Here is a 57,671-nt window from a genome sequence, read left to right as displayed (position 1 = left end):
AGGGACGAAGCACACCCAAGCTGGCTTAACATCACAGGCTATCGCAACCATCTCGTCAGTGACTGCCATTTCAAGGTTCATACGAGTGGTTATGACTTTGGCAAGTCGATAAACATCATCATCTTGAATGTGACGACGATCTTCACGCAAATGCAGCGTGATACCATCCGCCCCTGCCTGCTCACAAATTAATGCCCCTGCCACAGGATCGGGATACGCCACGCCGCGCGCTTGACGCAGGGTTGCAATATGGTCGATATTGACACCGAGTAAGGGTTGATTGCTGGTCATGACGTTCCCTATTTTGTCTATTATTGATACTGAGTAAGCTTATTGATATTGGGTAAGCTGCTGCCAAAGTTCTCGGCTTTGCAGGGTTTGATAATTGAGTAAATTATCTATCAAATGGCGGTGCATGGCACTGATGCTATTGACCAATTGTTTGGCTAAATCAAAATCTTGCTGCATCATTTGGTTAAAGCGCGTTTCATCTTGTAAACATTGATACCAAGTTAGCAGCTGCTCACCTGTTAATGATATGTCGGGTTTATCCAAGGGTAAAACTGGCATAAATCCTTGCTGTAGTTGGTATTGATAACGCTGCGATGAGACTATTAAATCCCCTAACGCATCTTTAGCAAAATCGAACCCATAGCCTAATTGTTCAAACAATACATTTTCAAAGCGTCTTAAATACCACTTTAAAAAGGTCATGTCATGTGGCGATTGCGCTGGCTCAACAAACAGCGTTGCCATGTTTGCAACACACTGCTGATATGCTTGCCATATCTCAGCAAACGGCTCTTCAACAGGCAATAGTTTTTGCAAAATCTCGTTAAGATACATGCCTGCATACAGGCTTTGTCCTGTGAGGGTAATGTGATTTTGCAAAATTTGGCTTTGACTAAAGGTTTTTAGGCTGTTTTTACCATTGCCAAAAAATTGTATGGGGACAAATAGCGGTAAGTTTTTTTTACCGATACCATGTACTACCCCCCATTCCTCACTAAACAGGTAAATTAAACTACGGCTTTCACCATACGGCTTCTGGTGCAGAATATAACCTGTTAGCAGTTGATTGCGCATAGTAGCCTTTAGCCTATAACCTAGTAGCCCAAGCTCGTTAGCGCACGCTCATCATCTGACCAGCCTTTTTTGACTTTGACCCACAGCGTTAGCATCACTTTTTTATCAAACATTTTTTCCATGTCTTGGCGCGCTTCGATGCCGATTTGTTTGATTTTTTCGCCTTTATCACCGATGACAATCACCTTTTGACCCTGACGCTCGACAAAAATTGTGGCATCGATAAAGGTCACAGCTTTACGCCATTTGCCTGTTTTTGGGTCTTGATGCGCGGGCTCATCCTTGAAGGTGTCGATTTGTACGGTTAAATCGTAAGGAATCTCATCGCCCGATGCGCGCATCACTTTTTCACGAATGATTTCACTGGCTAAAAAACGTTCCGAACGGTCAGTAACTTGTTCTGCATCATAGATTGGCGCTGCAATCGGTAAATGCTTACCGATGACTCGTACTAGCTCATCTAAGTTATGCGCACGTAATGCAGATACGGGCACGATATCGCTAAATACTTGGGTATCATGCAGTTTTTGTAGTAGCGCAAACAGCTGAGCTTCGTCCTTAATGGTGTCGCTTTTATTAACCACTGCAATCACAGGGACACCCAAATTTTGCACTTTGGCAAACACCAGCTCATCATCTTCCACCCATTTTAGGCTATCAATCACAAACAATACCGCATCAACGTCTGCCAAAGCCGAAGTTGCTGCCTTATTCATACGCTCATTGATAGCGCGCACTTCGCGGCTATGGATACCTGGGGTGTCAACAAAAATTGCTTGTAGTTGCTCGTTGGTCAAAATTCCCATAATGCGATGGCGGGTGGTTTGGGGTTTTCGCGAGGTAATCGACAATTTTTGACCCAACACATGATTCATTAACGTTGATTTACCCACGTTTGGACGTCCGACAATGGCTACATAACCCGTGCGAAAATCCACTGCGCGCACGGGCGCTGCTTCACTTTGCCCACTGAAGAATTGACTGATAACATCCTGGTTGTTGTCCGCTGATGGATTGTCGACAGCTGGGTCAGTGGTTGTTTGTTGGGTAGCGTCTGCTTGGTTAGACATAAAGTGGGATCTCAACATTGGTTTAAAGGGTACAAATTATTGTAGAATAGTTTTGCGCAAATTTCAGTAAGCATTTCAGCAAATTTGGGTGTTGACGGTATGGCAGGTCGGCAAATTAGCGCAGCGGGGGTAACAAATCACTGATTTTAGCCAGCATGGCTTCGGCGCAGCGCTGCTCGGCAATACGGCGACTTTCCCCTTGTGCTGTGACTAAAGCTTGGGTCGGTGCTATGGGTTTGGCGGTTTTATTGTCAAAAACAATGTCGACTTGGCAGCTGACCACAAAAATTTGATTGGGTGCATTGCCAATGGTTTCGGTCACCTCATAGCGTGGCAGCGCAAGTTGGTGTGCTTGCAACAGCTCTTGTAAACGGCTTTTGGCATCTTTTAGCACTTTTTGTTCTTTCACTTTTTCGAACAAATCTTCAAACCACGCCAGCACACAAGCTTTAACCGTGTCAAAATTTTGACTGTCAAGATAAATAGCGCCAATCAAGGCTTCAACGCTGTCTGCCAAGATTGAGGCGCGCTGACGACCACCGCCTTTACGCTCGCCCACCCCTAAAATCAAATAATCTGACAGATTGAGCTGCTTTGCAATAATCACCAAAGTTTCTTCGCGCACAAGCGATGCACGTAAGCGACTGAGCCGACCTTCATTATAGTCGGGATAGCGCAAAAATAAGGCTTCTGCGATGATCACACCGAGCAATGCATCTCCCAAGAACTCTAATCGCTCATAATTGTGTTCGCTATCAAATGAGCGATGCATGAGTGCCATAATGGGTAAATTCACATTATCGAACTGATAACCCATTTGATAAAACAGTGCGGTTAATTGACGCACTTGTGGCGGTAGTTTTTTGAGATTAAAGGTAGGGATAGTGATTGGTAAATTCATCTGCTTCAAATTGTTAGAAAAGTATTCGCCATTAAATCATAACATGGCTAGCATTTACTTAAGATTGGGGCTATAAGCTCAATAGCTACTAACTATTTAACTATGGCTTAGCAACTTTGGCATCTTCTGCGCTAATGGTATCTTCAAAGCGATTGACGATATCGACGTTACCAAAAAAGTTGTTTGCTTCATCGTATGTCAGTTTCACTGACATCGCACCTGGCGTATTATCCACCACTTCCACGACGTCCTCTGCCTTTTGGCTGACACCGTTGATATGCCATTGGGAATTGACATTAGCTAAAAACTCTTTGACACTTTCTTTATTGTCATTGGACTTTTTGAGTTCAAATGCCAACGATTTTTTGAGTTGGTAGTGACCGACTTGGGCAGGGATAATAGCTAAACCGATTTTGGCACACACGACGATGAGTACAATCATAATCACGATACCCGTGACGCTGGCGCCGCGCTGATGACTTGGTAGGTTCATGCCGTATTCTCCTTTGACCATCGCTCAAGATAGGTTAATGTAAGCTTTAGTTAATTAAATATTCTCAACAACAAAGGCTTTGATATCCAATTTTTTAAAGTAAGCGGTTAATGTATTGCGCCATTGCGATTAAAGGTGGGTAAACTTAATCCACTGGCTTTGTGAGTCCACACATACACGGCTTTACCCGCTAGGTTCTTATCAGGTACAAACCCCCAAAAACGACCATCAGCACTGCGATCACGGTTATCGCCCATCACAAAATAGTTTCCTTTAGGCACTGTTAATTGCCATTGTTGACCTTGGCTCGCCATCAACTGAGGTGAGGCTTGCTGCAAGAAGCTGGCATATTGAAACCAATTTTTGTCACCCAAATAGCGCACCAAATGTTGATGATTGCTACTGGGTGATTCTTGCACATACTGGGCTGTTTGTTCTTCTTGATTGCCCAGTTGCGCTGCTTGCTCAGCTGTCACAAGCTCACCCGTTTCGGTTTTACCTGGCGGATAGAGCTGCGCTGTCATCTTAGGGTCAGGGGTAAAGTTTGCTGGCGTTGTCGCAATCGCTTTGCCATTGACGCTTAACTGCCCATTATTAAAGCTCACCGTATCACCACCCACACCAATCACCCGCTTGATATAATAAATTTTTGGGTTCTCAGGATAGCGAAATACCACCACATCACCATGCTGTGGTGCGCCTAAATCAAGCACCTTGGTATTCACCAGTGGCAAGCGGATACCATATGCGTATTTATTGACCGCAATAAAGTCACCCGTATATAAGGTGGGCACCATCGATGAAGATGGAATATTAAACGGCTCAATCAAAAACGAGCGCACTACGAGCACAATCGCTAAAATCGGAAAAAAATCATACGCCCATCGCACCGGCGCAGTCGATTTCTCCAATCCTTTGCTTTGCTTTTGCTTTAGTACCAATTTATCCAGTAGCCAAATAGCGCCTAAAATCAAGGTCGCAGGGACAAGAATCAAATTAAAATCAAAATCCATACTTGCCTCTACGACTGGTTATCCACTTTTAATACCGCCAAAAACGCTTCTTGTGGAATCTCAACACGTCCCACTTGCTTCATGCGTTTTTTACCTTCTTTTTGCTTTGACAGTAGTTTTTTCTTACGTGACACGTCACCACCATAACATTTGGCAAGTACGTCTTTACGCATGGCTTTGACGGTACTACGGGCAATGATTTGGCTACCAATCGCCGCTTGAATTGCTACGTCAAACATTTGGCGTGGAATCAATTCTTTCATTTTTTCAACCAACTGATTACCGCGATAGCGCGCTTGCTCAGCATGGCAAATCATCGCCAATGCATCAACTTTTTCGCCATTAATCAGCACATCTACCCGTACCAGTTTATCTGTTTCAAAGCGCTCAAAACCGTAATCAAGTGACGCAAAGCCACGTGACACCGATTTTAGACGGTCAAAAAAGTCCATGACCACTTCGCCCATCGGAATATCAAAGGTCAATTGGACTTGCTGTCCCATAAACTTCATATCGACTTGGATACCACGACGCTCGATACATAATGTCATCACGTTACCCAGATAATCGGGTGGTACCAAAATGTGACAGCGCGCAATCGGCTCACGAAACTCATCAATCAGACCTGGGTCAGGCATTTTTGATGGGTTATCGATTTGGATAATCTCACCATTGCGTTTTTTGATTTCGTAAATAACGGTCGGGGCGGTAGTAATCAAATCTAAATCGTATTCACGCTCAAGACGCTCTTGGATGATTTCCATATGGAGCATCCCCAAGAAACCACAGCGAAAACCAAACCCAAGTGCATCAGAGGTATCAGGCTCAAAAAACAACGCAGCGTCATTGACTTGCAGTTTTTGTAGCGCTTCACGAAACGCCTCAAAGTCACTCGAATCAACAGGGAACATACCGGCATAGACTTGTGGCTTGACCTTTTTAAACCCTGGTATGCTATCTACATCTGGGGTTTTGGCAAGGGTAATGGTATCACCCACAGGCGCCCCGCCAATGTCTTTGATACCGGCAATCACAAAGCCTACTTCACCGGCTTCTAAGATATTGGTCTCAAACGATTTTGGGGTAAATACCCCAATCGATGTCACAATATGCGTGCCTTTGGTAGATTTGATATGGATTTTATCGTCTTTTTTGAGCGTGCCTTGACGCACACGTACCAATGACACAACGCCAAGATAATTGTCAAACCATGAGTCAATAATTAACGCTTGCAAAGGGGCATCACGGTCGCCTTCGGGCGCGGGAATACGCTCAACAATCGCTTGTAGCAAATCATCCACGCCCACGCCTGTCTTGGCAGACACGCGCGGTGCATCCATCGCTTCAATCCCGATAATGTCTTCGATTTCTTGAATCACGCGCTCGGGATCCACTTGCGGTAAGTCAATCTTGTTGAGTACCGGTAATACTTCAAGCCCCTGCTCAATTGCGGTATAACAGTTGGCAACCGACTGCGCTTCTACGCCTTGCGCGGCATCAACCACCAGCAAAGCGCCTTCACAAGCCGCCAGTGAACGCGACACTTCATACGAAAAATCAACGTGCCCTGGGGTATCAATAAAGTTAAATTGGTATTTGTCACCGTTTGGGTGGTTATAATACAGTGTGACAGATTGGGCTTTAATGGTAATACCGCGCTCGCGCTCAATATCCATCGAGTCAAGTACTTGCGCCTGCATTTCACGTGCTTGTAGACCACCACACATTTGGATAATGCGGTCGGCAAGCGTGGATTTACCGTGGTCGATATGGGCAATAATAGAAAAATTACGAATATGAGATAAGGCGGTCACAATTACCTACTAACAAAAAAGTATATGATTAAATTTGTAGAAAAATAGCCTTATTGTAACGTATTTTTCTACAATCACCTACTGAATTTATTGTGACAGCTTTTGGGAGGTCATAAAAAAAGATAAGCTTTGGGTGTCAATTTCTGTTGCAAACCCAAAGCCCCAAACAAAGCCCAAACCCTTCCCAAGCTAGGCTTTTTTGACGACGCTGGATTTGAGTTTCATGGCGCCAAAACCGTCAATTTTACAATCAATATCATGATCATCCGGGGCATCATGGAGCAGGCGAATGGATTTGACTTTGGTACCAACTTTAATGGGCGTGCTTGCGCCTTTGACTTTTAAGTCTTTAATAACCGTCACACTATCCCCATCTTGTAACACATTGCCGACGGCATCTTTAATAACTTGTTCGCTGGCTGCTTCGGTTTCGCCCGCTTGCCATGCCTGCTGTTCTGCTTCAAAGCCACACATCGGGCAAATCAGTAAATCACCATCTTGGTACGTATAATTTTCTTTACACTTGGGGCATGGGGGACAGGCAGGTAAACTCATAGCACGCGCTCAATTATCTTAGAAAAAATTTAACAGTCGTTAAATGATGTATTGTACGCGATAAGTCACCCCAATAATAGTAATCAGCTAGTACAGACAAACCCTCTGACAGATGACCTAGTAACAGCATTAAATCAGAACTTATTCAAGCAGGACTTAAACCAGCATTTAGTCAAGCATAACCTAATAAAGCATGATTGCAGTCCGAGCCCAATTGTGCAAAACTTTGATTATAATTTTTTTAGCAAATAAAAAGAGAGCCACCATGACAGATTTCGTCGTCTTTGATATAACCGGTGCCGATGCCCAAAAATTCTTGCAAGGACAACTGACCTGCAACGTCACCAAACTCAGCGAGCAGTACCAAGCGACCGCAATTAGTAATCTCAAAGGGCGCGTTGCGTTGGGTATTTGGATTAGGAAAATAGCGGATGACGCTTACCAAATCGTCATCAGCCAAGACTGTGCCGATGAGTTTGCCAAGCATATCAAAAAATATGCCGCGTTCTCAAAACTCACCCTATCAAACCCGCGTGATATTTTTACGGTTGTTAACAATGGGTTACCTAGTTTTAGCGAGTCAGAGAATGGCACTGACACCGACGCTAACCGCAAAGCATGGCAAAAAGAAAGTATCGCTACAGGCAATTACTGGATTGTCAAAGCCACCGCAGGCTTGTGGCAACCCCAAGAGTTGCGTCTACACCAACAAGGCGGTGTTGACTACGATAAAGGCTGTTATTTAGGTCAAGAAATCATTGCGCGGTTATATTTTAAAGCCAGCCCGAAAGCTTGGCTCCACCGAGTAGCAGGTACCGGTGATATACCTAACGCAGGTGAAAAAATTGGCAGTGTCGATGTGGTCAATAGCATTGCTACTGACACTGGTTTTGAAGCCTTGGTGGTGGCACGTCCCGATGATATTGCCGCCAGTAACCTGACCATTCTTGAGTTGCCTCAAGCACTGCAACAACCGGTTGCGCGCCAACACTAAACACCCACCCAACTTGATTAACGTAAATAAGTGAAAATAAATGGGTTAAAATAAAAAAGGCATTTCGCTGATGCCTTTTTTAACCATTTTTTTAGGTTCATCAATACTTAACCCACTTCAAACCTAAACCATTTTATAGCTAAACCACTTCACCAGCCACAAACCCACTTGCCCAAGCCCATTGGAAATTGTAGCCACCTAGCCAACCAGTAACATCGAGCACTTCTCCGATAAAATACAAATTCGGTTGTAACTGACTTTGCATGGTTTTTGAGGAGACTTTATCAGTAGCAACGCCGCCGCGTGTGACTTCAGCTGTACGATAGCCTTCAGTGCCTGATGGCGTCAAACGCCAAGCATTGAGCTGCTCACCAAGCTGCTCCAACTTCTCGTCTTTGATATTGGCAAGCTCAGTCTCCGCCATGTCTTGCCATAATAAATTTTGCAAAGTAGTCATCACTTTTTTAGGTAACGCCGCCGCGCCTATCTGGTCATTTAGCACGGTTCTAATCAGCTGTTTTGGGTGCTGTTTTTTTTGCTCAGCTAAAAATGCTGCCATATCAAGGCTTGGGAATAAGTTGATAAAAATCGGCTCGCCTACATGCCAATAATTCGATAGCTGTAACATCGCAGGCCCGGATAAACCGCGATGGGTAAATAGCACGGGCAACCTAAAACTGATGCGCTCATTAAACGCAATGACCTCAAAACTTACCCCCGATAACGATTTTATCGCATCGCCAATCTTGTCGGTAAAGGTAAAGGGTACTAGTCCTGCCGATGTTGTCACAATGGTATGCCCAAATTGCTGCGCTACTTGGTAACCAAACCCTGTCGCACCCATGGTCGGAATTGACAGCCCGCCTGTGGCGACTACCAATGAGTGACAAGTTAAGGTTTGCTGGCTACTTTTTTGATGGGCTTCTTGATTAGCCTGTTGACTAGCTGGTTGATTGACAGTTAAGACAAACCCCGTATTGTCGGGTAACGCTTGGATTTGCTGGATGGCGGTTTTTAGTTGAATAGTCACTTGGTTGGCACGGCATTCATTCAACAGCATTTGTAAAATATCATTGGCAGAGGTATCACAAAACAGTTGCCCATGCTCACGCTCATGATAAGGAATCTGATACTGGCTAACCATGCCAATAAAATCCCAATTTAAATAGCGTGACAATGCCGATTTGCAAAAGTGCGGATTGCTACTTAAATAATGCTTGGGCTCAATTTCATAATTGGTAAAATTACAGCGCCCACCGCCGCTCATAAGGATTTTCTTACCCGCTTTATTGGCATGATCTACCACCAGTACCCGCCGTCCGCGCTTGCCCGCTGTCAATGCACAAAATAGCCCTGATGCCCCTGCCCCGATGATGATGACATCATACGCAAACGTGGACGGTGCGTTTGTTGACCCAGCGTGATTTTGAACCGTGTCAATCTTTGGTGAAGTATTTGATGAAGTATGTTTTTGCTGCATGATGACCGCTATTTATCAAGTAAAAGACCAAATGAGAATCCGCTTACAATACAGATGTTTGCCCAATATCTGAAAAAATATCCTTAAAAATATCCTGAGTAACATTGCAAAATTTGTAATTTTTTGCCAAACTAAGGAAAAGGCACTCTAGAATCAAGGATTAGATTGTATTGCATTTTCATAGTGAGCGGACGTTTATTGATGGCTCGTTTCATCGCTCTGTTGATGGCCTGTGTTACTGGCAGCTTGTCAATGTTAGCTTATCAACGTGAAAATGTTGTTTTTGAAGTTAAGCCCGCTACCTATTTGAGCCGTTTGTCAGTTCGTAGCCATTTAGAGTATTACCCCACCAACCTACGAGTCATAACAAGGAATGTTTTATGAAGAGCTACCCTCATAGCGCTGAATTTGCCGCTAAAGCCAACACCACTCCCCAAAAATACGCCGAGACCTATCAAGAATCTGTGGAAAATAACGAAGCGTTTTGGGCAAAACGCGCTGAATGGGTTGATTGGATAAAAAAACCTACCAAAATCAAAAACGTCAATTATGACCTAAACAATTTTAGCATTAAATGGTTTGAAGATGGTGAGCTTAATCTATCGGTCAACTGTCTTGACCGTCATGTTGCTGAAAACCCTTACAAGCCTGCGATTATTTGGGAAGGCGATCACCCCTCACTTCACAAAATCATCTCATACAAAGAGCTACATTCAGAAGTATGCCGCCTTGGTAGCGCACTGCGTCGTAAAGGCGTCAAAAAAGGCGACCGCGTCACCATTTATTTGCCGATGATTCCTGAAGCGGCGGTTGCGATGCTGGCTTGTGCTCGGATTGGCGCGGTTCACTCATTGGTATTTGGCGGGTTTTCAGCAGACAGTCTAGCCAGCCGTATCATCGATAGCCAATCAAAAATTGTCATTACCGCTGATGAATCTGTGCGTGGTGGTAAACATACGCCGCTTAAACAAAATGTGGATCGTGCGCTAGACCATGACGGCACCGAATGTGTTGAAAAGGTCATTGTGGTGTACCGTACCGGTGAATCCATCCCAATGAGCGGTCGCCGCGACATTTGGTATCACAACTTAATCGACAATGCGTCGGAAGACTGTCCACCAGAGCCAATGAATGCCGAAGATCCGCTATTTTTACTTTACACCTCAGGCTCAACTGGCAAGCCCAAAGGCGTGGTACATACAACGGGTGGTTATTTGACCTATGCGCTATCCACCTTCCGTGATGTGTTTGATATCAAAGACAATGACGTATTTTGGTGTACCGCGGATGTGGGCTGGGTCACCGGTCACACCTATGTGGTGTATGGACCGCTTGCCAACGGCACAACGACCGTGATGTTTGAAGGGGTGCCGCAGTACCCAGATTGGGCGCGTATCGGTCATATCGTTGATAAGCATGACGTTACCATCTTGTATACTGCGCCAACCGCCATTCGCGCGATGATGAAAGAAGGTGATGATTACGTTCGTAAATCAAACCGTTCCAGCTTACGTCTATTAGGCTCGGTGGGTGAACCTATCAATCCTGAAGCTTGGAACTGGTATTATAAGGTGGTGGGCGAAGGTCGTTGTCCGATTGTTGATACTTGGTGGCAAACTGAAACCGGCGGTATTTTGATGGCCCCAATCCCCAATACGGTTGATCTCAAACCAGGCGCCGCGATGAATCCGCTGTATGGCGTCAAGCCAGCGATTGTCGATGCCGAAGGTACTGAATTAACGGGCGCCGCCGAAGGCAATTTAATCATCAAAGACAGTTGGCCAGGTCAAATGCGTACCATTTGGGGAGACCATAAACGCTTTTTAGAAACTTACTTTAGCACCTATCCCGGCGCTTACTTCACAGGTGACGGTGCCCTGCGCGATGAAGACGGTCATTATTGGATTACAGGTCGTGTGGATGATGTCTTAAACGTCTCTGGGCATCGCCTAGGTACAGCAGAGATTGAAAGTGCGTTAGTATCGCACCCTTCAGTCGCTGAAGCGGCGATTGTGGGTATGCCGCATGAGCTTAAAGGACAAGGCATTGCCGCTTACGTCATCTTAAAATCAGGCGAAGAGCCAAGCGAGATGCTCAAAGGTGAAATCAACCGTCATGTCCGTAGTGAGATTGGTCCAATCGCCAACTTAGACTCGCTATATTTGGTCGAAGCCTTACCAAAAACGCGCTCCGGTAAAATCATGCGCCGTATTCTGCGTAAACTTGCCGCGCATGAATTTGAAGGTTTGGGTGATACTTCAACCTTGGCAGAACCAGAGGTTGTTGATAACCTCATCAATGTGGTTAAAGCGGATAAACAACCTGCTTAATCGCTGCCCAGATTTAAAAAAACGTCTGTAGTTACAGGCGTTTTTTCATGGTTTTTCAATTGTTAAATATTTTTAAAAATCCAATTCAAATTTTTAATTTTAATGATGATTTAATTAAACCCAATTGCTTACAATTTTAAGCTTAATCATGCGATAATTGGTTATGTTATAATGCCGACCAAAGGCATTTTTAATAAAACCAATATAACAAGGATAAACCGATGACTGATATGACTGCGGCCACAGCGCCATTAGATTTTAGCAAACCCATCAAATCGCGTGCTGCGGTAGCTTTCGCTGCGGGAGAACCATTACAAATCGTCGAAATCGACGTTGAACCACCGCGTAAAGGTGAAGTACTCGTCAAAATTACCCATACGGGCGTTTGCCACACAGACGCATTCACCTTAAGTGGCGATGATCCTGAAGGGGTTTTTCCAGCGGTTTTAGGTCATGAAGGCGCAGGTATTGTGATGGCAGTCGGTGAAGGGGTAACCAGTGTACAACCTGGTGATCATGTTATTCCGCTATATACGGCTGAATGTGGTGAATGTTTATTTTGTAAAAGTGACAAAACCAACTTATGCGTCGCGGTGCGTGCCACCCAAGGTAAAGGCGTGATGCCTGATGGTACTACCCGCTTTAGCTATCAAGGTCAACCAATTTATCATTACATGGGCTGTTCGACATTTAGTGAATATACTGTCGTTGCTGACGTATCGCTTGCTAAAATCAATCCTGAAGCCAATCCTGAGCAAGTCTGTCTATTAGGTTGTGGCGTGACCACAGGACTAGGTGCGGTAAAAAATACCGCTAAAGTACAAGAGGGCGATAGCGTCGCGGTGTTTGGGCTTGGTGGTATTGGGCTTGCTGTAATTCAAGGGGCCAAACTTGCCAAAGCAGGCCGTATTATCGCGGTTGATACCAACCCTGAAAAATTTGAGTTAGCCCGTGAGTTTGGCGCGACTGATTTTGTGAATCCAAAAGATTATGACCAACCCATTCAACAAGTGATTGTTGAGATGACAGGTTGGGGTGTGGATCACAGTTTTGAATGTATCGGTAACGTCAATGTCATGCGCTCGGCACTTGAATGCGCGCATCGCGGTTGGGGTCAAAGCGTGATTATTGGTGTCGCGGCTGCAGGTCAAGAGATTGCCACTCGTCCGTTCCAACTGGTGACAGGTCGCCGCTGGTTAGGCTCTGCATTTGGTGGGGTAAAAGGTCGCTCACAACTGCCAGGTATGGTGGAGCAAGCCATGCACGGTGATATCCAACTGGCACGTTTTGTCACCCATACCATGGGTCTTGAAGATGTCAATACCGCATTCGATTTGATGCATAAAGGTGAGTCCATTCGTTCAGTGTTGCATTACTAAAACATTACCGAACTTAGCATTAAACAGAATGGGAAATTCACCATGAAAAAAATTGAATCGCATAAATTGCACGGTGGAGACCTACAAGTGTGGCAGCATACCAGTGCTACTACACACACGGAGATGAAATTTGCCATCTATTTGCCACCCAAAGCCATCGTCAATGAAGCAACCGAAACCACTGGAACAACAGCTCAAAAATGTGCGGTGCTGTATTGGCTATCAGGGCTGACTTGTACCGAGCAAAACTTTATTCAAAAATCTGGGTTTGCTGAGTATGCCAGTCGTCACAACGTGATTGTGGTGGCACCCGACACCAGTCCTAGGGGTGTCGATATGAGCGGTAACGATGTGCCTGATGACAGCGCTTATGATTTGGGGCAAGGGGCAGGCTTTTATGTTAATGCCACTCAAGCGCCTTGGGCAACGCATTTTCAGATGTATGATTATATCGTCGATGAGTTGCCTAATCTCATCGAACAGCACTTTCCTGCCAGTGACCAGCGCAGTATTTTTGGTCACAGTATGGGTGGACATGGCGCGCTGATGATTGCCCTACGTAATCCCCAGCGCTATGCCAGCGTGTCGGCTTTTTCACCCATCGTCGCACCGTCACAAGTGCCTTGGGGACAAAAAGCCTTTAGCGCTTATTTAGGCGATGACCAAAGCACCTGGGCAAACTACGATAGCTTAGTGTGGATGAAACAGTCTGCGCATAGCAAAAAATTACCGCTATTGATTGACCAAGGTAGCGGGGATGAGTTTTTGGCTGAGCAGCTCAAACCTGATCTCTTTGAGCAAGCTGCCAAAGATGCCAATTATCCAATGACACTGCGTATGCAGGACGGTTATGACCATAGCTACTATTTTATCAGTAGTTTTATCGCTGACCATTTTGCGCACCACGCCGCTGCGCTTCAAGCTTAATCACACAATTTTAATCACACAATCACTTGTCACACCAGCTTGCTGAAAAGTGATTGACCATTTTGCCATCGCATTACCCCCTCCATCATTTAAAATAACCACAAATTTGCGATGATCATTTTGTCCGCGATCCTATCTGATAAGGAAGATTGTCATGGTTGACAAGCGCACTGATATCACGGTAACCCCTACCCATAAAGAGCCCTATTTGCAAGGCGTTGTGTTTCGCTACAGCGTGTTTGCCATTGCATTTGCTATCCTTGCCCTGGGGATTGTGCTACTTAAATGGTGGCTGATAGTGATTGGTCTGGTGGGCTTTGTGGTGGGCATTTATGATTTGATGCAAGTACACCATGCTGTATTGCGTAACTACCCAATTTCGGGACATATTCGTTATCTATTGGAGGAGTTTCGACCTGAACTGCGCCAGTATTTGATTGAAGATGACCAAGCCGCCGTGCCGTTTTCGCGCCAGCAGCGTGCGCTTGCTTATCAACGTGCCAAAAACGTCAGTGATACCAATGCCTTTGGTACCTTAGAAAATCTATACCAGTCTGGCAAAGAATGGTTTTTACAATCCACCCTTAGCTATCCCCTCAAAGAAACCAATTTTCGTATTATGGTGGGCGGTGAACGATGTCTACAGCCCTACTCGATGTCAGTGTTTAATATCTCTGCCATGAGTTTTGGCAGCCTGTCAGCCGCGGCAATCGAAGCGCTCAATCAAGGTGCAAAACTCGGTGGATTTGCTCATGATACAGGTGAAGGTGCGATTAGTCCGTACCATAAAAAACACGGCGGTGATTTGATTTGGGAGCTGGGTACCGGGTATTTTGGATGCCGTAATCATGATGGCACGTTTAGTCCCGAAAAATTCGCTGAACGCTCGCGCATTGAGCAAGTCAAAATGATTGAAATCAAGCTGTCGCAAGGGGCAAAACCTGGTAAAGGCGGGGTATTGCCCAAGGAAAAAATCACCCCCGAAATTGCCGAAACCCGTGATGTGCCGATGGATGCAGACTGCATTTCCCCAGCGAGCCACTCAGCCTTTACCACCCCGCGTGAGATGGTGCAGTTTTGGCAACAGCTGCGTGAATTGTCAGGGGGCAAGCCGGTTGGTTTTAAGCTGTGTGTCGGGCAGCCTTGGCAGTTTATGGCGATTGTCAAAGCCATGATTGAAGCAGATAATTACCCTGATTTTATCGTGGTTGATGGTGCAGAAGGCGGTACAGGGGCTGCGCCTGTTGAGTTTATGGATAATGTTGGCATGCCCCTACTCGATGGCTTTTTGCTTGTGCACAATACACTGGTGGGTGCGGGGGTGCGTAACAAAATCAAAATCGGTGTCAGTGGTAAAATCATCTCTGCCTTTGATATCGCTCGCATGCTAGCGCTGGGTGCAGATTGGTGTAACTCCGCGCGTGGCTTTATGTTTGCGGTAGGCTGTATCCAATCGCGCGCGTGCCATACCAACAAATGCCCAACTGGAGTTGCCACCCAAGACCCCTATCGTCAACGGGCATTACATATTCCTGATAAGGCACAGCGAGTCTATAATTTTCATAAAAATACGCTTAAATCATTGGCAGCGATTGTCGGTGCGGTGGGTTTACACCACCCAAAAGATTTACAAGCGTATCATATCGCCAGACGACTGGAAAATGGGCAGATTAAGCTATTATCCAAGTTTTATTATTTTACCGAACCTGGCGTGTTACTGGATTTATCGGCGCGCTCAGATGTTTTTAACCAAATGTGGGTCATGGCAAATCCTGATAGCTTTTTGGCAAATAACGAGGCGTTAATTGCTTACAATCACGATGTGCGTCACGCCCATGAGCACAACGAAAAGCGCTTTAATGAAGGCAATTACCCTGAGCGTATCGACAGCTTTGATGAAACCGCAAATAGCTATTATACCTACGATGATGACCCTTCTTAATACTTTGTCCACAAAAAAACCGCTAATCGTTAGCGGTTTTTTTGTATCAGCTTAACTTATAGCTTAGTTTATTCCACCGTGACGCTCTTGGCCAAATTACGGGGTTTATCAACATCTGTCCCTTTGGCAAGCGCAACATGGTAAGACAACAATTGTACAGGAATGGTGTGTACTATGGGCGATAACACACCAATATGACGTGGGGTACGAATCACGTGTACGCCTTCACTATCGGAAAAATCACTGTCAAGATCGGTAAAGACAAACAACTGACCGCCACGCGCCGAGACTTCTTGCATATTGGCTTTGACTTTATCAAGTAGGCTGTCATTTGGCGCTATCACCACCACAGGCATGTTTTCATCAACCAATGCTAATGGACCGTGTTTTAACTCGCCAGCAGGATAGGCTTCTGCATGGATATAGGTGATTTCTTTGAGCTTCAATGCGCCTTCTAATGCAATCGGGTAATGAATACCACGTCCCAAAAACAGCGCGCTTGGCTTATCAGCAAATTTGCTTGACCAGCTGCTAATCTGTGGCTCAAGATTGAGCGCATATTGAATATCATTGGGCAAGCTGCGCAGCGCATTGGTGTATTCGACCAGTTTAGTGTCATCCACATAGCCACGCACACGACCGAGTGTCACCGCCAAACCAAATAAAGCCACTAACTGGGTAGTAAAGGCTTTGGTTGAGGCGACCCCAATCTCCGCACCGGCTCGGGTGTAGACTACTAGCTCACTGGCGCGAGGCAAGGCGGATTCCATCACGTTACAGATGGATAGACTATGTTTATGACCCAAAGCTTGTGCGTATTTTAGCGCCTCCATGGTATCTAGCGTTTCCCCTGATTGCGAAATGGTGATAATCAATTGTTTTGGATTGGCAATCACCTCACGATAACGGTATTCGCTAGCGATTTCGACATCGGTGGCAATTTTGGCAATACTTTCCAACCAATATTTGGCGGTCGATGCCGCATAATACGACGTGCCACAGGCAAGAATCTTAATACTGTCGATATCATTGAAAACGGCTTCAGCATTTTCACCAAAGTTTTCGGCGATAAACCCGGCATCCAAAAAGATTTCGGCAGTATCTGACACTGCTTTTGGCTGCTCGTAGATTTCTTTTTGCATAAAGTGACTATAAGCCCCTAGTTCAAGAGACGCTAAGGACACTTGCGAAGTAGTGGCTTTGCGGGTCGCTGGATTGCCTTGTTTGTCAATCATTTGTGCCACGCCATCTGCGGTTAACTGGGCAATATCACCATCTTCAAGATACATGATTTGACGGGTAAAGGCGACAACGGCTGAGACATCCGATGCGATAAAGGTTTCATGCTCACCTAAGCCAATGAGTAATGGACAGCCCATGCGCGCCACCACCATGTTTTGTGGCATATCGTTGGCAATCACCGCAATCGCATACGCACCATGAAATTGTTGGGTCGCCGCTTGCACCGCTTTGAATAAATCACCGCCGTTTTGTACATAGTGCTGGTGCACTGCATGGGCGATGACCTCGGTGTCGGTTTGTGACTCAAAATGATAGCCATTTTGCTGAAGGCGAGCGCGCTCGGCTTCAAAGTTTTCGATGATGCCGTTATGTACCACCGAAATCAAATCACCCGAGATATGCGGATGCGCGTTAGGCTCAGTGACGCCGCCGTGAGTTGCCCAGCGAGTGTGACCGATGCCGGTGTGACCATACACGCCACGCTCTTTGGCAGCGGCTTCCATCAAGGCAACACGCCCCACTCGGCGCACGCGTTTGAGTCCTTCATCGGTTTGCACTGCAATACCCGATGAGTCATAACCCCGATATTCTAGGCGTTTTAAGCCATCGGTTAAAAAATCTACCACATTGTCTTGCGCACGAATGGCGCCAACGATACCGCACATAACTGTTCCTTAGTATCCAGTTTTTGGTGTGAGCAATCAAATTTGACTGCTGTGAAAAACAATCCCCCCGTTTACACAGTCGTTAGATTGTTTTATTGTTGCTTAACCAAACGGCTTTATCGTATAAAGCAAGTTTATCGTATTAAGCAAGAATTTGTTAAATTTAGGCAAAAATTCAAATATCAAGATTTTTTTTCAGGACGTTGCCAACCCTCAATCGTGACTTGTTTGCCACGGGCGATAGAGAGTTTTTCGGCAGGGCAGGCTTTACTGATGGCACTACCAGCGCCAATGGTGGCACGGTCACCAATGGTTACAGGGGCAATCAGCACCGCATTTGAGCCAATTCTAACCTCATCACCGATTTCGGTTTTAAACTTATTGACGCCATCATAATTGGCAGTGATAGTGCCTGCGCCGATATTGGTCTTTTGTCCAATGGTGGCATCGCCCAAATACGCCAAATGATTGGCTTTAGCGCCGCTTGCCATTTGGGTGTTTTTAAGCTCGACAAAGTTACCGATATGCACATCTTTATCAGTGACCGCATTGGGGCGCAGACGGGCAAATGGTCCGATTTGGTTGTCTGCGCCTACTACCGCATTGTCAAATAGACTGTAAGGTTGCACCACGGTGCCACTGGCGATTTTGCTGTTTTTGATGATACAACCTGCACCGATTTTGACGTTATCACCTATCTCACAGTCACCTTCAATGATGACATTAATATCAATTTGCACATCTTTGCCAACTTTGAGCGAACCGCGTAAATCAAAACGGCTTGGGTCAATCAAATGTACGCCTTGTTGCATCAGCGCTTGGGCTTGATGCGTTTGCCAAGTACGCTCTAGATTTGCCAACTGCAGACGGTCATTCACGCCTTCGATTTCAAACTGATGGGTTGGCGACACGGTGGCAATTTCGATGCCATCATCCACCGCCATTTTGACGATATCGGTAAGATAGTATTCACCTTGGGCATTGTTATTGGTCAAGTTATTGAGATATTGATGCAAAATATCATTGGCGACACAGTACACACCGCTATTGATTTCAGTGATTTTTCTTTGCTCATCGTTGGCATCTTTTTCTTCAACAATGGCGATTACTTGGTCGTTGTCACGCACAATACGACCCAAGCCAAATGGGTTGGCTAAGTTTAGGGTTAGCATGGCAAAACGGCTGTCTGTATTTGCCAATTTCTCTAAGGTATCGACGCCAATGAGTGGCACATCCCCTGATAAAATCAAGCTTTTCCCATCCGTAGGCAACACTGGCAAAGTCATCTGCACCGCGTGACCCGTGCCCAATTGCTCAGCTTGCTCGACCCAATCAATTTGTTCATCGGCAAAGGCATCTTTGACTTGCTGACCTTCAAAACCATAGATAATAATATTTTTTTGGCTACCCAATTGTTTGGCAGTGGCGAGTACGTGATGTAGCAAAGGCTTGCCTGCCAGCGGTTGTAGCACTTTTGGCTTGCTCGATTTCATGCGAGTGCCTTTGCCTGCTGCCATGATGATGGTGGTTAAGTTGGTCATGGGAATCCCTTATTTTTTTTAAACTAATTTTAATGATACAACAGATTAAACATAAGTAACGAGCACACTCACAAAGACTATTAGCACAACCCCTGCCATCAGCCCCGCCAAAATGTCATCAATCAAAATACCAAAACCGCCGCTTACATTTTTATCCACCCATTTAATCGGAAAGGGTTTTAAAATATCAAAAAAACGAAACGCGACAAATGCAGCAAAGTATAGTAGCAGTAAACTTAACTGATGACCTTGCAATAAACCATCATCGTAGAAATGCAGCCACAAAATTGGCAAGAGTGACACCCACATGCCGACCCATTCATCCCATACGATATGCGGGTCATCGTGTACACCCATCAAATCAGAGGTTTTACCGCAGATATAACTACCGACTAGAGCGCCCACCACCGTCACCGCCAAAAACCCCCAAAAGCCAAGCCATAACATCGGAATGGCAACCACCAGTCCGCCCACCGTGCCCCACGTCCCAGCAGCGCGCTTTGGCAATCCTGAGCCTAAGCCGATACCGAGCCAATAAATCAGCTTTTCCCAAACGCTTGCGGTTGGTGGACAAGGCGGGCAAACATTGGCTTTACGGACGTCGGGTTTGTGCAGTTGAGTCATAGGAAGTTCTTTGGCTAAAAATGCTGATAGCCAGTGATTGAAAATTCAATTGGTTGGTTATTATAAGTCAGCGTCAAGCCGTTTTCTGTGACAATTTTGCCAATGGCAAAAATTTTATCCGAAAATTGTTGATTAAATTTGACAAAATTTTGCTCACTGATGGTAAAACACAGCTGATAATCATCACCGCCATTGAGCTGATGTTGCCACTTATCAGCATTTGGTAAGGCTTGTAATCGTGGATGCGTTGGAATATTGGCCAAATCAACCACCGCACCCACCTGTGATGCGGTTAGAATATGACCCAAATCCTGCCCTAGCCCGTCTGAAATATCAATCATGCTATGGGCAAACCCACGTAATTTTTGCCCGAGCTCAACTTGCGGAACAGGTAAATCGAGTGCCGGCTGTAAAGCGATTGGTTGTAAAGCAATATTGTGCGGCTCAGATTCTTCAGCGTTTAAAATCTGCTGTAAGGCAAAACTTGCTGAGCCAATCTCACCGCTGACACAGATGATATCACCGGCTTTTGCGCCCCCTCTGGTAATAGCTTGCCCAGTTGGCACAAAACCCAGTGCAGTGACAGAGATGGTTAAGGTGTTTGATTGGGTGGTATCGCCACCGATGAGCTCGACATCAAATCGGTTGCAAATGTCCGCGATGCCTTGGGTGAATGGTTTGAGCCAGTCATCCTGTGCAAGCTTAGCAGGCAAGCTAATACCCAGCAATATCGCATAGGGCGTCGCCCCCATCGCTGCTAAATCGGATAAATTGACCGCGACCGATTTATAGCCGATGGCATAAGCGGATGTTGATAAGGGAAAATGTCGACCTGCAACCAGCGTGTCAATACAGCTCACCAGTTCGCAATCGCTTGGCATGCTGCTTATCGCGCAATCATCCCCGATACCCACTTGGGTCAAAGGATTTTGGCGTGTGCAGTGTTGAAAATATTGATAAATCAAAGAAAATTCGGACATCTTAGCCATCCGTATCGAGCATAAAAGGGCGTAGCAAGTACGCCCTTTACGGTATTATTTTTCTTCTTCAGTGGTCGCTTGCGATGGCGGCTGCGGCGCATCCTCTGTTTTGGCTTTTTTGGCATCTGCCTCTACTTCAGGCATACGCGCGTCTTTGGCGATTTTATCCATCACCACATGAATCATTTTATAGCCATCTGATGAGCCAAAATGGGTATTGAGCTGAATCGCTTCATCAATCACTACTTTGTAAGGCACTTCCAAGTGCTGCTTCATCTCATACGCACCGACAAGCAGTACCGCTTGCTCAACTTTATCTAGACGTGTCCAAGGGCGATCAAGTAGGCTGTCGATATAGGCGATTAAGTCATCGCTTTGCTCAATGATTTTGCTAAGTAGCTCGTGATAATAGCCCAAATGCACCGTGTGCATGGCATTCTCACTGCGGGTATGCGCTTCAATTTCGTGCGATGGGTTGCCTGTCAACAGCCATTCATATAACCCTTGCACCACAAAACGGCGTGCTTTACGAATCGCGGTCAGGCTGGTTTTATAATTGACGGCGTTGTCTTGACTCGCCTGCTCTGGTGTAGTGTGGGTTGAATTGTCAGTCATATCGCTACCTTATTCACCAGCCATTTGTGCGTCAATTTGACCCAACACGTTAATCATCTCAAGCGCGACCATGGCTGCTTCTGAGCCTTTGTTACCTGCTTTGGTGCCGGAGCGTTCAATGGCTTGTTCGATGCTGTCTGTGGTCAAAATCGCATTAATAACAGGCACGTCATAATCCAACCCAATCGCGCCCAAACCTTTGGCAGATTCACCAGCGACAAAATCAAAGTGCGGCGTGCTACCACGAATCACCGCGCCTAAACCGATGATAGCGTCAAATTTATCGGTTTGGGCCATACGGGCAACCGCCAGTGGAATTTCCCAAGCACCCGGTACACGCACGACAGTAATATTGCTACCTGCGATACCATGACGCAGTAAGGTATCAATCGCGCCGCTGACCAAACTTTCTACCACAAAGCTGTTAAAACGTCCTACCACCATACCGATTTTGGCGTGGGCATTGGTGTGTAATTCACCGCTGATATGCTGTACTTGGGCGAGTTCGTTTTGAAGATTTGCCATGATGATTACCTTTAAATTGTAAAAATTAGAATCTGATTTTGCTAGGTATGATACCATTTTTGTTAGGTTTATTCATGTTATTTAGCATGACCCTAGGTTACTTCCATTAAAATAAAAAATCCGCCATAGCGACGGACTTTTATACAAAACAATTAAGGTTATTGGGTCAAAAAGCTTGGCAATGCTTTATGGCGTTTTTCCAATTCTTTCGCTTTTTTCTTACTGACACCACCCAATACCTCAATGGCATGACGCAGGCGCTGCAATGTCATATCCGCCCCAATCAAATACATTGAATTCATCACAGGCGTGCTTGACTTGCTACCTGCGATGGCAATAAAAAATGGTGACATAAAATCACGTAATTTAATGCCCATCTCGCCTGCCAAGCCAGACAATACCGTTTGGATATGCTCCTCCGTCCATACAGGCAGGGTTTCTAACTGCCATTGCGCAAGTTGTAGAATCTCCACGGTTTGCTCCGTGGATAGCACTTTATGCTCAAAATCCACCTCACTAATGGTTGGCAAGTTTTGGAAATAAAAGCCCGACCAATTCACCGCATCTGACAACAAGTTAATGCGTGGCTGAATGGCTTTGGCAATGGCGGTGAGTTTGTCGCTGTCATTTGCCCAATCAAGAATTTTGGTTTTTAAGGCTTCGGGTGACAGTGAACGCAACCATTCGCCATTGAGCCAAGTGAGTTTTTCCACGTCAAAAATCGGACCACCAAGCGACACCCGTTTGATGTCAAAACTGGCAATCATGTCATCCAAGGTGAATTTTTCGGCTTCATTTGGCATGGAGTAGCCCATCCGTCCCAAATAGTTGAGCAAGGCTTCTGGCAATACACCTGCATCACGGTAATAGGTGATAGACGTTGGGTTTTTGCGTTTGGATAGTTTGGATTTGTCGGGGTTTCTGAGCAGTGGCATATGACAGAGTACTGGCATATCCCAACCAAAATATTTATACAATAATTGATGTTTTGGGGCAGAGTTAATCCACTCTTCGCCACGGATGACGTGGGTAATCTGCATCAAATGGTCATCGACCACGTTTGCCAAGTGGTAGGTCGGTAGACCGTCGGTTTTAAGTAGCACTTGCATATCCACTTGTGACCAAGGAATCTCGACCTCGCCACGTAGCATATCGTCAAATTTGCAGACACCCTCGTCTGGCACACGCATACGAATGACGAATGGCTTGCCTTCGGCGGCGAGCTTGTCCGATTGTTCACGGGAAAGATTTGCATAGCGACCGTCATATTTTGGCGTCTCACCCCTCGCCATTTGTTCGGCTCGCATTTGATCTAACTCTTCGGCTGTGGCAAAACAGCGGAATGCATGACCTTTGTCCAACAGTTCTTCGGCGTATTGTTTGTAGATGTCTTTACGCTCGCTTTGGCGGTACGGTGCATGTGGACCGCCGACGTCTGGACCTTCTGCCCAGTCAAGACCGACCCAGCGCAGGGCGTCCAAAATCATTTGTTCAGATTGCGTGGTGGAGCGCGTTTGGTCGGTGTCTTCAATGCGCAGGATAAAATCGCCGCCATGCGCTTTGGCAAAGGCAAGGTTAAATAGCGCAATATAGGCGGTGCCAACGTGGGGAAAGCCTGTGGGGCTTGGGGCAATACGGGTGCGGACTTTTGACATGGATTTCTCAATTTTACAAAAATTTCAAATTAGCGGCTATTATAGCCGACTATCGAATTTTTATAAATTGAATCCTAGCGATGATGTGCGGCTGATAAAATCTAAATTTGGAAGACAACGCTAAATGCTAGATTGACTTTGGCATTTAGCGTTATTTTTGAACACTAATTCAATTATTTATCCTTACGATGGCGAATGATTTCGACAATCATTGGTACTACCGAAAACACAATAATGGCAATCATAATCCACGAAAAATGTTCTTTGACAAAAGGTAATTGACCAAAAAAATAGCCTAGCGTGGTAAAAGATACCACCCATAATACCGCGCCAACGATGTTATAGCGAGCAAACTGGGCATAATTCATGTTACCCATCCCACCTACAAACGGTGCAAAAGTGCGTACAATGGGAATAAAACGGGCAATAATAATGGTGCGTCCGCCGTATCTTTCATAATAATCGTGGGTTTTTTGCAAATAGCTTTGCTTAAAAATCTTGGAATTGGGATTGGAAAATAACTTTTGCCCAAAGTGTTTGCCAATCTCAAAATTGACAAAATCGCCCAATACTGCCGCCACAATCAATAAACCAATCAGCACAAAGATATTCATATCACCCACTGCAGCAATGGTGCCTGCCGCAAACAACATCGAATCCCCGGGCAAAAATGGCAACACCACCAGACCCGTCTCGCAAAACACAATAGCAAACAAAATCGCATAAATCCAATTGCCATAGTTGTTGACCAGCTCTTGTAAATGATCACCGATATGCAAAATAAAATTCACCAACCACATGGGCTATCCTTATAATTTTAGACAAAACAACAAAATATAACTAATCTACAGTCGTTATATGAAGGCAATATTAACCAGGCATCATTATAGCAAGAATAGGTAAAAATTTTGTGTTTTTAGGCAAAAATCATCTTGACAGCAAAATCAGTTTTCAATAAAATACGCGCACTCTTAGGCAAAGCAGTCTAAATAATTCCCAAAAATGGGGCTATAGCTCAGTTGGTAGAGCACTTGCATGGCATGCAAGGGGTCAGCGGTTCGACTCCGCTTAGCTCCACCACTATTAAGTCTGCTTAGAGCACCTCGTGCGATTGCGTCCCCATCGTCTAGAGGCCTAGGACATCGCCCTTTCACGGCGGTAACCGGGGTTCGAATCCCCGTGGGGACGCCACTTATTTTAAAAAAAGCCATTGTCTGACGGACGATGGCTTTTTTGTTTTTGCTATCTGTTTGTCTTAGGCGTTTTTGCTATCTAGTGTTGCCTTGCCACATCCTAGGTTAAATAGGTTACATAGCTTACAATGTTTTGCTTTTCTCCATGTCGCATGCGCCCACCCCACAAAATCAATTTTCCTTGCGCTCAGTTGACGCTTTGTCATCAAAATTAGCATATAATTGAGCGCAATTGCGTATGTGATAAATGATTTTTTGGCTATCTGCTTTGAGCTACTTGATTCTAGCTACTTGATTTGAGCCACTAAATTTTACCATTCGAGTTTTGACTCGCTGATTTTAAGCTATTGGGAAACTGGGCGAAGACTATGGCAAATTTTAACACCCACATAAGCGTGGCTTTTGTCGCAAGTGGCGTCACTGGCTTGGTGATTTATAAGGCAGGGATGCTGACCGCGCCTGAATATTTGATGTGTGTGGTGGCTGGTACCATTGGTGGCTTGCTGCCCGATATTGATTTGGATCACTCGGTACCCGCGACCGTAGGATTTAATGTCATATCGCTGTTGAGCGCATTTTTTATTGTTATCTTGTGTGTCGGGCAGTTTTCGTTGGTTGCATTGGCTGTATTGTGGTTAGTATCTTATTTGTTGATGCGCTACGGTGTGTTTAATTTATATAGCAAATTGACGGTGCATCGTGGCATCGTGCACTCGATTCCCTATCTAGGGATTATGGCGATGACCCTCGTGTACGCCAGCTTTTATGGCTTTAAGCAAGGCGCTGTTATCAGTTGGTTTTTAGGGCTGTTTTTGATGTTTGGCGCCATTGTTCATCTGCTGTTAGATGAGATGTTTAGCGTCAACCTGTTAGGGCTGAGCGTCAAAAAATCTTTTGGTACCGCGTTTAAAGTGTTTAAATTCGATCAAATAGGCTGGTATTTGGGCTTATATGCCATCTTGGCTGCCCTGATTGTGTTTGCCCCGCCGTTTAAAGTATTTTGGCAGACGCTACAAGACCCGATTAGTTGGCTTATTTTAAAGAAAAATATCTTGCCTACCGCCATCAACCTACCGAACATTCATTAACATGACACATACATCACCTTGCCCGTGCGGCTCTACACTGTCTTATGCTGATTGCTGTGCGCCCCTGCATGTGGGGCAAAAAACCGCCGATACCGCAGCACAGCTAATGCGCGCTCGGTACGCAGCATTTGTGCTTCAACATATCGAATATATCGTTGCCACCACCGCGCCTTTTCAGCAGCCGTTACTCGATACCCAAGCCATTAGCGACTGGGCGCAGCAGACCGATTGGGCAGGGTTAGCAGTCATCAAACACACGCCGAAAATTGGCAAACGCCACGCTCAAGTGGAATTTAACGCATTCTTTCACTCAATCACTGGCAAGGATGCGCATCATGAACTTTCTACCTTCGTCAACATCCCCAGCGGTCGCATAAACCGTTGGTATTTTTTAGATCCGACAGTGGTCATGCCTGTCACCCAAAAGCAACCTTGCCCCTGCGGCAGTGGTGAGAAATACAAACGCTGCTGCGGACAGTTTTTGGCTTAATCGCTGCACCATTGATAACAAAAACTTTAACAACCGCTCTACAATTTTTTTGTTTTTTAAAAGGGCTTTTTTGCTAGACTAATTTTATTTGCGATTTTGCGATAAGACAACGATATTAAAGGAGAGTCCCATGCCAGCGCTACGCCAAGATATTGATCCAGACGGTTTATTAGAATACTCTGTGGTCTACACCGACCGCTCGCTCAATCACATGTCCAAAAAATTCCAAACCGTGATGAATGATTTGTCCACAAGCTTAAAAAACGTGTATAACGCCGATGCGGTGGCAATCGTGCCGGGTACAGGGAGTTACGGTATGGAAGCGGTTGCGCGCCAGCTTGCCACCGACCAAACAGTGCTCATCATCCGCAACGGTTTTTTTAGTTTTCGCTGGACGCAAATCCTTGAAAAAGGTCGTATCACGGATGACGTGACTGTCCTGACCGCACACATCGGTGACAACAGCGATTCAATTGGGCAACAACAGCAGTTTGAGCCAGTGGCAATCGAAACGGCTGTTGCTGAGATTCAATCTAAAAAACCTGCGGTGGTATTTGCCCCGCATGTCGAAACCGCGGCAGGCTTGATGCTGCCCGATGACTATATCAAACAACTTGCCGATGCGGTGCATAGTGTCGGTGGTTTACTGGTCATCGACTGTATCGCATCCGGCTGTGCATGGCTTGATATGAAAGCGTTGGGCATTGATGTGCTCATCTCTGCGCCACAAAAAGGCTGGTCAAGCACGCCATGTGCGGGGCTAGTAATGATGAATGAAACAGCCGTTGCCAAAGTAGAAGCCACCGAATCGACCAGTTTTGGGCTCGATCTCAAACAATGGCTCACTATCATGCGCGCTTATGAAAATGGCGGTCATGCGTATCATGCGACGATGCCAACCGATGGGCTGACCAAATTCCGCGATACCGTCAAAGAAGCCGAAGCGATTGGACTTGATAAACTCAAAAGCGCCCAATTTGAATTGGGTCAAAAAGTGCTCTCTGTCCTCAATCAACACAATATCATCAGCGTCGCAGCTGAAGGCTACCAAGCGCCGGGTGTGATTGTGGTTTATACTGAGCGTGATGATATGCACAAAGGTGCAGCATTTGCCGCCCAAGGCTTACAAATTGCAGGCGGCGTCCCACTGAAAGTTGGCGAACCTGACAGCTTTAAAACATTCCGTTTAGGTCTGTTTGGTCTGGATAAGTTGACGGATATTGACGGTACCGTCAGCCGTTTTAAGCAAGCGCTTGAGAAAGTATTAGCTTAATTATCAGCGTACGTGTGAGTGCATTTATTAGCATAACCACGGTTTATTTTAAAAGCTCTGTGAAACAGGGCTTTTTTTATCTCTTAACACTCACTCATACAGCCTTTTTGCCATGCGAAAGGTATTGCAATGGGCTTCCACCACATCGTCGATGTTTTCTGAGTAACCGCCACCCATCACCACCGCCACTGGGATCCGATGGGCTTTGGCTTGGCTAAATACAAACGCATCGCGCTTGGCGCAGCCGTCACGGGTGAGCGCAAGTTTACCGAGCTTATCGGTGGCGAGCACATCCACAGCAGACTGGTAAAACAGCATATCGGGTTTCACTTTTGCAATAAGTCTGGGCAGCGTCTCCATTAATATGGCTAAATACGCGTCATCCCCTGTCTCGTTTGGCAAATCAATATCCAAATCAGATGCTTGCTTGCGAAACGGATAGTTTTTTGCGCCATGCATGCTAAAGGTAAATACCCGAGGTTCATTTGCCATCAAATGCGCTGTACCGTTCCCTTGATGGACGTCCAAATCCACGGTCAGAATTTGGGTCGCCTGTCCACGTGCCAACAATAAATTACTCGCCACCGCCACATCATTAAACACGCAAAACCCTTCCCCATGATCGGCAAACGCATGGTGGGTACCGCCTGCGATATTGAGCGCGACACCGAATTGTTTGGCGAATAACGCACATTCATAAGTGCCGTGGGCAATCACGCGTTCCCGCTCAACGAGCCTTGGCGTCATCTCAAAGCCGATGGCGCGCGCGTCTTTGGCAGGCAATGTTTGCTGTTTTAGATGCTGCCAGTACCTTTGTGTATGTGTGGTGAGAATTTCGTCTTCGCTCAATCGCTGCGGGGCAAAAAAATTGGCTTGGGTCAATGTACCCTCCGCCAATAACCGCGCCGCAATCATTGGATATTTTTGCATAGGGAAACGATGGCGTTCGGGGACGTCATATTTAAAAATATCAGAATAAGCGACTTTTATCATATTATAAGCTCGCCCCTACTTTGCGGGCGATGGCAATGCCTTCTTCAATGGTTAAGCAGATCGGATTATCAGGGGTATCTTTAAATAAAATATCGCCATCCCGAAACATCAAACATTCATCCACATACAGCTGTTGCCAGTGTTCGTTATAAGTCAAAGGAATGGTAGTAATCAAGGTCACTTTATCGGTCTGCGAAGTCACTTCACTAAAATCAATCGCCAGCTCACTGTCAGCGAGTTTCGCCTCACCAAATGGCGCTTTACGGGTGATAAAAAACAGCAAGCTCCCTGCATAGGCCAACTGCCAATCACCATTGCTAATGAGACAATTAAACAAGCCCAGCGCCGATAACTCACGACAAATCGTGGTCAAAAACTGGAATAACACCTCGTCACTGGGCGGCTCACTAAATTGTGATTTGAGGCGATTGAGCAGATAACAAAATGCCATCTCCGAATCGGTTGTACCTACAGGCTGATAGTGGGTGGGCACAGGGCTGAGCTGGTCAATAAAATCCATCTGCAATTGCCCATTATGCGCAAATGCCCATTCCTCGCCCCATACCTCACGGACAAATGGGTGGGTATTAGCCAAGCAATTTGTGCCTTGCGTGGCTTTTCGAATATGGCTAATTACATTCATCGCCTTAATCGGATAACTGTTGACTAAATCCGCCACCGGTGAGCAGAAACTTGGCTTGTCATCGTGAAATTGACGTACCCCAGCTTTACGATTACCCTGTGATGGGTCGGGATTTTTTTCAAAAAACACAATACCAAACCCATCGGTATGGATATCGGTCTGCCCGCCTCGCTGACGAAACCCCGCAAAGCTAAAATGAATATCGGTGGGTGTGTTACAATTCATTCCTAATAATTGGCACATTAAAATTCACTTTTTGTAATATTTGGTTTAGTTCCTTGAACTATTTCATAGCAAATGCTATCATAACGATGTAGTCTGACCTAAAGCTAGACTTTACAGTAGGACTCATCGGTTCAGCGAAAGCTGAACCTTTCTTTTTTAGCGAATAACAATTCCTAGTAAATCTTTCTTACTTGCCTGTTTAAATAATACTGGTTGCAAGCGGTCAAGGTAATTTTTACCACCTTTTCTTTTAATATACTGATTTGGTTGAAACTTTTGACTGAGAAAATATGCATTAACATCTGCTAACTGAATAAAATAAGAATGTGCAGAATCTTTATGAATTGCGTCTTCAATAATTAGTTTAGTTGGTAAGATACGATAACCAGCACCTAGATTAAAGCTGTTAGGAACGGGATTATAACGCCGCATTTTTCGGGTGAGATTTCTTAGCTTGACTTCATCAGTTTTATCAACAAATAACATGGCAGTATCTTGAATATTCGTTGAACCAATAAAATTTCGATACTGCAATGTATTTTCAATACGTTGAATTAAAGTTTGCCATGCCAAATTAAAAATGTCACTGCCTATTTGTTTATTCTTTTTATTTACCACTACATTGATGATTTGATAGTTTGATAAATTTGCTTGAAAATCAATTACATCTCTCAATAATCTTAAACGCATGGATTTGGCGATTCGTTGGAACTCAGCAGGTTTGTGAATAAAATGTGAGCAATGAATCTCTTCACGTAATTTGAACCCGTATTTTTCTCTCAGAAACCGCCTAAAGTCAATGATTGAATTCAAGGTTTGGTCCCACTTACTTTCATGAATAATGATTGCACTCAAGCAAAAATAATTAGAAGGGCTATTTTGTAATCCTATATCACCACTTTCATCAACATAAACAATATACATTTGTTATTTTCTCGCCCAATGGTATGCCGCCAAGCGTTTCATCAAATCAGGATTTTTCACCATAATATTATCGCCCGTACGACCTTGCTGACGGTTATAATAAATCACATTCAAACGCAGCAGCCAAAACGTCACGCCCGCCATGGCAAGCATAATCGGCAATGCCTCTTTCTCATCATCGCTCAAAGCGCGTTTGCTCTCGTACCCTTGTAAAAACGCTTGCATTTTGGCGTCATCAAAATTCACCGCTTCGCCATCATTGGCGTTACCCCAAGTGGTGCAAAAATCATTAATGGTAATCGCCACATCCATCACAAAATGTTCAACACTGACTTCGGTAAAATCAAGCAAACCTGTGAGTGTTGGCTGGGTTTCATCACTAAAATCCCACAGCGTGTTATCGGCAAACATATCTAGATGACATAAACCTGTTGGCAAATTTTTGCTCGCTACAGTTTCGTAGGCTTGCCAAATATCATTCATCAGTTTGGCTTCATCGCTTGGCATAAACTTGGTTTCACGGTCACGCACCAGATGCCAAGGATATAACTCAACGCCATAGTTTTGAGCAGGGGTCAAGGTTTGCAAGGTTTGATGAAGAACGGCTAAAGCCTCGCCCATTTGACGACACATATCAGGTGTGGTTGCTTTCGGGTGACCGCCCGAGAGTTTTGGTGACACTACAATGGCTTTGTTGTCAAAATACAGCAAAAACTCGCCGTTTTTGGCGGCTAGCGGTGCGGCTACGGGTAGCTGGTCTTTTAAGCGGTTTAGGATAATCGCCATTTTTTGAATTTCATGCGGTTTGCGTTCTTCAAACAAGGTAAATACATAAGACGGCTCGCCGGCTTCGTCCGTGGTTGTTTCAATAAACCAATTACTGTTTTTGATACCCTGTGTGATAGGTATGGCTTTGGCAAAATCCACGCCAAATTGTTGGCAAAAATCACTGAATTGTTGGTCAGTCAACTGGGTATATACAGACATAAGGCATCCTTGAAGCGCAGCACACCGATAAAACTGCGGTAATGGCAAAGTAAATTTGATAAACTTACGGCTATTATAGAAGGAAATCGAATATGTTAGCAAAACGAATTATCCCTTGCCTTGATGTTGACAATGGTCGGGTGGTCAAAGGTGTGCAATTTGTCGACATCAAAGACGCGGGCGACCCTGTTGAAGTGGCGCAGCGCTACAACGAACAGGGCGCGGATGAAATCACTTTTTTGGACATCACCGCTACCCATCATGGACGCGACACCACTTATCACACAGTAGAACGCATGGCAGAAACCGTATTTGTACCGCTGACCGTGGGCGGTGGGGTGCGTAAAGTCGATGACATTCGTCACTTGCTAAACGCGGGCGCGGATAAAGTATCAATTAATTCGGCGGCAATTTTTAACCCTGAATTTGTCGGTGAAGCGGCAGCACGTTTTGGCAGTCAGTGTATCGTAGTAGCGATTGATGCCAAAAAAGTGGGTGACAATCAATGGGAAATCTTTACCCATGGGGGACGCAAAGCGACTGGCATTGATGCGGTGGCATGGGCGGTAAAAATGGCAGGTTTTGGGGCGGGTGAACTGCTTGTGACCTCGATGGACTCAGATGGTACCAAAAACGGCTATGATATCGCCTTGATGAAGCGCATTACCGATAGCGTAAATGTGCCAGTGATTGCCTCGGGTGGCGTCGGTAATTTGCAACACTTGGCAGATGGGGTGCTGCAAGGTGGTGTTGATGCGGTACTAGCGGCGAGTATTTTCCATTTTGGCGAATATACCGTGGGGGAAGCCAAGCAGTTTATGGCACAGCAAGGCATTGAAATGCGTTTGTAACGGTGCGCCTTGTGAGAACGATAGCCGTTGGTAATAACTAAAAGCGCACAACAAAAAATAGCCCAAACTAGCCAAAACTGCTATGATATTGGCATTTTCGATAATGACTAAATTGCCATGTTTCCACTAATTTTAACTCACCCGCAATGGGATCCTGTCGCTCTGCATTTGGGACCTATCCAAGCCCACTGGTACGGGCTGATGTATTTACTGGCTTTTGCTGCCGCTTATGCGTTGGCTTGGTATCGCACTAAATCACGCCCAGACTGGAATGCCGACATGGTCGCTGACTTGGTATTTTATGGGGCGATGGGCGTGATTCTAGGCGGTCGTATCGGCTATGTGCTGTTTTATCAATTAAGCGAATTTTTAGCCAATCCGATGTATTTGTTCAAAATCAACCAAGGCGGTATGTCGTTTCATGGGGGATTTTTGGGTGTTGCCATCGCAATGCTATTTTTTGCCCGCAAATATAAAAAGAACATTTGGAATGTGCTAGATTTTATTATTCCCTGCGTGCCAACCGGACTACTGTTTGGGCGTATTGGCAATTTTATCAATGGCGAATTGTGGGGTCGGGTGTCTGACGGTGGTTACAACTGGCTGATGCTGTTCCCGCAAGCGGTCAATGAAGACAATGAACTGCTCAAACAAAGCCCTGCCCTGCAAAGCCTTGCGCAAACCTTTATGATTGATGGCAACAATTATTTGTTACTTCCCCGCCATCCGTCACAGTTGTATCAGGCTTTTACCGAAGGCGTGGTACTGTTTGTTTTGGTTTGGTGGTTTGCCAGTCGGCCGCGTCCGCGTATGGCGATTAGTGGCTTGTTTGTGATGGGCTACGGTATTGCACGTTTTATTACCGAATTCTTCCGCCAACCTGATGCTGACCAAGGTTTTATTTTATTAGGGTGGATGACAAAAGGGCAAATCTTAAGCCTACCGATGATTATCGGTGGTTTGGTTTTATTGATTTGGGCGTATAAAAACCAAATCTATGATTGGGGCAGTCAAAAGAATGTGGACTAACAAAGAAAACTAACCAAGGAACTCATCACCCATGATTACGTCAAAGAACGAACAAGCCTATTTGGATTTACTTAAACTGGTGCTAGCCAACGGCATACAAAAAGGCGACCGTACGGGTACGGGTACCATCAGCTATTTTGGCGCGCAGATGCGGTTTGATTTGAATGAGGGTTTTCCACTACTGACCACCAAAAAAATCCATACCAAAAGCGTGATTTATGAGCTGCTTTGGTTTTTAAAAGGCGATACCCACGTCCAATACTTGCAGGACAATGGTGTACGCATTTGGAATGAATGGGCAACCGCCGAGCAAACTGCCCGTTTTGGCAAGCCTGAAGGCGAACTTGGCGCGGTATACGGACACCAGTGGCGCAACTTCGGGGCAAGCAAAAAAGCGGACGGCAGCTACCATTCAGACGGTTTTGACCAAATCAGTTGGGTGGTCAATGAAATCAAAAACAACCCAAACTCGCGCCGTTTGATTGTCTCTGGCTGGAATCCTTTGGAGGCCAACGAAGTGGCCTTGCCCCCTTGTCATACCCTGTTTCAGTTTTTTGTCGCCGATGGCAAATTATCTTGTCAGTTGTACCAACGCTCGGCGGATTTGTTTTTGGGTGTACCTTTTAACATTGCCAGCTATGCCTTGCTTACCCACATGATAGCCCATGTGACCGGGCTTGGCGTCGGTGAGTTTGTGTGGACGGGCGGTGATTGTCATATCTATAACAACCATCTACAGCAAGTGCATGAGCAGCTTAGCCGCGAGCCGTTTGCCCTACCAAAACTTTGGCTCAACCCTGAAGTTACTGACATTTTTGCGTTTGATTTTAACGATATAAAAATTGAAAACTATCAAAGCCATGCCACAATTAAGGCTGAAGTCTCTGTATAAGCTTGCAGCCCAATGCCAAAACTCACAGCAATAAGGATAAATCATGAGTTATTCTAATGTGGAAGTCGCCCAAATCGTGGCGATGAGCCAAAACCGCGCCATTGGCAAAGACAATCAATTGCCTTGGCATATCTCTGAGGACTTGAAACATTTTAAAAAACATACCAATGGCGGTATCGTGATTATGGGTCGCAAGACCTTTGAATCCATGGGCGCAAAACCCTTGCCCAACCGTACCAATTTTGTGATTACCACCAATTTGGACTACCAAGTAGATGATGATGCCGTCATTGTGATGCACAACCTAGATGAAGCACTGACCCAAGCCTCGTCGCTCGCCCATGGTAAAGGTTTGCAAACGATTTGGGTAATTGGTGGCGAAAAAGTCTTCCAACAAGCCCTACTGTTTAGTGATCGCTTAGAAATCACCCATGTCGATACTGTGATTGACAATGCAGCGGCGTTTTATCCAGAGATTACCAGTGATTTTGTCAAAACATCAGAAAGTGAAAAATTCACGGATGAACAAAGCGGGTTAAGCTATCAGTTTGTCACTTACCAAAAAGCTTAAGCTTGACAGTGACGACTTAGTGCACAAAAAAACCACGTTATCTAACGTGGTTTTTTTGTGCATACATCAATGTATTATTTTGATTGTTCTTGAGATTTAACCGCTGAAGCAACAGGTGGGGCGATATTTGGGGTGTCACCTGTTTTGGCTTTAATCTCTGCTTTGGCTTCAGCCGTTGAGGCATTACGCGCTTCAATGGTCGATGTTTTTGCCGTAGCCGTTGGTGCAGAAGATGGCGTCATAGAGGCATTGTCTGGGCTGGCAACGGTGGCATTTGGACCTGTTGCGGTGTCTGCATTGGCAGTGGCGGTGGTGGTTTCACCTGCCGCAGGTGAGGTTGCCGCAGGCGTCGAACCCGCTGGTTTGGCAGCGGCGGCAGCAGATGCGGCGGCTTTGGCTTCTACTTCAGCATTGAGTTTTGCAACGTCAACGTGGTTACCAGCAGGGCGAACAATTGCTGAAATAAGGATTAATAAAACCACGCCTAGAAACGCTAAAACGCCAATTAAAGAATAACTAAGTTCTTTTTTGACATTGTTTTCCACGACTTCATGATGAGCCATCGTAAACCTCACTGTAAATCATTGGGGCAAGAGTTGTTGAATCTAAATGAATTCAAATCTAATTTATAACTATTATACGGAACTTTGTAACCATTATATACTAAATTTTTGCAATTGGTGACAAAACCTTACTGCATTTAAGGTTTTTAACGTGTTTTACGAACCAGCCAACTAATCAGTAGCAAGAGCGCTGCCAGTGCCAAGATAGGATAACTACCCCAGCGCATAAATGGCGTATTACCAACGCGCGATTGGATCTCACCCCGTAGCACCGTGCGTTCAAAGGCTGGCGCTTTGGCAACAATATTGCCTTTATCATTGATGATTGCGGTCACGCCTGTATTGGTCGCGCGCATAAACCAGCGACCGGTTTCAATCGAGCGCATTTGCACCATTTGTAGATGCTGTAATGGACCTGCCGATGTGCCAAACCAAGCATCATTGGATACCGTCAATAAAAAGTCGGTATTTTTGGCATTGCGGCGGGTGGTATCAGGATAGGCGACTTCATAACAAATCGCCACCCCGACTGGGTGGTTTTTGACTTGCAAGGGTGCTTGGTGCGCAGACCCACTGCGAAAACTCATGGTGCCACTCATCAAGTTTGGCAATGCCCAATCTAACATACCTTCAAACGGGATATATTCGCCCACGGGTACCAAATTTTGTTTCTTGTATAAGCCTTTGGCATCGGCGCCCAAAGCAATCACACTGTTGTAAAATGGCTCGTATTTATCAACTTTTGGGTCGTATTTATTGACATCGACATACGGAATACCGGTGAGCCATGCGCTATTGCTTTCGCGGGCTTGGGCAGCAATTTGGCTGATAAAGGGCATGGCGTCGGTCTGAAACATCGGAATTGACGACTCTGGCCATAAGATAATGTCCTGCCCCCATTCTGTTTTACTTAAGCCTGCATAGATACCCAGCGTTTGGATTTGGTACTCTTGCAGCCATTTTAAGTCCTGCGGAATATTGCCTTGCACTAACGAAACTTTTAGATTTGGTGTGCCTTTGGGGGTCGTCCATTGCGGGGCAATAAGCCACAGCGCAACGCTTGCCAGTAACATCACAGACGATGGAATTAAAAAACGGTATTTTTTTCGCGCCGCTTCCACCAGACTTGCTGAGACGAACACGGATACAAAGCTCAGCGCCAACACCCCAAAAATTGGGGCAAGGCTCGTCAGCCAAGGTTGCGCTGTATAAGCATAGCCCACGAATAGCCAAGGAAAACCTGTAAATAGCCAGGTTTTTAACCACTCTTGTACCACCCATAATGACGCAAAGCTTAGCGGCTGTTTTGCCACAAAGCGATTAAAAATGACTGCCAAGGCGCCATGAAACAATCCCATCCCCAAGCCAACAAAGCCAATCATCAGCAAAGCTAATAAGGTAGGGGTATCGCCGTAGGTATGAATCGAGGTAAACAACCAAAACGCGCCCACGCTCCACAATCCCATGCCATACATTTCACCGAGCCAAAACGCCCGCCAATTTGACATGGAGGGCAATAACAGCCAATACAGCACCAGTGGCGACAACAGTGCCACTATCCAAAAATTGTAAGGCGCTAACGCAAAGACAAATGCCGCACCCGCAAGCCAAGCCAGCACCAGTTTGGGTAACAGGGGCTGTTTGGTATTTGCAGATTTGGCACTATCGTGATGAGATTGTACAGAAAGTTGCTTTTTTAGGGACTGGGTAGTAAGACGCATTGGCGAGTATTGCCTTTAGGGTTAAACGGTTTTGCAAACATAAGTAATTGGACTAATCGTCGAGCTGATTATACCCTTTAACCAGTTCAATTTCTTGGATAAATCGACCATCTGCTGACAATACCGTCAAACGACAATCGTCAATAAAGACCGTTTGACCCAACACCTCATTGACTTCGCCAAGCTCTTGCATGACCAGTCCGCCCATACTGGTGACATCCTCACTATCAAAATGGGTACCTAGCTGTTCATTACAGTCTGAGACTGAGGTGATGGATTGCACAATCCATGTATCAGGCTGGTTGGGTACAGGCACTATATGATTGATATCGGTATCTTCTTCGATGTCGTCATGCTCATCAATGATATCACCGACAATTTCTTCGAGTAAGTCTTCCATCGTCACCACGCCTGCTGTCACCCCAAACTCATCAATGACGATTGCCATATGAATTTGGTTTTTTTGAAATAGACGCAGCAGGTTGTCAGAGCGCGCAGTTTCACTGATATAAATTGGCTGACGTACAATCGCTTCAAGATTAAAATGGTCAATATTTTGACCTTGCGCCTTGGCGACCAAAAATGGAATCAAATCTTTGGCAAGTAAGATACCCATCACCGTGTCTTTGTTGTCATCGGTAAATACAGGATAACGCGAGTGGGCGGTTTCCATATAGAGCGACATGATGTCTTGCAAGTTTTGGTGCTGGGTGATGCCTGCAACGTGGCTGACAGGGGTCATGATTTCTCGCACTTGAATGGCGGGTAAATCTAAGACACCCTCTAACATATCGACGGTGTCGGGCGCCAAAAATCGACGCGAATCATGTACCAATTTGACTAGTTCATCACGGGTTTCAGGGGCGGTGGATAGCCAGCGTTTCAGACCGCGTGACCAGCTACTGCTTTGCTGTTTGTTTGACAGGTGTGAACTCGAATTGTCGTCTGACATAGCCGACGAGACCCTCATATGGCGAAAGATTTTTTTACCTTACCTTAACCCCATGATGATTGCAATGGTATTTTTCTTAATTTTATTGTATTTTTTGGCTGATTTTACTCACCCATCAGCTTGCTCGGTGCTAGTAAAGTCTCGAATAACCAAGCGCTATTGGCGAATCCAATGAATCACCCGTTCTTCCTGCTCTAGCTCAGAAACTTCTGTTTCAGACTGACAGCGTCCCGCCACGCTGATATTTTTTTGGCGCATCATGGCTTGTGTCACGGCAGCATCTTGAGTGAGGAGTAAATGCCAGCTTGGCAGTTGTTGCCCGTAGTACAAGCGCTTGTAGGCGCAGCTTGCCGGTAGCCAGTACATCTCGCCAATGTTATCGATGGTTAGGCTGATGCAATCGGGCACATAGTCGCGCCTTGTTGGGTAATGCTGGCAAGCCCCTGTGGCACAATCAAGCAGTCGACAGGCGACATCACTGTATTCAACTTCATCGGTGTCATCGTCTTTAAATTTAATCAAACAACACGCCCCACAGCCATCGCACAAGGCTTCCCATTCAGCTTGGGTCAATTGTTCTAACGAAAATCGCTCCCAAAATTGCGGGCGTAAGGTAACAGATTGGCTCATTATGTTTCCAACTTTCGGCTTGTATAAAACAGTGACAGTATTATAACGGAAAATACGATGATTTCAGTATACAGTAGTGCCTATATTAACCGTTGCACTGACTTGCCACGCTCTCATTAGCGTATGAATCCAGCGTTTTTATAACGCCAGTGTCTTATAACAATAGCAACCAATCATATATTTACCATAACATAAGGATCCATGATGCCAATTCAAATTTTACAACTCGAATCTACCACCACCGATGGCGTGGAGCTCAAAAGCTATGTCTGTCTACCAGAATCAGCGAGCCACGACAATCCTGCCCCAGCGATTTTGGTGGCGCCTGAATGGTGGGGCGTGGTTGAGCACCCACAAAAAGTCACTGAGCGTTTAGCCGAAGCGGGTTTTGCTGCCGTCGCCATGGATGTGTATGGCGAAGGTAAACTGACCACAGATGCCGCCCAAGCCAATGAATGGATGAGCCAAATGCTCGCCGACCAAGACATGTTGATGGCGCGCTGTAAACTCATTATGGATGACTTTACTGACCTTGAAGCTGTTGACACAAACCGTCTTGGCGCAATTGGTTTTTGCTTTGGCGGCAAAATCGCCCTAGACATGGCGCGTGAAGGTTTCCCGCTCAAAGCAGTGGCGACTTTCCACGGCAACCCTGCCCCAAAACAACCGGCACAAAAAGGCAAATTCACCGCCAAAGTGTTGGTGGCACATGGTGAAGCCGATAGCATGGTGTCAATGGATGCCATTGAAGGGCTAAAAAAAGAGTTGGACAACGCCGATGTAGAGTACACAGTCGATGTGTACGAAGGTGCCAAACACGGCTTTACCAATCCTAATGCTGACAAACGCGCCGAAGAAAATGGCGTGGACTTGGGCTATGATGCGGATGCCGCAAAAGCCAGCTGGGATAAAATGATTGCGTTTATGCGGGACAATCTTGTATAACATACAGTTGCATCCTAACAGCAAAAGCAATATCTGTGACGATATTGCTTTTTTTATGTCTATGTCCCAGTTTGAGTGCAGCTTTGTTAAGTCTGTTGTCAGTCACTATTGAATACTAACCAGAAAGTCTTATATAGCTATCACGATAGTAACCCGATGGTGAATTTTGAACGCACATCCGAATACCAGCCACTCAACGATGCCAAGTCCCAATCAGCACTTAAGCCACAATTATACCCAAGCGCATACCGAAGCGCATACCAAAGCGCAGCTTGATAGTTTTGCACCGCGTATTTTGACTTGGTTTGACCATAGCGGGCGTCATGATTTGCCGTGGCAGCAGCATCAGCTTGACACGCCAGACCCCTATCCGGTGTGGTTATCTGAAATCATGCTACAGCAGACCCAAGTGGCGACGGTAATTCCTTATTTTGAGCGATTTATGGCAAGTTTTCCCACCGTGCAGGATTTGGCAAACGCATCTTGGGAGCAAGTCGCTGAGCACTGGGCAGGACTGGGTTACTATGCGCGTGCGCGCAACCTGCATAAAGGTGCCAAGCAGCTGGTGGATATCATCGAGCAAACTGGTAAATTTCCGCAAACGGTTGCCCACTGGGAGCAGATTTCAGGGGTGGGGCAATCTACGGCAGGCGCGATTGTGGCGATGGGTGTCAGAGCTGACCAATATGGCGGTGACAGGGGGGTGATTTGCGATGGTAATGTCAAACGTGTGCTGACCCGCTGGGCAGGTATTGACGGCGATATCACCAAAACTGCCACAACCAAAGCGCTTTGGCAACTTGCCGAGCGCCTAACACCGACCCGTGATAGCGGGCACTACGCCCAAGCGATGATGGATATGGGGGCGACGCTATGCACCAAAGCCAAACCTGCCTGCCTACTGTGTCCAGTGCAAGCCGACTGCGTGGCAAATGCCCAAGGTAAGCAAAGTTTTTATCCGGTAAAAAGTAAAAAATCGCCCAATCCGTCTAAGTTTTCGCTAGCGTTAAAGCTGGTTTGCGATGACAAAACCTTGTGGCTACAACGTCCTGACACTGGGATTTGGGGCGGACTGTGGTGTTTACCATTGGCCTTTGTCAAAAAACAACCGGGGGCAAAAAATACAGGCGCGCCGCTACTGGCAACCTGGCAGCAAGAGGCGACGTTTGAAGCAGAATATAACACCGCTGAGCAGATTATCTTCGAGTTCTTACAAGCTGAGCAGCTGCTAAATATCCAGCAGGTTAATTTAGATAGCACTGATACTGTCAAACATAGCCTTACCCATTTTCATTGGTTTTTGACCCCGCTCACCATGACGCTGACGATAGAGCAGGGTATGCGGCTAACTCAAACACTGCAACAAGCGCTGCAAACGCTGTCATGGGTAGAAGATTCAGCGCAAAACAGCTTAGCAAAACCGAAAGCCATGCAACTATTGGTGAGTAGTTAAAGCTTGTAGAATCGTCGCAGGTAGTAAGTCGGGGATGATAGTTATGTTAAGATTGGCCTGCCGTAATAACATTTGCTGTGCAATACGCGACTGCAATACCAAATAATAACAGCTGGCAGCCATTTCAGTGCCTAATGTTAGTTGTTGCCAGTTTTGCCAGGCGGTCAAACTTGAGATGAGTACAACGATGGGTTGGTTGTGGCTCTGATGTTGCTGCCAAACCGCGAATGCTTGGGTGGTTGTGCTTGGTAAAACCCGTTGGTACAAGTTTAGCAAATGCACTTGCACACCTTTTGCCGCCAATGTATCTGCCAATAATTCTCGCCCGCCGATGCCGCGCCATACCTGCAAATAATCGCCTTTACCAAGCGCTTGGATTACCGGCAAATTCAATAGCCCTTCATTGTTTTGAGTACGTTTTTCACCGGGAAAAGTAACCGTAGGCGCTGGCAACTCTGTGATCTGCTGCCAAGTCTGTTTAAAGCAATTTGCGGTTTTGTCACCCACCGCAACCCATGTAATCTTTTTGGACAATTCCGTTAGCTTGACCGAGGTGGCAAGCCTTGCTAAGCCATACTTTACTGCCGCTTCACTGACTAGCACCACCACTTGATAACGGTCAATCGATTGTAAAACTGCCCGCTCTGCGACTGTTAGCGGCTTTTCTACCAACGTCAACAGCGGCAGCTCAATCACTGCAACACCATGCTGGCGCAAAAATAGGCTTAGCGCTTTGGCTCGCTGATCGGGTCTGGTATTGATAAATTGCATCGCTATGCGTATCGTTCAATATCAGCGGTCTTGATAAATCTGCGCCAAGATTTTGTCTGCACCCTGTGCAATGAGCGCTTCAGCCACCACCACGCCCACGGCTTCGGCAATTTGCTCAGACTCCCGTACGTCATCAACTAACGCGTTATGATGCTCAGCTTTTAACAAGGTTTTACCATCTACACTGCCGACACGACCCTGTAAATAAATTTGTCCATCTTTAATGGTAGCAAAGCCTGCAATCGGCACTTGGCAACCACCCTGCAAATGACGATTCATGGCGCGTTCTGCCATCACGCATAGACGGCTTGGCTCGTCATTGAGCGATTTTAATAGTGCCAGCACATCGGCATCATCACTTCGGCATTCAATGGCAAGCGCACCTTGTCCGACCGCTGGCAAACTGATATGCGTATCAAGTTCATGGCGGATACGATCGGTAAGCCCCAAACGCGTCAAGCCACTGGTTGCCAAAATAATGGCATCATACTCACCTGCATCTAGCTTGGATAAGCGCGTGCCTACATTGCCGCGTAGGCTGATAATCTCTAAGTCAGGACGATATTGCTGAATTTGGCATTGACGGCGTAAACTTGAGGTACCAAGTTTAGCGCCTTGTGGCAACGCATCTAGACTTTCATAGTGATTTGATATGAAGGCATCGGTTGGCTGCTCACGCTCACAATATGCGCCAAGCGTCAGACCTTCAGGAAGCACCATGGGTACATCTTTGAGCGAATGCACGGCGATATCGGCACGTTTTTCATACAAGGCTTGCTCAAGCTCTTTAACAAACAGACCTTTTCCGCCGATTTTGGCTAGCGGGGTATCTAGGATTTTGTCGCCTTTGGTGACCATCGGTACTAGATTGACGGTCAGGCTTGGGTACAGCGCTTGCAACCGCGCTTGGATATGTTCAGCTTGCCACAATGCAAGCGGGCTTTGGCGAGTAGCGATATTTAAAGTGGTTAACGTAGTCATAGCAGTATCTTTTTTAGCAAGCAATAAAAATGCCCAACTCTCTAAGCTAGGCATTTGTCAGATGGGTATCTGTCAGTGATTCAGCGAGTTAGGCAACAGTATAGCAAAATGTCAGGCTAATTACTCTTACGGCTCATTGAAGTAGACGCAAACATACGAAAGCCTACGCTACATTGATTGGATTTTATCGCGTAGTGATGGCAAATGACGGCGACTAACGGCAAGCTGGTCGGGCAAACCTTTGAAACGCACTTGGTACTGACCTTGGTCAATCGCTTCAAGCATTTCTAGGTAGTTAACATTGATTAACGCATTGCGATGGATACGAAAGAACGCATCCCCAAATTCTTGCTCAAGCTCTTTGAGGGTTTCATCAATTAAAACCGTGCCGCCTTTATGACGGATTTGCACATATTTTTGGTCCGCTGTAAAGTAATAAATATCTTGCAGCGCAATCAGCTCCACACCACGATGGGTACGCGCCGCAATATGCTGACGATTGGACTGTGCTAACGGGTCTTCTAATCGACTGATTTCATTGAGCTGTGCATTACTAAGCAATGACGCTCTTGATAGTACCTGTAACAACTCTTCTTTGTTGGCAGGCTTTAGCAAATAGCCAATTGCGTGTGCTTTGAATGCAGCAATCGCATAATGGTCGTACGCGGTCACAAAAATAATGGCTGGTGGATTATTAAGTTCATTAAGCTCTTTGGCGCAGCGGATACCATCCATTTCTGGCATACGAATGTCTAACAAAATTACATCGGGTGCGGTTTCTTTGACTTTTGCAATGGCCTCAATACCTGTGGCTGCCTGTGCAACAACCTCATGTCCTTCTTCTCTTACGATGCGTGTTAGCCTCTCTCGGGCCAATGGCTCATCGTCACAGATCACAACTCTCATTGTTTACTCCTTTGCTCCTTTGAGGTCAAAAACACCTGTATTTGACCCTACAAGTCTTACTTTCTTCACAATCTAATGCCAAATCCAACACAACCGCTTAGTGAGCAATCAAACACTCATAAAATACCGCTTAACTGATTAGATAAACTAATAAACGCATTGTTTTAAGTAGACGCAAATTAATATACCATAGTTTGTTAGATAAAATGTGAAATGCCGCGTCAGATTGGTGACTTTTTTATGCCAATTCCGACTAACAAAATGACTGGGCTAAAAAGCCGCGACATCTTTGAGGGGATAACGAATTTGAGTCACTAACAAATGTCCAGATAATTCAAAGTGAATGCTGGCTTCATGACCAAAGTACTGACGTAAAATTGCCAGTTGACTGTTAAACTGCAGTTTTTGGTGAATATCTTGACAAATCAGCTGATACGTCGTGGTCGGCAGCTCAATTTCGACATCAATTTTGGCAACATCGTTTTGCCAATCGATACTAATAATAATGTGAATGGGGTCGGTGCTGTTTTCAACAATCAGTACGATCAGTTTTTCAATCACTATTTGTAGCGATAACGAGGTAATCACCATGTCATAGAGCAAATCTTCATCGGGCAAATGCCAAGTTACTTTCAGCTTTTTATCAAAACGGTATTTTTCGATGCTCAAATAGCTTTCGCATAGCGCCATCTCATCAAGTAGCGCAATCTCACGCGTCTCATCAAAGCTCACCCGATACAGATTTGAGATATGACAAATCATTCTCTCGGCTTCATACGCATCGGTTTCTATCAGATATTGCATAGTATTGAGTAGGTTAAAGAAAAAATGCGGGGTGATACGCGCCTTTAACTGCTCGTTTTGCTCGATGAGTTTTTGTTGGTTACGCAGTTCAGCGCGGCGAATATTTTGATACTGTATCTCAAAAAAAGTGAGCAGCACCGCTATCATCAAAAAAGCACATAAAGTATTCACCAGGGTTTCTAGTATCAGCGTATTTAAACTGACTTCATAGCCCAGTGTGAAAAATAACAGCAACCGACCTAGCAAACTCAGTACCGGCACGATAATAAACGAGGTCGATAGCAGATAGGCGGTGATTTGTTTTGAACGCCAATTAAATTCTCTGAATTTTTTGGCAGAATTCGCCAAAAAAATCATTTCACCCGTCACAACTAAGCTAGTAATCACCACCGTTTCAATGCTATGACGGATAATCAAACTGATATCATGGGTAAAAGTTAACAGCGTTACAATCGAAACCAGTGAATAAAACGCAATATAGCTTACCCACAGTTTGATGGTCTGTTTTTCGCTCATATTGGGCAGGAAAAAGGTGCTGGTGAGCGGCTCTTTAATCCGCTTGAGTGAAATTTGTGAGGCATCCTCAGTTTTTGCTATACTAGCCCTAGATTTTGCAGAGGGAAATAACAGCTCCAGCAATCTCATTGTTTTTATTCCTTTCACACTTACACAAAAAATGGACGTATTATGAGCAATCAAATTTCCGCTGATTCTAGCACATCTAGTATGTGGGGTGGACGTTTTAGCGAAGCCACTGACAGTTTTGTCGCTGAATTTACCGCGTCTGTCGGATTTGACCAACGTTTTGCCAATCAAGACATTGCAGGCTCGATTGCTCATGCCACCATGCTTGCTAAAGCGGGGATTATTACCGAGGCAGACAAAGACCAAATCGTTGGCGGTTTGACCCAAATCAAACAAGAAATCGCCGATGGCAAATTTGTTTGGTCAGTGGCGCTTGAAGACGTGCACATGAATGTGGAGTCTCGTCTGACCGCTATTATTGGCGATGTCGGCAAAAAACTGCATACAGGTCGTAGTCGTAATGACCAAGTCGCAACCGATATCCGTTTATATCTGCGTGACCAAACCGATATTATTTTAGGATTGTTAAAACGTCTACAAACGGGCTTACTGGATTTGGCAAGCGAGCATACCGACACTATCATGCCAGGCTTTACCCATCTGCAGACCGCGCAGCCTGTCAGTTTTGGTCATCATGTGATGGCATGGTTTGAGATGCTAATGCGTGATAGCGAGCGCTTGATTGATGGTCGAAAACGTATCAACCAAATGCCCCTAGGCGCCGCAGCGCTGGCAGGTACGACTTATCCGATTGAGCGGGAATTTACCGCACAGCTATTAGGCTTTGAAGGGATTTGTCAAAATTCGCTGGATGCCGTATCCGACCGTGATTTTGCCATTGAATTTGCCAGTAGCGCAAGCCTGTTAATGATGCACTTGTCACGTATGAGTGAAGAAATCATCTTGTGGATGTCAGCGCAATTTGGGTTTGTGGTCGTCCCTGATCGTTTTTGCACGGGCTCATCGATTATGCCACAGAAGAAAAACCCCGATGTGCCAGAGCTGGTACGGGGTAAAGCTGCACGCGTGTTTGGCGATATGATTACCCTATTGACATTGATGAAAAACCAACCGCTGGCTTACAACAAAGACAACCAAGAAGATAAAGAGCCGTTATTTGACGTGGTAGATACTGTAACAGGCTCTCTACTTGCTTTTGCTGATATGCTACCAAACTTGATTCCAAACAAAGAAAATATGCGTGCCGCGACCATGAAAGGGTATGCGACCGCCACCGATTTGGCGGATTATCTAGTGCGTAAAGGCTTAGCCTTCCGCGACGCGCATGAAGTAGTGGGTAAAGCAGTAGCGTTAGGTGTGCAAAAAGGCGTGGATTTGAGTGAATTGTCGCTCGATGAGCTTCAAGGCTTTAGTGATTTGATTGGTGAGGACGTATTTGAATATCTGACCCTTGAAGGTTCGCTCAATGCCCGTAACCACATCGGCGGTACAGCGCCCAATCAAGTCAAAATGGCGATTGAGCGTGGGCGTGAGCGTATCGAACAATTAGGTTATTAATATGCCAAAACTGTTCTCGTATGGCACATTACAACAAGAAAATGTACAGCTTGCCACCTTTGGGCGTACACTGGTGGGTAGTAAAGACCAACTCATTGGCTACCAGTTGGGTGAAATCGAAATCACCGATGACGATGTGCTCGCCAAAAGTGGCAAACGTTTTCATCCGATACTACTTAAAACCAACAACCCAACCGACAAAGTGGCAGGTGTGATTTTTGACATTACCGATGATGAGCTTGCCCAAGCCGACCGCTACGAAGTCGATGCCTACGCACGAGTGGAAGGTCACTTTGACAGTGGCGCTACCGCTTGGATTTATGCCGATGCAAGCGATTTAGACTAGCAACTATTAAAAGGATAACAAATGGAAACTTATAACCCCGCTGACCACATGGTCATGTGCCGTAAATATAAACAAAAGCTACCCAAAATGCCAAAACCGCCGTTCCCTAACAAGCTTGGTGAAGAATTGCAAAACACCGTGTCTGCCAAAGCGTGGAACGAATGGCTTGAGCACCAAACCATGCTCATCAATGAAAATCACTTGAGCATGATTGACCCAGAAGCTAAAAAATTTATTACTGAGCAGCGCAATAAATTTTTGGATAATGAAGACTACGAACGCCCCAAAGGCTGGACAGCGCAAAAATAACCTTTAGCATGTATTCAACAAGTCTATGACAAGGATTTTCAATGTCTCAATCGATTGAAACTATTGACCAAAAAACACGGTTAAAATCTATTTTAGGCGGTTCAGCGGGTAACATGGTCGAATGGTACGACTGGTATGCGTATGCAGCTTTTACCTTATATTTTGCCCCTGTATTTTTTCCAAAAGGCAACCAAACGGCTCAATTGCTGAGTGCCGCAGCGATTTTTGCGGTGGGTTTTGTCATGCGACCGATCGGTGCATGGATAATGGGCGTTTATGCGGACAAGAAAGGTCGTAAAGCAGGTCTTACGCTATCGGTAACATTAATGTGCTTAGGCTCACTGATGATTGCTGTGACACCTGGTTATGACAGTATTGGAATTTTTGCCCCAATTATGTTGGTGACTGCTCGTTTAATTCAAGGTATCAGTGTAGGCGGTGAATATGGGGCTAGCGCCACTTACCTCAGCGAGATGGCGGGTAAAGACAAGCGCGGATTTTTTTCCAGTTTTCAATATGTTACGCTGATTTCTGGGCAGTTAATTGCGCTAGTGCTTCTGATTATTCTACAGCAAGTTTTAACCCCTGCTGAGCTCAAAGCTTGGGGCTGGCGGATTCCGTTTGTCATTGGGGCTTTGTTGGCGTTTTTTGTATTTTATATTCGCCGTGGCTTGCTTGAGACAGAATCCTTTAATAAAGTTGATACCAGTAGTTCGCAAAAAAAATCCGGCGCATTGGCTTTATTTAAAGAACACCCGAAAGCGGCATTTACGGTCATTGGATTGACGGCAGGCGGTACATTGGCATTTTATGCTTACACCACTTATTTGCAAAAATTCTTGGTCAACACGTCAGGGTTTAGTAAAGAGTCGGCTACCCAAATCACCGCTATTGCGTTATTTATTTTTATGCTCTTGCAACCTGTCGCTGGGGCATTATCCGATAGAATCGGGCGTAAACCGCTGATGATAGGATTTGGTGTGATGGGGGTGTTATTTACTTACTTTATTTTTAGCACCTTAGCAGGCACGACAGACCCGTGGATGGCGTTTGCGTTATGTTTGTTTGGTTTGATAATTGTCACAGGCTATACGTCAATTAATGCGGTCGTTAAAGCTGAAATGTTCCCTGCGCATATTCGTGCGTTGGGCGTGGCGTTACCCTATGCGATTGCCAATACTTTGTTTGGCGGTACAGCCGAGTATGTGGCATTGTCCTTCAAGCAAGCAGGCCATGAAGAATGGTTTTTCTTATATGTGACGATTATGATTGGGATTTCATTGATTGTTTATACTCGTATGAAAGATACCAAAGAGCATAGCTTAATTAATCATGACTAGCCCACCCATAAAAGGCTAAAGTTAGCTAACAAAAAACCCCAAATAGATTTATTTGGGGTTTTTGCTTTTTTGGTGTTGATTAAACCATGACAATCAAAGTTTAACCCATTTAGGCAAATAATAAATAACGCAGTTAAAGCCTTAAGCTTGCGCTTCTTCTTTACGCACTGACAGTTTTTCACGGATACGTGCTGATTTACCAGAACGGTCACGTAGGTAGTAAAGTTTGGCACGGCGTACATCACCACGACGTTTTACTTCAATCTTTGCAATTTGTGGTGAATGGGTTTGGAACGCACGTTCAACACCTACACCACTAGAGATTTTACGTACGGTAAACGCAGAGTTTAAGCCGCGGTTACGTTTAGCGATAACAACACCTTCAAATGCTTGTAGACGCTCACGGTCGCCTTCACGCACTTTTACTTGTACGACAACAGTGTCACCAGGACCAAAACTTGGTACGTCTTGCTTAAGCTGGCTATTTTCGATTTGTTGAACCAAAGGATGTTTGTTACTCATGAGATTTTCTCCTCTCACTGGGGACAGAGGCTAAGCTGACTAAGGTTAGTTGATGTCAGCAAATGCGCATACTCCCCGCTAATTTTATGTGCCTTGATAGCAATCGACACGATTAGGGCATCCGTCAAGTGGATGAATCTGGGTTGCTGTCTTTAGCAGATTGCGCTGCTTCTTTCAGCCATTTTTGTTGCTGTTTGGTTGGCACAAAGGCTTGCCACAAATCAGGACGTCTTAACTGGGTGCGTGTTGCCTGCTGAATAAATCGCCACTTGGCGATGTTGGCATGATGCCCTGACAACAGCACGTCAGGCACTTTCATCCCTTGATATTCAGTCGGTTTGGTATATTGTGGACAATCGAGCAAGCCATCCACGAAGGAGTCTTGCTGCGCCGATAAATCATCGCCCATCACATTGGGCAAACGGCGTATCACACTATCCATCAACACCATCGCGGGCAATTCACCGCCTGTCAACACGTAATCACCAATTGAGCATTCGATATCGACAGACTGACTCAGTAGTCTTTCATCGATGCCTTCATAACGACCGCATAATAAAATCAAGCCGTCATATTGGCAAAAATCAAGCACCCTGCTTTCGCTCAGTGTCTTGCCTTGTGGCGATAAATACACCACAGGACAGCTTTTACCACGCGCATTGGCTTGCGTTTTAGCGTAGTCGATGGCTTTTTGTAACGGCTCTGCCATCATCACCATGCCGGGACCCCCACCAAACGGACGCTCATCGATACGACGATAATTGTCTGTGGTAAAGTCTCTTGGGTTAATCAGCAAGATTTCCGCTTGCTTGCGAGCCAGCGCCCGCCCAGTGATGCCAAAATCGGTGATACTTGCGAACATATCGGGTAAAATGGTTATCACCGCAAAAAACATACGCTATTCTCACTATAAACTGGCACTTTAATCTACTAAAACATCAGTGTTAGTAATCACTGCCCCAATCGACCATCAAGGTCTGCTCGGCTAAATTCACCTCGCCAATGGTCTGTTTGTGCCAAGGAATCAATCGTTCTTCGCCATCGACACTATCAGCAGTCGGCTCGACTACCATAATGGCATGTGCCCCTGTTTCAAACAGCTCTTTTACACGTCCTAAAATGACATTTTCTGACTGGCTAATCACTGTCAAACCAATCAAATCTGACCAATAATATTCGTCTTCTGCAAGCTCAGACAGATTGTTTTTTTCTGCCCAAAGGCTCACGCCAAACATAGTTTCTGCGATATTGCGGTCGGGTACTTCGTTAAGTTGTACCACGTAGCCTTTACCTTGTTGTCGCCAGTTTTTTACCGTCAAGGTCTTTTGACCCATGGCAGTATTGATGACCCAAGGCTGCATATGAAATATCGCTTCACGGTCTTCAGTAAAGCTAAATACCCATAGCCAGCCATGAATGCCATAAGGCTTTTTTAGCTCGCCGATTTTAAACAGCGATGTGTTAGCCTCATTGGTATGCAAGTCTGTCGGTTGTTTTGCCATATTAAAGTCCGCTCTACTTAATTTTTATAAAAAATTAAGCAGTTGCTTGTGCTTTGCTAGCTGCTTTAAATAAAGCGGCAACACGGTCAGAAGGTTGTGCGCCTTTGTTGATCCATGCTTGGTAAGCGTCAGCGTTGATGCGTAGTGGCACTTCTTGACCTTGCGCTAGTGGGTTAAAGAACCCGATGTTTTCGATGTAACGACCGTCACGGGCATTGCGTGAGTCGGTTACCACGATTTGATAAAATGGGCGTTTTTTCGCACCACCGCGTTGTAAACGGATAACTACCATAATGTTCTCTCTGTGAATGCAATCAATTGAATCTAGTTCAGTGGTTAGAGCCTAAAAGACCCAAACAATTGAAAAAACGGTATAAATACAGTTTTAGCAAAGTTTAGGTACACCAAAAAGGGCAATAGTTTAGCATATTTTTATCAAAATCAATAGCTTTTTGGGGTAAATTTTGACTTTTTATATTTAGCGCAAGTTTAATCACATTGAAGCTATGCCATCACCCACCAGTCCATAAAACCAGTCCATAAAAAAGGCGCAAATGAGCGCCTTTTTTATGCTTGAATAGCCAATTATCGTATTATCTTATCATCGTTTCAATCAGCACATACACCCCTGCCCCGACCAGATAGCCAATCAGTGCAAGCCAAGTGATTTTTTTCATGTACCACATAAAGGGGATTTTCTCCATCCCCATCGCTGCCACGCCCGCGGCTGAGCCGATAATCAAACAGCTGCCGCCTGTCCCCGCACAATAAGCCAAAAACTCCCAAAACATGCCATCTTGACGAAACAGCTCAAGGCGCGCCGCTTCAGCTGCAGCCGCTTGCGCGATACTGGCATCAGTGGTCAGCGGATACATATTCATTGCCCCTGCTACCAAAGGTACATTGTCCACGATTGAGGATAATAAGCCAATCATGACATTGATGACATATACATTGCCAAAAGTGGCATCCAGCCATTTTGCTACGTCACCGAGTATGCCCGCAGTGGCAAGCGCTGCCACCGCCAATAAAATACCGAGGAAAAATAAAATACTGGGAATATCAATACGGCTTAATACGCCTTCAACCCCGATACGCTCACGGATATAGTCATCTTGGTGACGGTGCATGATTTCAGTGACCATCCACAGTACAGCCAAGCCAAACAACACGCCCACATAAGGGGGCAAATGGGTAAGGGTTTTAAAAATTGGCACAAATGCCAATGCACCCAAACCCAGCAGTAACACTGTCATGCGCGTTTTTTGACTGATGCTGTCTTGGGCGTTTGATTTGATGGTAGCACGTAGGCTTTCGATACGCTGCTCTATAGGCATGCTAGCCAATTCACTGTCAGATTCTTGTCCGCTTGGCAGTACAGGTGCGGTCACGGTTTGACCCTTTAGCTGCATCATCACCAAGCCCATTGGGATTAATGTACATACGATACTTGGGATAAACACATTTGCCATAATACCCGTTGCGGTAATCTGCCCGCCAATCCATAGCATGGTGGTGGTGACATCACCCACAGGTGACCAAGCGCCGCCTGCATTGGCCGCAATCACAATAAGACCGGCAAAATACCATCGCATTTTTTGATCATCGATGATTTTTGACACCAGTGATACCATCACAATGGTGGTGGTTAAGTTGTCGAGTAACGATGAGAGAAAAAAGGTGATAATGGTAATAATGGCGAGTAGCTTACTGGCATTTTTGGTATGAATTTTATCGGTAATCACTCGAAAGCCATCATGCGCATCAATCAGTTCAACAATCGCCATCGCGCCCATCAAGAAGAACAAAATCTCGGCGATTTCTGCCAAATGCTCACGTAACTGCTCGCCGACAAAATGCAAAGAATCTTGATGATTGGCAAGACTGGCGATCACCGAATGGTTGGCAACAAGCGTATCGATACCAAAGCTCAGCAGTACCCATAACGCAATCGCAGTCAGTAGCGCGCTGGCAGCTTTGTTGACATGGATGTTGTGCTCAAAGGCAATCGCCATGTACCCTAATATAAAAATCCCTGCTATGACCACGTATAACATTATCGCTACCCCTGTTATGCTAATACCCACATGCAAAATATCTTAACCTTAGTCGGCATTATACGGTAAAATTATCGCCAAATTCTAGCGACACGCATTTTGACCAACCTTGCTCAATTTGAGCCAACCGACAACAGGACAGCCCCATGACGACGTTATCAACTACGCCAACTTTAATTATCCCTGCCATTGACCTCAAAGACGGCAAATGTGTCCGCCTAAAACAAGGGCGTATGGAAGATGATACCGTATTTAGTGACGACCCTGTGGCAATGGCAAGCCGCTGGGTAAAAGAAGGCGCTCGACGCTTGCATTTGGTGGATTTAAACGGTGCTTTCGATGGCGTGCCTGTGCATAAAGACGTCGTCACCGCGATTGCCAAAGCCTACCCAAATTTACCCATTCAACTCGGTGGCGGTATCCGTAGCCTTGATACCATCCGTCATTATCTAGAAGCAGGTTTGAGCTATATTATTATCGGTACCAAAGCGGTCGAACAACCTGAATTTGTTGAACAAGCGTGTCAAGAATTTGCCGGTCATATCATTGTGGGCATTGATGCCAAAGACGGCATGGTAGCGACGCATGGCTGGGCAAATGTCACCGATGTCAAAGCGGTGGATTTGGCAAAACGCTTTGCTGATGCAGGTGTATCTTCTATCGTCTATACTGATATTGCGCGTGATGGCATGATGCAAGGCGTCAATGTCGAGCAAACAGTCAACTTGGCAAAAGAAGGCGGTATTCCGGTGATTGCCTCAGGTGGGGTGACGGATTTACAAGACATCGAAAACCTAAAACCCTACAGTGATTATCTTGAAGGTATCATTACAGGCCGTGCTATTTATGAAGGTACCCTCGATATTGCTGCGGCGCAGGCGCTTCTCGATAGCTAGCAGGCGCTTCTCGATAGCTAAATGATATCTAATTCGCTATATGACGGAAGGTCAGATTAATTCTACCTTCCGTTACTTTTTTGGTTTTAGGCAGGCTGTGTAACCAATGGCGCTGGGTTTGTCCGCGCATGACAATTAGCTGTCCATTTTGCAAGGGAATCTCGACTTTTTCCTTGGTGATGCGGTGCTTAAATACAAATTTACGGGTTGCCCCTAATGAGACAGACGCGATAATGGGTTCATTACCCAGTTCGCTTTCATTATCGGCATGGTAGCCCATACCATCATCGCCTGTGGGGTAATAATTAAACAAACAGGCGTTAAAATTTGCGCTCATATGTTGCTCAGCCAGCAGCAATTCTATGTGCTGTTTTAATGCCAAAACATCTGCTGTCCAAGGCGTTGCCGTCTTGCGTTGTCCAGAATAGTGATAATCGTTTTCACTCATCCACACGATTTGGCGGTGGGTGACATGGGTTTTGCCAAAAATTGTGACAACGTCATGCTGCCAAGGTAACTGCGTTAAAAAATGCCGATAAAGCGCATTGGGCTCATAAGCGGGGTTGTCAAAAACCTGCCCAAAATCATTGACAATGCCATCGTAGGGCAATAAATTCTCGTTGGGATTGGCGGCAAATAAACTCATGTTAGCTTGTCAACTTCAGCTTTTGAAAAATGAGCTTGGCGCATAATTCTGGTGCTTCAAGTGGCAATAAATGTCCATAGTCATTGAGCACCGTCATTTGCTCCTTGGGCACGAATGTATCCCACATCTGGCGCACTTGTTGACTGATAAACATCGACGGCTTACCGATAATTAACTGCACAGGTACTTTGTTGTCGGCAATAAGCTGTTGTAATGGCTTCATAATCAGCGGTGTACCAAAATAATTGGCGAGTTCTTGCTTGGGTGAAAAACGTAGCGTGAGTTCAGCCTGCTCACCTGCCTCTAGACTATTTTTGGCATAGGTTAAAAGGTGCTCATCGGTGATACGTTTGTACGCTTTATGACGGCGAAGAAACTGATAATACGCATCCACACTGCCCCAGTTGGCTTGTTTGACTTGGGTGCTTTTAAAGGGTTCTCGGGTCATTTTCACCATGCGTGGCACCAGGCTGTAAAGCTTGCCTTGCTGGTTGGTAAAGGTGACAGGCTCAAGCAAATAAAGCGCGCTAAACAAATCTGGGCGTTTGGCAGCTGCCATGGTGGTGGCCGTTGCGCCTTGTGAGTGCCCGATACCGATGACGGGCTTGCCGTCTCGCTCTGCTAGGGTGGCTTGCAAGAACTCAATCAAGATATCGGCGTCCTGTTCCCGCGTCAGCGCGGTTTCGGTCGGTTTATCGTACCATTCCCCCCGCATGGTTAGCGCGGTGATGTTAAGATGTTGCGCCAAGTCGATCAAGAGCGGCTCATAGACGCCTAGGGCAAAGCCGTTGCCGCCGTAAAAATGGGCAGTCTGGCTGGCGGTGGGGTTTTTAATGTTATAGTATTTGGCGTTTTTGCCATTTAGATTGATGCGTTGTTCTTCCATGCCAATTGTCCTAATTAATCACTTTTTTAGCCACTTTTTAGTGACTAAAAGGTGACTAAAAAGTGACTTGGTTACTTGATTATAAGACCCAGTGAAAAATTATGGCTACCCCTTTTGTGACTTGGCATTCACCCTTGCCGTTGGGCGGTATCAAATCTAGCGTAAGTTAGCACGTCTTTTATTTAATCATCTTCGCCAAGAAAACCGCCACTTTGTCTTGCCCATAATTTGGCATACACGCCATTTTGAGCCAATAGCTGCGCATGGCTACCTTGCTCGACGATTTGCCCTCTATCCATCACCACCAATCTATCCATCGACGCAATTGTCGATAATCGGTGGGCAATCGCAATCACGGTCTTGCCTGCCATCATATCGTTAAGGCTGTCAGTGATGGCGTATTCCACTTCGCTATCGAGTGCTGAGGTCGCTTCATCCAGCAGCAAAATCGGGGCATTTTTGAGCATCACACGGGCGATGGCAATGCGCTGGCGTTGTCCACCCGAGAGTTTGACCCCTCGTTCACCGACTTGGGTATCCAAGCCGACATTGCCTTTGGCGTCGCTTAGATGTTGGATAAACTCCCATGCATGCGCTTGTTTGGCGGCGCTGATGATTTGCTCATCGGTGGCATCTGGGCGACCATAGGCAATATTTTCTCGCACGGTGCGGTGTAGTAGTGAGGTATCTTGGGTGACCATGCCGATTTGTTGGCGTAAGCTCTCTTGGGTGACATCGCTGATGTTTTGATTATCAATTAAAATCGCACCACCATCGACATCATAGAAACGCAGTAGCAAATTCACCAAGGTTGATTTACCTGCGCCAGAGCGTCCCACTAGACCGATTTTTTCACCTGCCTTAATTTCAAGGTTAAAGTCATCGAGTAGTTTTTGCTTGGCATCGGCATCATTGGTTTTATTGCCACTGCGGCCATAATTAAAATCGACATGGCTAAAGTTGATTTCGCCTTGCGTGATGATTAAATCCCTAGCATTCGGCTTATCTACCACGGTATGCGGTTTTGACAAGGTTTTCATGCCGTCCTGCACGGTACCGATATTCTCAAACAATGCCGCCGTTTGCCACATTATCCAGTGGGTCAACCCGTTAAGACGCATCGCCATTGCAGTCGCTGCCGCAATCGCCCCTACGCTTAAGCCGTTGTAATACCACAGGTACAAACCGAGCGCCACCGTAGTACCGACCAATACCACATTAATCAAATGATTGACCAGCTCAAGGCGGGACACCCAGCGCATTTGCTCATGCACCGTACCCAAAAACTGGCTCATCGCATCTTTGGCATAGGTCAACTCACGGCGAGAGTGGCTAAATAATTTTACTGTCGTGATATTGGCATACGCATCCGTAATCCGCCCTGTCATCAAGGCACGGGCATCGGCTTGGCGACTGGCAGAATTTTTAAGCTTGGGGATAAAATACGCCACAGTGGCAAAAAACATCACCATCCACAACAGAAATGGGATAAGTAGCCAACCATCAAGGTGAAATAAAATAATGCCACTACTGACAAAATACACCAATACATACACCAGCATATCGGCAATGGTCATAATGGTATCGCGTACCGCAAGCGCGGTTTGCATCACCTTGGCAGACACCCGACCGGAAAACTCGTCTTGATAAAACTGCATGGATTGACCGAGCATTTGACGGTGAAAACGCCAGCGCATCTGCATCGGGAACACGCCTTGCAGGGTCTGAAAATGAATCAGCGAACTTAAGCCCACCAAAATCGGGCTGACCACCAACACAGCCGCCATCATTAGCAAACTATTGCCTTTTTCTGACCACAGATTAGCGGGCGTATAAGCACCCAGCCAGTTGACGATATCGCCAATCCACTTGTACAGTAGCGACTCATACACGCCTATCAAGCCCGTCAAGAACATGAAGGCAAAAATCCAACCGCGCAAGCCCTTGGTACACGCCCACAGAAACTTCAGAAAATTATCCGTTGGTAGGTTGTAATTGTCTTCTGGATAGACTTCCAGACGATTTTCAAAAAAACGAAATAAACCCATAATTGATTATCAGTAGTTTAAAATTATCTGTGTTATTTTAGCAGATATTGAGGATTGATAGCAGGGTTGCTGACGGCGAGCTACAATCCTTTACATACAAGTAAACAATTTTCAACTTAATCCTAAGCGGTATTTACCAAAACTTTTTTATCGCCATAAAAAAGCCATTATCCTAGAATAATGGCTTTTTTTGAGGCTTTTTTTGCTACTTATTCAGCCGCTACAATATTGGATTAAAAGTACTAAAATAAACCCCACTCTCAACACTTTTAAGCGGGGTTGAAACAAAGAAGGCATGAA

Annotated in this window: 56 protein-coding genes and 2 tRNA genes (1 of these 58 running past the window's edge); 21 read left to right on the top strand and 37 right to left on the bottom strand. The window is 45.6% G+C overall.

Annotation, left to right across the window (positions count from 1 at the left end; all coding sequences use genetic code 11):
• The 8 genes from pdxJ to RT084_RS03125 all read right to left on the bottom strand — a co-directional run.
• A protein-coding gene (gene pdxJ / locus RT084_RS03160; RefSeq protein WP_312176325.1) for a pyridoxine 5'-phosphate synthase crosses the window boundary here: on the bottom strand, positions 1–291 show its start. Its footprint begins 459 nt before the window's first position; only the first 291 of its 750 coding nucleotides appear in the window; the start codon lies at positions 289–291; the stop codon falls past the left edge of the window.
• 39 nt (positions 292–330) lie between these two features.
• The gene (gene recO, locus RT084_RS03155; protein ID WP_313097636.1) at positions 331–1,086 is read right to left on the bottom strand and encodes a DNA repair protein RecO; all 756 of its coding nucleotides are present in this window, start codon (positions 1,084–1,086) and stop codon (positions 331–333) included.
• A 20-nt stretch (positions 1,087–1,106) separates the two neighbouring features.
• Positions 1,107–2,156 (bottom strand): GTPase Era, encoded by a 1,050-nt coding sequence (gene era / locus RT084_RS03150; RefSeq protein WP_227715550.1) that lies wholly within the window; start codon positions 2,154–2,156, stop codon positions 1,107–1,109.
• Between the two features lie 115 nt (positions 2,157–2,271).
• Complete coding sequence (rnc, locus tag RT084_RS03145; RefSeq protein WP_065253827.1) at positions 2,272–3,057, bottom strand: ribonuclease III; 786 nt, start codon at positions 3,055–3,057, stop codon at positions 2,272–2,274.
• 100 nt (positions 3,058–3,157) lie between these two features.
• Positions 3,158–3,550, bottom strand: coding sequence for a DUF4845 domain-containing protein (locus RT084_RS03140; protein ID WP_313097633.1), 393 nt, complete (start codon positions 3,548–3,550; stop codon positions 3,158–3,160).
• Between the two features lie 107 nt (positions 3,551–3,657).
• Positions 3,658–4,563 (bottom strand): signal peptidase I, encoded by a 906-nt coding sequence (lepB, locus tag RT084_RS03135; RefSeq protein WP_076774815.1) that lies wholly within the window; start codon positions 4,561–4,563, stop codon positions 3,658–3,660.
• Positions 4,564–4,571: 8 nt separating this feature from the next.
• On the bottom strand, positions 4,572–6,377 hold the full coding sequence (gene lepA, locus RT084_RS03130; RefSeq protein WP_065253830.1) for a translation elongation factor 4: 1,806 nt from the start codon (positions 6,375–6,377) through the stop codon (positions 4,572–4,574).
• 189 nt (positions 6,378–6,566) lie between these two features.
• Positions 6,567–6,932: a zinc ribbon domain-containing protein YjdM gene (locus tag RT084_RS03125; RefSeq protein WP_100274163.1), complete on the bottom strand. Its 366-nt coding sequence runs from the start codon at positions 6,930–6,932 to the stop codon at positions 6,567–6,569.
• 265 nt (positions 6,933–7,197) lie between these two features.
• On the opposite strand from RT084_RS03125, the gene ygfZ reads away from it, so the two are divergent.
• Entirely contained in the window at positions 7,198–7,926 is a 729-nt protein-coding gene (ygfZ, locus tag RT084_RS03120; RefSeq protein WP_313097630.1) for a CAF17-like 4Fe-4S cluster assembly/insertion protein YgfZ, read from the top strand.
• A gap of 139 nt (positions 7,927–8,065) precedes the next feature.
• Here ygfZ and RT084_RS03115 read toward each other — a convergent pair whose 3' ends face one another.
• The gene (locus RT084_RS03115; protein ID WP_313097629.1) at positions 8,066–9,406 is read right to left on the bottom strand and encodes a BaiN/RdsA family NAD(P)/FAD-dependent oxidoreductase; all 1,341 of its coding nucleotides are present in this window, start codon (positions 9,404–9,406) and stop codon (positions 8,066–8,068) included.
• A 380-nt stretch (positions 9,407–9,786) separates the two neighbouring features.
• On the opposite strand from RT084_RS03115, the gene acs reads away from it, so the two are divergent.
• The 4 genes from acs (at position 9,787) to RT084_RS03095 (ending at position 15,984) form a co-directional block, all read left to right on the top strand.
• A complete protein-coding gene (gene acs / locus RT084_RS03110; protein WP_313097626.1) occupies positions 9,787–11,736 on the top strand; it encodes an acetate--CoA ligase in 1,950 nt (649 codons plus the stop codon).
• 269 nt (positions 11,737–12,005) lie between these two features.
• Entirely contained in the window at positions 12,006–13,115 is a 1,110-nt protein-coding gene (locus RT084_RS03105) for an S-(hydroxymethyl)glutathione dehydrogenase/class III alcohol dehydrogenase (protein WP_040403143.1), read from the top strand.
• A 42-nt stretch (positions 13,116–13,157) separates the two neighbouring features.
• Complete coding sequence (gene fghA, locus RT084_RS03100; protein ID WP_007115128.1) at positions 13,158–14,042, top strand: S-formylglutathione hydrolase; 885 nt, start codon at positions 13,158–13,160, stop codon at positions 14,040–14,042.
• A 154-nt stretch (positions 14,043–14,196) separates the two neighbouring features.
• Entirely contained in the window at positions 14,197–15,984 is a 1,788-nt protein-coding gene (locus RT084_RS03095; RefSeq protein ID WP_313097623.1) for an FMN-binding glutamate synthase family protein, read from the top strand.
• 68 nt (positions 15,985–16,052) lie between these two features.
• Here RT084_RS03095 and glmS read toward each other — a convergent pair whose 3' ends face one another.
• The 8 genes from glmS to RT084_RS03055 form a co-directional block, all read right to left on the bottom strand.
• Positions 16,053–17,891, bottom strand: coding sequence for a glutamine--fructose-6-phosphate transaminase (isomerizing) (glmS, locus tag RT084_RS03090; RefSeq protein WP_313097621.1), 1,839 nt, complete (start codon positions 17,889–17,891; stop codon positions 16,053–16,055).
• A gap of 182 nt (positions 17,892–18,073) precedes the next feature.
• Positions 18,074–19,432 carry a bifunctional UDP-N-acetylglucosamine diphosphorylase/glucosamine-1-phosphate N-acetyltransferase GlmU gene (glmU, locus tag RT084_RS03085; protein WP_312384685.1) on the bottom strand — a complete coding sequence of 453 codons (1,359 nt, stop codon included), beginning with the start codon at positions 19,430–19,432 and terminating at the stop codon, positions 18,074–18,076.
• Positions 19,433–19,477: 45 nt separating this feature from the next.
• The gene (locus tag RT084_RS03080; protein ID WP_312384683.1) at positions 19,478–20,056 is read right to left on the bottom strand and encodes a phosphatidylglycerophosphatase A family protein; all 579 of its coding nucleotides are present in this window, start codon (positions 20,054–20,056) and stop codon (positions 19,478–19,480) included.
• Between the two features lie 14 nt (positions 20,057–20,070).
• Positions 20,071–21,036, bottom strand: a complete 966-nt coding sequence (gene thiL, locus RT084_RS03075; RefSeq protein ID WP_312384681.1) for a thiamine-phosphate kinase — start codon at positions 21,034–21,036, stop codon at positions 20,071–20,073.
• Between the two features lie 54 nt (positions 21,037–21,090).
• Complete coding sequence (nusB, locus tag RT084_RS03070) at positions 21,091–21,651, bottom strand: transcription antitermination factor NusB (RefSeq protein WP_100274173.1); 561 nt, start codon at positions 21,649–21,651, stop codon at positions 21,091–21,093.
• Positions 21,652–21,660: 9 nt separating this feature from the next.
• On the bottom strand, positions 21,661–22,176 hold the full coding sequence (gene ribH / locus RT084_RS03065; protein ID WP_007115135.1) for a 6,7-dimethyl-8-ribityllumazine synthase: 516 nt from the start codon (positions 22,174–22,176) through the stop codon (positions 21,661–21,663).
• Between the two features lie 158 nt (positions 22,177–22,334).
• Positions 22,335–23,831, bottom strand: coding sequence for a glutamate--tRNA ligase (gene gltX, locus RT084_RS03060; protein ID WP_313097613.1), 1,497 nt, complete (start codon positions 23,829–23,831; stop codon positions 22,335–22,337).
• Between the two features lie 173 nt (positions 23,832–24,004).
• The gene (locus RT084_RS03055) at positions 24,005–24,631 is read right to left on the bottom strand and encodes a DedA family protein (RefSeq protein ID WP_060994646.1); all 627 of its coding nucleotides are present in this window, start codon (positions 24,629–24,631) and stop codon (positions 24,005–24,007) included.
• A 204-nt stretch (positions 24,632–24,835) separates the two neighbouring features.
• Between RT084_RS03055 and RT084_RS03050 the strand changes: the two genes are divergently transcribed.
• The 5 genes from RT084_RS03050 (at position 24,836) to RT084_RS03030 (ending at position 27,875) form a co-directional block, all read left to right on the top strand.
• Positions 24,836–24,911, top strand: a tRNA-Ala gene (locus RT084_RS03050).
• Between the two features lie 35 nt (positions 24,912–24,946).
• Positions 24,947–25,022, top strand: a tRNA-Glu gene (locus RT084_RS03045).
• Between the two features lie 370 nt (positions 25,023–25,392).
• On the top strand, positions 25,393–26,112 hold the full coding sequence (locus RT084_RS03040) for a metal-dependent hydrolase (RefSeq protein WP_060996019.1): 720 nt from the start codon (positions 25,393–25,395) through the stop codon (positions 26,110–26,112).
• Position 26,113: 1 nt separating this feature from the next.
• Positions 26,114–26,602, top strand: a complete 489-nt coding sequence (locus RT084_RS03035; protein ID WP_076774781.1) for a YchJ family protein — start codon at positions 26,114–26,116, stop codon at positions 26,600–26,602.
• 130 nt (positions 26,603–26,732) lie between these two features.
• Positions 26,733–27,875: an aminotransferase class V-fold PLP-dependent enzyme gene (locus RT084_RS03030; RefSeq protein WP_312384674.1), complete on the top strand. Its 1,143-nt coding sequence runs from the start codon at positions 26,733–26,735 to the stop codon at positions 27,873–27,875.
• A gap of 90 nt (positions 27,876–27,965) precedes the next feature.
• Here RT084_RS03030 and RT084_RS03025 read toward each other — a convergent pair whose 3' ends face one another.
• The 4 genes from RT084_RS03025 to RT084_RS03010 all read right to left on the bottom strand — a co-directional run bounded on the left by RT084_RS03025 (position 27,966) and on the right by RT084_RS03010 (position 31,647).
• Entirely contained in the window at positions 27,966–28,868 is a 903-nt protein-coding gene (locus RT084_RS03025) for a histone deacetylase family protein (RefSeq protein ID WP_312384673.1), read from the bottom strand.
• 1 nt (position 28,869) lies between these two features.
• Positions 28,870–29,754: a class II glutamine amidotransferase gene (locus tag RT084_RS03020; RefSeq protein WP_312384671.1), complete on the bottom strand. Its 885-nt coding sequence runs from the start codon at positions 29,752–29,754 to the stop codon at positions 28,870–28,872.
• Positions 29,755–29,892: 138 nt separating this feature from the next.
• The gene (locus RT084_RS03015; RefSeq protein WP_065253845.1) at positions 29,893–30,660 is read right to left on the bottom strand and encodes a DUF3800 domain-containing protein; all 768 of its coding nucleotides are present in this window, start codon (positions 30,658–30,660) and stop codon (positions 29,893–29,895) included.
• Between the two features lie 3 nt (positions 30,661–30,663).
• Positions 30,664–31,647 carry a homoserine kinase gene (locus RT084_RS03010; RefSeq protein WP_312115265.1) on the bottom strand — a complete coding sequence of 328 codons (984 nt, stop codon included), beginning with the start codon at positions 31,645–31,647 and terminating at the stop codon, positions 30,664–30,666.
• 92 nt (positions 31,648–31,739) lie between these two features.
• On the opposite strand from RT084_RS03010, the gene hisF reads away from it, so the two are divergent.
• The 4 genes from hisF (at position 31,740) to RT084_RS02990 (ending at position 34,990) form a co-directional block, all read left to right on the top strand.
• Entirely contained in the window at positions 31,740–32,498 is a 759-nt protein-coding gene (gene hisF, locus RT084_RS03005) for an imidazole glycerol phosphate synthase subunit HisF (protein ID WP_036600629.1), read from the top strand.
• A gap of 129 nt (positions 32,499–32,627) precedes the next feature.
• Complete coding sequence (gene lgt / locus RT084_RS03000; RefSeq protein WP_065253968.1) at positions 32,628–33,527, top strand: prolipoprotein diacylglyceryl transferase; 900 nt, start codon at positions 32,628–32,630, stop codon at positions 33,525–33,527.
• Positions 33,528–33,558: 31 nt separating this feature from the next.
• Entirely contained in the window at positions 33,559–34,419 is an 861-nt protein-coding gene (locus tag RT084_RS02995; RefSeq protein ID WP_095356690.1) for a thymidylate synthase, read from the top strand.
• 43 nt (positions 34,420–34,462) lie between these two features.
• Positions 34,463–34,990 (top strand): dihydrofolate reductase, encoded by a 528-nt coding sequence (locus tag RT084_RS02990; RefSeq protein WP_095356689.1) that lies wholly within the window; start codon positions 34,463–34,465, stop codon positions 34,988–34,990.
• A gap of 74 nt (positions 34,991–35,064) precedes the next feature.
• Here the strand turns inward: RT084_RS02990 and RT084_RS02985 are convergent, their stop codons facing one another.
• The 4 genes from RT084_RS02985 to RT084_RS02970 all read right to left on the bottom strand — a co-directional run bounded on the left by RT084_RS02985 (position 35,065) and on the right by RT084_RS02970 (position 38,856).
• Positions 35,065–35,553, bottom strand: a complete 489-nt coding sequence (locus RT084_RS02985; RefSeq protein WP_065253848.1) for a hypothetical protein — start codon at positions 35,551–35,553, stop codon at positions 35,065–35,067.
• A gap of 146 nt (positions 35,554–35,699) precedes the next feature.
• Entirely contained in the window at positions 35,700–37,274 is a 1,575-nt protein-coding gene (lnt, locus tag RT084_RS02980; RefSeq protein WP_312384668.1) for an apolipoprotein N-acyltransferase, read from the bottom strand.
• Between the two features lie 52 nt (positions 37,275–37,326).
• A complete protein-coding gene (locus tag RT084_RS02975; protein ID WP_135887611.1) occupies positions 37,327–38,226 on the bottom strand; it encodes a CBS domain-containing protein in 900 nt (299 codons plus the stop codon).
• Positions 38,227–38,382: 156 nt separating this feature from the next.
• Complete coding sequence (locus RT084_RS02970; protein WP_312384666.1) at positions 38,383–38,856, bottom strand: YcgN family cysteine cluster protein; 474 nt, start codon at positions 38,854–38,856, stop codon at positions 38,383–38,385.
• A 204-nt stretch (positions 38,857–39,060) separates the two neighbouring features.
• Here RT084_RS02970 and RT084_RS02965 point away from each other — a divergent pair, with 204 nt between their 5' ends.
• Complete coding sequence (locus RT084_RS02965; RefSeq protein ID WP_312384664.1) at positions 39,061–39,801, top strand: dienelactone hydrolase family protein; 741 nt, start codon at positions 39,061–39,063, stop codon at positions 39,799–39,801.
• Between the two features lie 166 nt (positions 39,802–39,967).
• A complete protein-coding gene (mutY, locus tag RT084_RS02960) occupies positions 39,968–41,254 on the top strand; it encodes an A/G-specific adenine glycosylase (RefSeq protein ID WP_312384663.1) in 1,287 nt (428 codons plus the stop codon).
• Here mutY and RT084_RS02955 read toward each other — a convergent pair.
• The 4 genes from RT084_RS02955 to RT084_RS02940 all read right to left on the bottom strand — a co-directional run bounded on the left by RT084_RS02955 (position 41,237) and on the right by RT084_RS02940 (position 45,361).
• A complete protein-coding gene (locus RT084_RS02955; RefSeq protein ID WP_312384660.1) occupies positions 41,237–42,025 on the bottom strand; it encodes a uroporphyrinogen-III synthase in 789 nt (262 codons plus the stop codon). The two genes, mutY and RT084_RS02955, sit on opposite strands and share 18 nt — an antisense overlap.
• Positions 42,026–42,046: 21 nt before the next feature.
• The gene (gene hemC / locus RT084_RS02950) at positions 42,047–43,006 is read right to left on the bottom strand and encodes a hydroxymethylbilane synthase (protein ID WP_312384658.1); all 960 of its coding nucleotides are present in this window, start codon (positions 43,004–43,006) and stop codon (positions 42,047–42,049) included.
• 168 nt (positions 43,007–43,174) lie between these two features.
• A complete protein-coding gene (locus RT084_RS02945; protein WP_100269386.1) occupies positions 43,175–43,912 on the bottom strand; it encodes a LytR/AlgR family response regulator transcription factor in 738 nt (245 codons plus the stop codon).
• A 270-nt stretch (positions 43,913–44,182) separates the two neighbouring features.
• The gene (locus tag RT084_RS02940; RefSeq protein WP_312384653.1) at positions 44,183–45,361 is read right to left on the bottom strand and encodes a histidine kinase; all 1,179 of its coding nucleotides are present in this window, start codon (positions 45,359–45,361) and stop codon (positions 44,183–44,185) included.
• An 81-nt stretch (positions 45,362–45,442) separates the two neighbouring features.
• Between RT084_RS02940 and argH the strand changes: the two genes are divergently transcribed.
• Genes argH through RT084_RS02920 form a run of 4 tightly spaced genes read left to right on the top strand, consistent with a single transcriptional unit; the run spans position 45,443 to position 48,814 of the window.
• Positions 45,443–46,819 carry an argininosuccinate lyase gene (gene argH / locus RT084_RS02935; RefSeq protein WP_312384823.1) on the top strand — a complete coding sequence of 459 codons (1,377 nt, stop codon included), beginning with the start codon at positions 45,443–45,445 and terminating at the stop codon, positions 46,817–46,819.
• Between the two features lies 1 nt (position 46,820).
• On the top strand, positions 46,821–47,165 hold the full coding sequence (locus tag RT084_RS02930; protein ID WP_312384650.1) for a gamma-glutamylcyclotransferase family protein: 345 nt from the start codon (positions 46,821–46,823) through the stop codon (positions 47,163–47,165).
• A gap of 21 nt (positions 47,166–47,186) precedes the next feature.
• On the top strand, positions 47,187–47,474 hold the full coding sequence (locus RT084_RS02925) for an oxidative damage protection protein (RefSeq protein WP_007115982.1): 288 nt from the start codon (positions 47,187–47,189) through the stop codon (positions 47,472–47,474).
• Positions 47,475–47,515: 41 nt separating this feature from the next.
• The gene (locus RT084_RS02920; RefSeq protein ID WP_312384648.1) at positions 47,516–48,814 is read left to right on the top strand and encodes an MFS transporter; all 1,299 of its coding nucleotides are present in this window, start codon (positions 47,516–47,518) and stop codon (positions 48,812–48,814) included.
• A gap of 141 nt (positions 48,815–48,955) precedes the next feature.
• On the opposite strand, the gene rplS is transcribed toward RT084_RS02920, so the two are convergent.
• The 5 genes from rplS to RT084_RS02895 all read right to left on the bottom strand — a co-directional run bounded on the left by rplS (position 48,956) and on the right by RT084_RS02895 (position 52,895).
• On the bottom strand, positions 48,956–49,336 hold the full coding sequence (rplS, locus tag RT084_RS02915) for a 50S ribosomal protein L19 (protein ID WP_007115984.1): 381 nt from the start codon (positions 49,334–49,336) through the stop codon (positions 48,956–48,958).
• 124 nt (positions 49,337–49,460) lie between these two features.
• Positions 49,461–50,231: a tRNA (guanosine(37)-N1)-methyltransferase TrmD gene (gene trmD / locus RT084_RS02910; RefSeq protein ID WP_312384646.1), complete on the bottom strand. Its 771-nt coding sequence runs from the start codon at positions 50,229–50,231 to the stop codon at positions 49,461–49,463.
• Positions 50,232–50,280: 49 nt separating this feature from the next.
• Positions 50,281–50,838: a ribosome maturation factor RimM gene (gene rimM, locus RT084_RS02905; RefSeq protein WP_282841656.1), complete on the bottom strand. Its 558-nt coding sequence runs from the start codon at positions 50,836–50,838 to the stop codon at positions 50,281–50,283.
• 34 nt (positions 50,839–50,872) lie between these two features.
• Positions 50,873–51,130, bottom strand: coding sequence for a 30S ribosomal protein S16 (gene rpsP / locus RT084_RS02900; RefSeq protein ID WP_007115987.1), 258 nt, complete (start codon positions 51,128–51,130; stop codon positions 50,873–50,875).
• 301 nt (positions 51,131–51,431) lie between these two features.
• Positions 51,432–52,895, bottom strand: a complete 1,464-nt coding sequence (locus RT084_RS02895) for an SLC13 family permease (RefSeq protein ID WP_313097601.1) — start codon at positions 52,893–52,895, stop codon at positions 51,432–51,434.
• Between the two features lie 146 nt (positions 52,896–53,041).
• Between RT084_RS02895 and hisA the strand changes: the two genes are divergently transcribed.
• Complete coding sequence (gene hisA / locus RT084_RS02890) at positions 53,042–53,791, top strand: 1-(5-phosphoribosyl)-5-[(5-phosphoribosylamino)methylideneamino]imidazole-4-carboxamide isomerase (RefSeq protein WP_095356674.1); 750 nt, start codon at positions 53,042–53,044, stop codon at positions 53,789–53,791.
• A 28-nt stretch (positions 53,792–53,819) separates the two neighbouring features.
• On the opposite strand, the gene RT084_RS02885 is transcribed toward hisA, so the two are convergent.
• From RT084_RS02885 to RT084_RS02875, 3 genes are all read right to left on the bottom strand, one after another.
• A complete protein-coding gene (locus tag RT084_RS02885) occupies positions 53,820–54,437 on the bottom strand; it encodes an alpha-ketoglutarate-dependent dioxygenase AlkB family protein (protein ID WP_065253860.1) in 618 nt (205 codons plus the stop codon).
• Position 54,438: 1 nt separating this feature from the next.
• On the bottom strand, positions 54,439–55,323 hold the full coding sequence (locus RT084_RS02880) for an alpha/beta fold hydrolase (RefSeq protein ID WP_282841653.1): 885 nt from the start codon (positions 55,321–55,323) through the stop codon (positions 54,439–54,441).
• A 182-nt stretch (positions 55,324–55,505) separates the two neighbouring features.
• Positions 55,506–57,371 carry an ABC transporter ATP-binding protein gene (locus RT084_RS02875; RefSeq protein ID WP_312384640.1) on the bottom strand — a complete coding sequence of 622 codons (1,866 nt, stop codon included), beginning with the start codon at positions 57,369–57,371 and terminating at the stop codon, positions 55,506–55,508.
• Positions 57,372–57,671: the final 300 nt, after the last annotated feature.

Origin of the sequence: Moraxella sp. CTOTU48717 (assembly GCF_032057165.1) — a bacterium.
Classification (GTDB): domain Bacteria; phylum Pseudomonadota; class Gammaproteobacteria; order Pseudomonadales; family Moraxellaceae; genus Faucicola; species Faucicola tetraodonis.
Note: the sequence above shows the minus strand (reverse complement) of the source record. Positions and strands in the feature narration are given on the sequence as shown.

Coding starts and splice junctions, on each gene's coding strand:
- recO (WP_313097636.1), bottom strand. CDS start 1,086: ATGCGCAATCAACTGCTAACAGGTTATATTCTGCACCAGAAGCCGTAT.
- era (WP_227715550.1), bottom strand. CDS start 2,156: ATGTCTAACCAAGCAGACGCTACCCAACAAACAACCACTGACCCAGCT.
- rnc (WP_065253827.1), bottom strand. CDS start 3,057: ATGAATTTACCAATCACTATCCCTACCTTTAATCTCAAAAAACTACCG.
- RT084_RS03140 (WP_313097633.1), bottom strand. CDS start 3,550: ATGAACCTACCAAGTCATCAGCGCGGCGCCAGCGTCACGGGTATCGTG.
- lepB (WP_076774815.1), bottom strand. CDS start 4,563: ATGGATTTTGATTTTAATTTGATTCTTGTCCCTGCGACCTTGATTTTA.
- RT084_RS03125 (WP_100274163.1), bottom strand. CDS start 6,932: ATGAGTTTACCTGCCTGTCCCCCATGCCCCAAGTGTAAAGAAAATTAT.
- ygfZ (WP_313097630.1), top strand. CDS start 7,198: ATGACAGATTTCGTCGTCTTTGATATAACCGGTGCCGATGCCCAAAAA.
- RT084_RS03115 (WP_313097629.1), bottom strand. CDS start 9,406: ATGCAGCAAAAACATACTTCATCAAATACTTCACCAAAGATTGACACG.
- acs (WP_313097626.1), top strand. CDS start 9,787: ATGAAGAGCTACCCTCATAGCGCTGAATTTGCCGCTAAAGCCAACACC.
- fghA (WP_007115128.1), top strand. CDS start 13,158: ATGAAAAAAATTGAATCGCATAAATTGCACGGTGGAGACCTACAAGTG.
- RT084_RS03095 (WP_313097623.1), top strand. CDS start 14,197: ATGGTTGACAAGCGCACTGATATCACGGTAACCCCTACCCATAAAGAG.
- glmS (WP_313097621.1), bottom strand. CDS start 17,891: ATGTGCGGTATCGTTGGCGCCATTCGTGCGCAAGACAATGTGGTAGAT.
- glmU (WP_312384685.1), bottom strand. CDS start 19,432: ATGACCAACTTAACCACCATCATCATGGCAGCAGGCAAAGGCACTCGC.
- RT084_RS03080 (WP_312384683.1), bottom strand. CDS start 20,056: ATGACTCAACTGCACAAACCCGACGTCCGTAAAGCCAATGTTTGCCCG.
- thiL (WP_312384681.1), bottom strand. CDS start 21,036: ATGTCCGAATTTTCTTTGATTTATCAATATTTTCAACACTGCACACGC.
- nusB (WP_100274173.1), bottom strand. CDS start 21,651: ATGACTGACAATTCAACCCACACTACACCAGAGCAGGCGAGTCAAGAC.
- ribH (WP_007115135.1), bottom strand. CDS start 22,176: ATGGCAAATCTTCAAAACGAACTCGCCCAAGTACAGCATATCAGCGGT.
- gltX (WP_313097613.1), bottom strand. CDS start 23,831: ATGTCAAAAGTCCGCACCCGTATTGCCCCAAGCCCCACAGGCTTTCCC.
- RT084_RS03055 (WP_060994646.1), bottom strand. CDS start 24,631: ATGTGGTTGGTGAATTTTATTTTGCATATCGGTGATCATTTACAAGAG.
- RT084_RS03040 (WP_060996019.1), top strand. CDS start 25,393: ATGGCAAATTTTAACACCCACATAAGCGTGGCTTTTGTCGCAAGTGGC.
- RT084_RS03035 (WP_076774781.1), top strand. CDS start 26,114: ATGACACATACATCACCTTGCCCGTGCGGCTCTACACTGTCTTATGCT.
- RT084_RS03030 (WP_312384674.1), top strand. CDS start 26,733: ATGCCAGCGCTACGCCAAGATATTGATCCAGACGGTTTATTAGAATAC.
- RT084_RS03025 (WP_312384673.1), bottom strand. CDS start 28,868: ATGATAAAAGTCGCTTATTCTGATATTTTTAAATATGACGTCCCCGAA.
- RT084_RS03020 (WP_312384671.1), bottom strand. CDS start 29,754: ATGTGCCAATTATTAGGAATGAATTGTAACACACCCACCGATATTCAT.
- RT084_RS03015 (WP_065253845.1), bottom strand. CDS start 30,660: ATGTATATTGTTTATGTTGATGAAAGTGGTGATATAGGATTACAAAAT.
- RT084_RS03010 (WP_312115265.1), bottom strand. CDS start 31,647: ATGTCTGTATATACCCAGTTGACTGACCAACAATTCAGTGATTTTTGC.
- hisF (WP_036600629.1), top strand. CDS start 31,740: ATGTTAGCAAAACGAATTATCCCTTGCCTTGATGTTGACAATGGTCGG.
- RT084_RS02995 (WP_095356690.1), top strand. CDS start 33,559: ATGATTACGTCAAAGAACGAACAAGCCTATTTGGATTTACTTAAACTG.
- RT084_RS02990 (WP_095356689.1), top strand. CDS start 34,463: ATGAGTTATTCTAATGTGGAAGTCGCCCAAATCGTGGCGATGAGCCAA.
- RT084_RS02985 (WP_065253848.1), bottom strand. CDS start 35,553: ATGGCTCATCATGAAGTCGTGGAAAACAATGTCAAAAAAGAACTTAGT.
- lnt (WP_312384668.1), bottom strand. CDS start 37,274: ATGCGTCTTACTACCCAGTCCCTAAAAAAGCAACTTTCTGTACAATCT.
- RT084_RS02975 (WP_135887611.1), bottom strand. CDS start 38,226: ATGTCAGACGACAATTCGAGTTCACACCTGTCAAACAAACAGCAAAGC.
- RT084_RS02970 (WP_312384666.1), bottom strand. CDS start 38,856: ATGAGCCAATCTGTTACCTTACGCCCGCAATTTTGGGAGCGATTTTCG.
- RT084_RS02965 (WP_312384664.1), top strand. CDS start 39,061: ATGCCAATTCAAATTTTACAACTCGAATCTACCACCACCGATGGCGTG.
- RT084_RS02955 (WP_312384660.1), bottom strand. CDS start 42,025: ATGCAATTTATCAATACCAGACCCGATCAGCGAGCCAAAGCGCTAAGC.
- hemC (WP_312384658.1), bottom strand. CDS start 43,006: ATGACTACGTTAACCACTTTAAATATCGCTACTCGCCAAAGCCCGCTT.
- RT084_RS02945 (WP_100269386.1), bottom strand. CDS start 43,912: ATGAGAGTTGTGATCTGTGACGATGAGCCATTGGCCCGAGAGAGGCTA.
- RT084_RS02940 (WP_312384653.1), bottom strand. CDS start 45,361: ATGAGATTGCTGGAGCTGTTATTTCCCTCTGCAAAATCTAGGGCTAGT.
- argH (WP_312384823.1), top strand. CDS start 45,443: ATGTGGGGTGGACGTTTTAGCGAAGCCACTGACAGTTTTGTCGCTGAA.
- RT084_RS02930 (WP_312384650.1), top strand. CDS start 46,821: ATGCCAAAACTGTTCTCGTATGGCACATTACAACAAGAAAATGTACAG.
- RT084_RS02925 (WP_007115982.1), top strand. CDS start 47,187: ATGGAAACTTATAACCCCGCTGACCACATGGTCATGTGCCGTAAATAT.
- RT084_RS02920 (WP_312384648.1), top strand. CDS start 47,516: ATGTCTCAATCGATTGAAACTATTGACCAAAAAACACGGTTAAAATCT.
- rplS (WP_007115984.1), bottom strand. CDS start 49,336: ATGAGTAACAAACATCCTTTGGTTCAACAAATCGAAAATAGCCAGCTT.
- trmD (WP_312384646.1), bottom strand. CDS start 50,231: ATGTTTTTTGCGGTGATAACCATTTTACCCGATATGTTCGCAAGTATC.
- rimM (WP_282841656.1), bottom strand. CDS start 50,838: ATGGCAAAACAACCGACAGACTTGCATACCAATGAGGCTAACACATCG.
- rpsP (WP_007115987.1), bottom strand. CDS start 51,130: ATGGTAGTTATCCGTTTACAACGCGGTGGTGCGAAAAAACGCCCATTT.
- RT084_RS02895 (WP_313097601.1), bottom strand. CDS start 52,895: ATGTTATACGTGGTCATAGCAGGGATTTTTATATTAGGGTACATGGCG.
- hisA (WP_095356674.1), top strand. CDS start 53,042: ATGACGACGTTATCAACTACGCCAACTTTAATTATCCCTGCCATTGAC.
- RT084_RS02885 (WP_065253860.1), bottom strand. CDS start 54,437: ATGAGTTTATTTGCCGCCAATCCCAACGAGAATTTATTGCCCTACGAT.
- RT084_RS02880 (WP_282841653.1), bottom strand. CDS start 55,323: ATGGAAGAACAACGCATCAATCTAAATGGCAAAAACGCCAAATACTAT.
- RT084_RS02875 (WP_312384640.1), bottom strand. CDS start 57,371: ATGGGTTTATTTCGTTTTTTTGAAAATCGTCTGGAAGTCTATCCAGAA.